The organism is Pseudomonas ceruminis (assembly GCF_021602025.1).
In the GTDB taxonomy this organism is placed as follows: domain Bacteria; phylum Pseudomonadota; class Gammaproteobacteria; order Pseudomonadales; family Pseudomonadaceae; genus Aquipseudomonas; species Aquipseudomonas ceruminis.
Genome location: NZ_BQHW01000016.1, coordinates 1 through 57671, shown reverse-complemented (window position 1 = coordinate 57671; position 57671 = coordinate 1). Strand labels below are relative to the sequence as shown.

47 protein-coding genes (1 of these 47 running past the window's edge) are annotated in these 57671 nt (G+C 64.8%); 18 read left to right on the top strand and 29 right to left on the bottom strand.

Going from position 1 to position 57671, the window contains the following annotated elements:
- The 4 genes from L6D80_RS18255 to mexE form a co-directional block, all read right to left on the bottom strand.
- Positions 1–963, bottom strand: the 5' portion of a protein-coding gene (locus L6D80_RS18255; protein WP_176516585.1) for a tetratricopeptide repeat protein. The gene continues 93 nt to the left of window position 1, outside the view; only the first 963 of its 1056 coding nucleotides appear in the window; the start codon lies at positions 961–963; the stop codon falls past the left edge of the window.
- Between the two features lie 244 nt (positions 964–1207).
- Entirely contained in the window at positions 1208–2623 is a 1416-nt protein-coding gene (locus tag L6D80_RS18250; protein ID WP_176516586.1) for an efflux transporter outer membrane subunit, read from the bottom strand.
- Positions 2620–5799 carry an efflux RND transporter permease subunit gene (locus L6D80_RS18245; RefSeq protein WP_054902997.1) on the bottom strand — a complete coding sequence of 1060 codons (3180 nt, stop codon included), beginning with the start codon at positions 5797–5799 and terminating at the stop codon, positions 2620–2622. Before L6D80_RS18245 ends, L6D80_RS18250 begins: the two co-directional genes overlap by 4 nt.
- A 12-nt stretch (positions 5800–5811) precedes the next feature.
- The gene (gene mexE, locus L6D80_RS18240) at positions 5812–7053 is read right to left on the bottom strand and encodes a multidrug efflux RND transporter periplasmic adaptor subunit MexE (protein WP_054902996.1); all 1242 of its coding nucleotides are present in this window, start codon (positions 7051–7053) and stop codon (positions 5812–5814) included.
- Positions 7054–7171: 118 nt separating this feature from the next.
- Here mexE and L6D80_RS18235 point away from each other — a divergent pair, with 118 nt between their 5' ends.
- The gene (locus tag L6D80_RS18235) at positions 7172–7387 is read left to right on the top strand and encodes a hypothetical protein (protein ID WP_054902995.1); all 216 of its coding nucleotides are present in this window, start codon (positions 7172–7174) and stop codon (positions 7385–7387) included.
- 45 nt (positions 7388–7432) lie between these two features.
- On the opposite strand, the gene L6D80_RS18230 is transcribed toward L6D80_RS18235, so the two are convergent.
- Entirely contained in the window at positions 7433–9019 is a 1587-nt protein-coding gene (locus L6D80_RS18230; RefSeq protein WP_176516588.1) for a rhodanese-related sulfurtransferase, read from the bottom strand.
- Positions 9016–9624: a cysteine dioxygenase family protein gene (locus L6D80_RS18225; protein ID WP_054902993.1), complete on the bottom strand. Its 609-nt coding sequence runs from the start codon at positions 9622–9624 to the stop codon at positions 9016–9018. Before L6D80_RS18225 ends, L6D80_RS18230 begins: the two co-directional genes overlap by 4 nt.
- A 293-nt stretch (positions 9625–9917) precedes the next feature.
- Here L6D80_RS18225 and L6D80_RS18220 point away from each other — a divergent pair, with 293 nt between their 5' ends.
- Both L6D80_RS18220 and L6D80_RS18215 read left to right on the top strand, forming a co-directional pair.
- Positions 9918–10859, top strand: coding sequence for an ABC transporter substrate-binding protein (locus L6D80_RS18220; RefSeq protein ID WP_176516590.1), 942 nt, complete (start codon positions 9918–9920; stop codon positions 10857–10859).
- A 69-nt stretch (positions 10860–10928) separates the two neighbouring features.
- The gene (locus L6D80_RS18215) at positions 10929–12248 is read left to right on the top strand and encodes an LLM class flavin-dependent oxidoreductase (protein ID WP_054902991.1); all 1320 of its coding nucleotides are present in this window, start codon (positions 10929–10931) and stop codon (positions 12246–12248) included.
- 31 nt (positions 12249–12279) lie between these two features.
- On the opposite strand, the gene L6D80_RS18210 is transcribed toward L6D80_RS18215, so the two are convergent.
- The 11 genes from L6D80_RS18210 to L6D80_RS18160 form a co-directional block, all read right to left on the bottom strand.
- Positions 12280–14757, bottom strand: coding sequence for a TonB-dependent receptor plug domain-containing protein (locus L6D80_RS18210; RefSeq protein ID WP_176516592.1), 2478 nt, complete (start codon positions 14755–14757; stop codon positions 12280–12282).
- Between the two features lie 148 nt (positions 14758–14905).
- Complete coding sequence (locus L6D80_RS18205; RefSeq protein ID WP_054902989.1) at positions 14906–16012, bottom strand: LLM class flavin-dependent oxidoreductase; 1107 nt, start codon at positions 16010–16012, stop codon at positions 14906–14908.
- Between the two features lie 210 nt (positions 16013–16222).
- Positions 16223–17872 (bottom strand): dipeptide ABC transporter ATP-binding protein, encoded by a 1650-nt coding sequence (locus tag L6D80_RS18200; protein ID WP_176516593.1) that lies wholly within the window; start codon positions 17870–17872, stop codon positions 16223–16225.
- Positions 17869–18759, bottom strand: a complete 891-nt coding sequence (locus tag L6D80_RS18195) for an ABC transporter permease (protein ID WP_054902987.1) — start codon at positions 18757–18759, stop codon at positions 17869–17871. Before L6D80_RS18195 ends, L6D80_RS18200 begins: the two co-directional genes overlap by 4 nt.
- Positions 18756–19712, bottom strand: coding sequence for an ABC transporter permease (locus L6D80_RS18190; protein ID WP_176516595.1), 957 nt, complete (start codon positions 19710–19712; stop codon positions 18756–18758). Before L6D80_RS18190 ends, L6D80_RS18195 begins: the two co-directional genes overlap by 4 nt.
- The gene (locus L6D80_RS18185) at positions 19709–21337 is read right to left on the bottom strand and encodes an ABC transporter substrate-binding protein (protein WP_054902985.1); all 1629 of its coding nucleotides are present in this window, start codon (positions 21335–21337) and stop codon (positions 19709–19711) included. Before L6D80_RS18185 ends, L6D80_RS18190 begins: the two co-directional genes overlap by 4 nt.
- A gap of 78 nt (positions 21338–21415) precedes the next feature.
- Positions 21416–22210: a class II aldolase/adducin family protein gene (locus L6D80_RS18180; protein ID WP_054902984.1), complete on the bottom strand. Its 795-nt coding sequence runs from the start codon at positions 22208–22210 to the stop codon at positions 21416–21418.
- Entirely contained in the window at positions 22207–22374 is a 168-nt protein-coding gene (locus L6D80_RS18175; RefSeq protein WP_223849150.1) for a hypothetical protein, read from the bottom strand. The genes L6D80_RS18180 and L6D80_RS18175 overlap by 4 nt, the downstream gene beginning before the upstream one ends.
- Positions 22371–23507, bottom strand: a complete 1137-nt coding sequence (locus tag L6D80_RS18170) for an acyl-CoA dehydrogenase family protein (RefSeq protein WP_176516597.1) — start codon at positions 23505–23507, stop codon at positions 22371–22373. The genes L6D80_RS18175 and L6D80_RS18170 overlap by 4 nt, the downstream gene beginning before the upstream one ends.
- Positions 23508–23705: 198 nt before the next feature.
- Positions 23706–24599, bottom strand: coding sequence for a LysR family transcriptional regulator (locus tag L6D80_RS18165; protein ID WP_054902982.1), 894 nt, complete (start codon positions 24597–24599; stop codon positions 23706–23708).
- Positions 24600–24726: 127 nt separating this feature from the next.
- Positions 24727–25206, bottom strand: coding sequence for a GNAT family N-acetyltransferase (locus L6D80_RS18160; protein ID WP_054902981.1), 480 nt, complete (start codon positions 25204–25206; stop codon positions 24727–24729).
- A 121-nt stretch (positions 25207–25327) separates the two neighbouring features.
- Between L6D80_RS18160 and L6D80_RS18155 the strand changes: the two genes are divergently transcribed.
- The 3 genes from L6D80_RS18155 to L6D80_RS18145 all read left to right on the top strand — a co-directional run bounded on the left by L6D80_RS18155 (position 25328) and on the right by L6D80_RS18145 (position 27840).
- On the top strand, positions 25328–25957 hold the full coding sequence (locus tag L6D80_RS18155) for a LysE family translocator (RefSeq protein ID WP_176516599.1): 630 nt from the start codon (positions 25328–25330) through the stop codon (positions 25955–25957).
- A 21-nt stretch (positions 25958–25978) separates the two neighbouring features.
- Positions 25979–26851, top strand: a complete 873-nt coding sequence (locus L6D80_RS18150; protein ID WP_176516600.1) for an alpha/beta fold hydrolase — start codon at positions 25979–25981, stop codon at positions 26849–26851.
- A 101-nt stretch (positions 26852–26952) separates the two neighbouring features.
- Complete coding sequence (locus L6D80_RS18145) at positions 26953–27840, top strand: pirin family protein (RefSeq protein ID WP_176516602.1); 888 nt, start codon at positions 26953–26955, stop codon at positions 27838–27840.
- Between the two features lie 35 nt (positions 27841–27875).
- On the opposite strand, the gene L6D80_RS18140 is transcribed toward L6D80_RS18145, so the two are convergent.
- A complete protein-coding gene (locus L6D80_RS18140; protein WP_054902977.1) occupies positions 27876–28103 on the bottom strand; it encodes a DUF6555 family protein in 228 nt (75 codons plus the stop codon).
- A 333-nt stretch (positions 28104–28436) separates the two neighbouring features.
- On the opposite strand from L6D80_RS18140, the gene L6D80_RS18135 reads away from it, so the two are divergent.
- Entirely contained in the window at positions 28437–28697 is a 261-nt protein-coding gene (locus tag L6D80_RS18135; RefSeq protein ID WP_176516604.1) for a DUF1652 domain-containing protein, read from the top strand.
- Positions 28698–28715: 18 nt separating this feature from the next.
- Here the strand turns inward: L6D80_RS18135 and L6D80_RS18130 are convergent, their stop codons facing one another.
- The 3 genes from L6D80_RS18130 to alkB form a co-directional block, all read right to left on the bottom strand.
- Positions 28716–29330 carry a Yip1 family protein gene (locus L6D80_RS18130; RefSeq protein WP_054902975.1) on the bottom strand — a complete coding sequence of 205 codons (615 nt, stop codon included), beginning with the start codon at positions 29328–29330 and terminating at the stop codon, positions 28716–28718.
- Positions 29331–29415: 85 nt separating this feature from the next.
- A complete protein-coding gene (locus L6D80_RS18125) occupies positions 29416–29703 on the bottom strand; it encodes a hypothetical protein (protein WP_054902974.1) in 288 nt (95 codons plus the stop codon).
- Between the two features lie 183 nt (positions 29704–29886).
- The gene (alkB, locus tag L6D80_RS18120) at positions 29887–30531 is read right to left on the bottom strand and encodes a DNA oxidative demethylase AlkB (protein ID WP_176516606.1); all 645 of its coding nucleotides are present in this window, start codon (positions 30529–30531) and stop codon (positions 29887–29889) included.
- Between the two features lie 203 nt (positions 30532–30734).
- Here alkB and L6D80_RS18115 point away from each other — a divergent pair, with 203 nt between their 5' ends.
- From L6D80_RS18115 to qhpG, 4 genes are read left to right on the top strand one after another with little or no spacing between them, the layout of a single operon-like run.
- Positions 30735–32645, top strand: coding sequence for a sigma-54-dependent Fis family transcriptional regulator (locus L6D80_RS18115; RefSeq protein ID WP_176516608.1), 1911 nt, complete (start codon positions 30735–30737; stop codon positions 32643–32645).
- A 1-nt stretch (position 32646) separates the two neighbouring features.
- On the top strand, positions 32647–34380 hold the full coding sequence (locus L6D80_RS18110) for an ABC transporter ATP-binding protein (RefSeq protein WP_176516610.1): 1734 nt from the start codon (positions 32647–32649) through the stop codon (positions 34378–34380).
- Positions 34370–35047 (top strand): subtilisin-like serine protease QhpE, encoded by a 678-nt coding sequence (qhpE, locus tag L6D80_RS18105; RefSeq protein ID WP_054902970.1) that lies wholly within the window; start codon positions 34370–34372, stop codon positions 35045–35047. Before L6D80_RS18110 ends, qhpE begins: the two co-directional genes overlap by 11 nt.
- Complete coding sequence (qhpG, locus tag L6D80_RS18100; RefSeq protein WP_176516612.1) at positions 35040–36332, top strand: flavin-dependent monooxygenase QhpG; 1293 nt, start codon at positions 35040–35042, stop codon at positions 36330–36332. The genes qhpE and qhpG overlap by 8 nt, the downstream gene beginning before the upstream one ends.
- Positions 36333–36468: 136 nt before the next feature.
- Here qhpG and L6D80_RS18095 read toward each other — a convergent pair whose 3' ends face one another.
- Positions 36469–37962, bottom strand: a complete 1494-nt coding sequence (locus L6D80_RS18095) for an aldehyde dehydrogenase family protein (protein WP_176516614.1) — start codon at positions 37960–37962, stop codon at positions 36469–36471.
- Positions 37963–38425: 463 nt separating this feature from the next.
- Here L6D80_RS18095 and peaA point away from each other — a divergent pair, with 463 nt between their 5' ends.
- From peaA to L6D80_RS18070, 5 genes are all read left to right on the top strand, one after another.
- On the top strand, positions 38426–39991 hold the full coding sequence (gene peaA, locus L6D80_RS18090) for a quinohemoprotein amine dehydrogenase subunit alpha (RefSeq protein ID WP_176516616.1): 1566 nt from the start codon (positions 38426–38428) through the stop codon (positions 39989–39991).
- A 51-nt stretch (positions 39992–40042) separates the two neighbouring features.
- Positions 40043–41473: a quinohemoprotein amine dehydrogenase maturation protein gene (peaB, locus tag L6D80_RS18085; RefSeq protein ID WP_176516618.1), complete on the top strand. Its 1431-nt coding sequence runs from the start codon at positions 40043–40045 to the stop codon at positions 41471–41473.
- Between the two features lies 1 nt (position 41474).
- Positions 41475–41798 carry a quinohemoprotein amine dehydrogenase subunit gamma gene (gene qhpC / locus L6D80_RS18080; protein WP_054901462.1) on the top strand — a complete coding sequence of 108 codons (324 nt, stop codon included), beginning with the start codon at positions 41475–41477 and terminating at the stop codon, positions 41796–41798.
- A gap of 32 nt (positions 41799–41830) precedes the next feature.
- Positions 41831–42952 (top strand): quinohemoprotein amine dehydrogenase subunit beta, encoded by a 1122-nt coding sequence (peaD, locus tag L6D80_RS18075; protein ID WP_176516620.1) that lies wholly within the window; start codon positions 41831–41833, stop codon positions 42950–42952.
- 118 nt (positions 42953–43070) lie between these two features.
- On the top strand, positions 43071–44744 hold the full coding sequence (locus L6D80_RS18070; RefSeq protein ID WP_176516621.1) for a fatty acid CoA ligase family protein: 1674 nt from the start codon (positions 43071–43073) through the stop codon (positions 44742–44744).
- Between the two features lie 57 nt (positions 44745–44801).
- Here the strand turns inward: L6D80_RS18070 and mobA are convergent, their stop codons facing one another.
- The 3 genes from mobA to L6D80_RS18055 all read right to left on the bottom strand — a co-directional run bounded on the left by mobA (position 44802) and on the right by L6D80_RS18055 (position 49748).
- Positions 44802–45377 carry a molybdenum cofactor guanylyltransferase MobA gene (gene mobA, locus L6D80_RS18065; protein ID WP_176516624.1) on the bottom strand — a complete coding sequence of 192 codons (576 nt, stop codon included), beginning with the start codon at positions 45375–45377 and terminating at the stop codon, positions 44802–44804.
- A gap of 61 nt (positions 45378–45438) precedes the next feature.
- Positions 45439–48561, bottom strand: coding sequence for an efflux RND transporter permease subunit (locus L6D80_RS18060; RefSeq protein ID WP_176516626.1), 3123 nt, complete (start codon positions 48559–48561; stop codon positions 45439–45441).
- A gap of 11 nt (positions 48562–48572) precedes the next feature.
- A complete protein-coding gene (locus L6D80_RS18055; protein ID WP_054901457.1) occupies positions 48573–49748 on the bottom strand; it encodes an efflux RND transporter periplasmic adaptor subunit in 1176 nt (391 codons plus the stop codon).
- A 169-nt stretch (positions 49749–49917) separates the two neighbouring features.
- Here L6D80_RS18055 and L6D80_RS18050 point away from each other — a divergent pair, with 169 nt between their 5' ends.
- Together L6D80_RS18050 and L6D80_RS18045 are read left to right on the top strand one after the other, a co-directional pair.
- Positions 49918–50619, top strand: coding sequence for a response regulator (locus tag L6D80_RS18050; RefSeq protein WP_176516628.1), 702 nt, complete (start codon positions 49918–49920; stop codon positions 50617–50619).
- A gap of 6 nt (positions 50620–50625) precedes the next feature.
- Positions 50626–51927, top strand: a complete 1302-nt coding sequence (locus L6D80_RS18045) for an ATP-binding protein (RefSeq protein WP_190977085.1) — start codon at positions 50626–50628, stop codon at positions 51925–51927.
- Between the two features lie 13 nt (positions 51928–51940).
- Here L6D80_RS18045 and L6D80_RS18040 read toward each other — a convergent pair whose 3' ends face one another.
- The 4 genes from L6D80_RS18040 to L6D80_RS18025 all read right to left on the bottom strand — a co-directional run.
- The gene (locus L6D80_RS18040; protein ID WP_054901454.1) at positions 51941–53032 is read right to left on the bottom strand and encodes a GGDEF domain-containing protein; all 1092 of its coding nucleotides are present in this window, start codon (positions 53030–53032) and stop codon (positions 51941–51943) included.
- 80 nt (positions 53033–53112) lie between these two features.
- Positions 53113–53952: a DUF4434 family protein gene (locus tag L6D80_RS18035; RefSeq protein ID WP_176517016.1), complete on the bottom strand. Its 840-nt coding sequence runs from the start codon at positions 53950–53952 to the stop codon at positions 53113–53115.
- Positions 53952–56954: a phage receptor gene (locus L6D80_RS18030; RefSeq protein WP_182387532.1), complete on the bottom strand. Its 3003-nt coding sequence runs from the start codon at positions 56952–56954 to the stop codon at positions 53952–53954. The genes L6D80_RS18035 and L6D80_RS18030 overlap by 1 nt, the downstream gene beginning before the upstream one ends.
- A partial coding sequence (locus tag L6D80_RS18025) for a cyclic di-GMP-binding domain-containing protein, MshE-related (protein ID WP_476748337.1) occupies positions 56951–57671 on the bottom strand: 721 nt, incomplete at its 5' end. The genes L6D80_RS18030 and L6D80_RS18025, both read right to left, overlap by 4 nt.

Here is a 57671-nt window from a genome sequence, read left to right as displayed (position 1 = left end):
CCAGTACTGAATCAGCAGCACCCGTGCCCGGCGATTGGCCGGTTGCCGGCTGAGCAGGGTTTCAAGCTGTTTCTGCGCGGCATCGGCCTGTTCGAGGTCATGCAGCGTAACCGCCAGTGTGTAGCGATAATCGGCATTGTCCGGCTCCAGTTCCACGGCGCGTGACAAGGCCAGCAGGGCATACTCGCGCTGGTCGTGGCGGATCAGCCAAAGGCCGAGCTCATGCTGCAGAAACGCCGAATCCGGGCGCAGTGCCAAGGCCTTGCCCAGGACTTGCCTGGACGGGTCATGCTGGCCCTGGCGCTCCAGCAGGCGCACCTGTGTGGCCAGCGCGTCAAGGCTGTCCGGCGCCACTGCAAGGCTGCGCTGCAGCGCAGCCTGGGCCTGGGCATAGTCATTTTCGTGCAAATACAGCCGCGCCAGGTGCACTTGCGCCTCGGCGTCGTCAGGTTGCTGCTCCAGGGCTTGCTGGTACTGCTCCAGGGCGGCCTGCAAAGGGCCGAAGTAAAGGCCGATGGCGTCGGGGTCCAGGCCGAGCAAGGCATCCACGGCAGCGAAGCGTACGCTTTGCTCGTCATCATCCAGTAGCGGCCCCAACGCCAGGCTGCGCTGTGATGCCGGCAGCAGGCGACGGATGCTGGCGATGGCTGCGCGGCGCACCAGCGGGTCGTCGTTTTCCAGGTCCAGACGCGCCAGCTTCAGTGCCTGGGGCGATGGGTAATTGGGCAGCTCTTCGTACAGGGCTGCGCGACGGATCGGGGGCAGGTCGTCGCGTTGCAGTTGTTGGTAGAGCACCCGCGCGGCGCCTGGCTGGCCGTCGTGGGCCTGGCGCAAGGCCTTGGCGTAGCTATGCGCAGGCAATGTCGGCGGCGTGGGTTGGGTGTCCCGACGCAAGTAGACGATACCGATCGATACCAGAATCAGCAGCAGTACAGCGATCAGGTAGCGGTGGCGTCTGGGCATTGGGTAGTCCATGGCGGCGGGAACAAAGAGCTTGGGGCAGAACGCCGTGGGCTGCAAGCACCGTTAAGGTGCCCGCAGCGCCACCGCTGCAGGCAAAGCGGCTGGGTAAAGGCATTTCACGGGGCCTGGAATACACCGACGGCAGAGCCTGCCCTGGCCACATAAAAAAGCCCCGCGGGCCGAGGCCTGCGGGGCAAACGGTTGGGGGAGGATCCAACCAAAGGAGCCGTTGAAAGCGGGTGAATCAGCGTGTGCTGGCTACTGTTTCTGGCTGCCAGCCACCGCCCAGTGCCTTGTAGATCGAGACGATCCCGCGATACAGCTCGACCTCGCCCTGCGCCTGCGCATCTTCGGCGCTGAGCCGTTCACGTTCCGCATCGAGCAGCACCAGGTAGTCGACCGTACCTTCGCGATAGCGCACCGAGGCCAGGTCTGCCGCTTTGCGGCTGGCATCGCTCTGGCGCATCAGCGACAGCAGTCGCTGCTGGGTCTTGTCGTAGTCGCTGAAGGCATTGGCCGATTCCTCAAGGGCCAGCAATACCTGCTGTTCGTAGTTGGCCAGGGCGCCTTCGGCATCGGCTTTGGCACCGCGCAGACGCGCACGCACGCTGCCCAGGTCGAACGCTGCCCAGGTGATGCTCGGGCCCAGGCCCCAGGCGTTGGCAGCGGACGAGCCAATCTGCGAACCGCGCGCGGCAGTGAAGCCCAGGAACCCGCTGAGGCTGACCCGTGGGAACAGGTCGGCCGTTGCCACGCCGACATTGGCCGTGGCGGCTGCCAGCTGGCGCTCGGCGCTGCGGATGTCCGGGCGGCGGCGCAGTAGCTCACCGGGGTCGCCCACCGGCAGGGCCTTGGCGATGGCCGGCAGGGCTTTTGGCGAAAGGTCCACCGTCAGCGCGTCCGGGCGCTGGCCCAGCAGTGTCGCGATCCGATGGCGCGCGCGGGCCTGTTCGGCTTGCAACTGTGGCACGGTGGCTTCGACGCCGGCCAGACGGGCATCGGCGCGCACCACGTCCAGTTCGTTGCCAACCCCGGCGTCGCGCAGGGTTACGGTGATGTTGCGGGACTCCTGCTGGGTCTTGAGGTTGGCGACGGCGATCTTTTCACGCAACTGCGCACCACGCAGTTGGCCATAGGCGTCTACCAGTTCCGCGATCAGGCTGACCTGCAGTTGCTGCAAATCGGCCTGCGCTGCCGCGGCCTGGGCATCGCTGGCTTCGATCTGACGCTGGATACGGCCGAACAAGTCGAGCTCCCAGGCCATGTCCAGGCCCAGGTCGTATCGCTCGCTGTTGACCCGCTGCTCGGTCTGGCCGGGGATCTGGCCCTTGCCGATCTCGCTGCTGGCGCGGCTGGTGACCACTGGCAACTGGTCGTTGGCGGCATCATCGCGGATCGCCCGTGCCGACTTGAGCCTGGCAAAGGCCACGCGCAGGTCGCGGTTGCCCTCCAGTGAGGCCTGCACCAACTGGTTCAGCACCGGGTCGTCGAACTGCTTCCACCACACGCTTTCGAAACGGCTGCGGTCAAAGGCCTTGGCTTGCACATCGCTGTCCAGACGCGCCGGTTCAGTGTCCGGGGTCTTGTAGTCCGGGCCTACTGCGCAGGCCGCCAAGGCCAGTGCCAGCAGGCTTGGGGTCAGGGGTTTGAGCAGGTTCATGCATGGCTCTCCAGCGATTGAACGCGTTCGGCCTTGCGGGCCTGGCGACGTTCGACGAAACGGCGGATCAGGAAGAAGAACACCGGGGTCAGGAACAGCCCGAACACGGTGACGCCAATCATCCCCGAGAACACCGCGACACCCATGGCGTGGCGCATTTCCGAGCCGGCGCCGGAGGAGAACACCAGCGGTACCACACCCATGATGAAGGCGATCGAGGTCATCAGGATCGGGCGCAGACGCAGGCGGCAGGCTTCCAGTACCGCAGCCAGCGGATCCAGGCCCTTGGCCTGCTCATCCTTGGCGAACTCGACGATCAGGATCGCGTTCTTGCATGCCAGGCCCACCAGTACGATCAGGCCGATCTGGGTGAAGATGTTGTTGTCACCTCCCGAGACGATCACCCCAGTGATGGCCGACAGCAGCGTCATCGGCACGATCAGGATCACCGCCAACGGCAGGCTCCAGCTCTCGTACTGGGCAGCCAGCACCAGGAACGCCAGCAGTACGCAGAGCGGGAACACCAACAGCGCAGTATTGCCCGAAAGGATCTGTTGATAGGTCAGGTCGGTCCACTCGAAGGTCATGCCGTTGGGCAGTTCCTCTTTCAGCAGTTTCTCGATGGCGGCTTCGGCCTGGCCGGAGCTGTAGCCAGGGGCGGCCGCACCGTTGATTTCCGCGGTGATGAAGCCGTTGTAGTGCATCACGCGATCCGGCCCGGAGGTATCGCTGACCTTGAGGAAGGTCGCCAGCGGGATCATCTCGCCCAGGTTGTTGCGCACCTTCAACTGGCCGATCTGCTCGGCGTCGAGGCGGAACTGCTGTTCTGCCTGGACATTGACCTGATAGGTACGGCCAAAGCGGTTGAAGTCGTTGGTGTACAGCGAGCCCAGGTAGACCTGCAGGGTGTCGAAGATGTCGGTAATCGCCACGCCATGGGTCTTGGCCTTCTCCCGATCGATGGCGGCATCGACCTGCGGCACGTTGACCTGGTAGCTGGTGAACAGGCCCGCCAGTTCCGGCACGTTGTGGCTCTTGGCGATGATGTTCTGGGTTTCCTTGTACAGCGCTTCGTAGCCCAGGTTGCCGCGGTCCTCGATCTGCAGGCGGAAGCCGCCGATGGTGCCCAGGCCCTGTACCGGCGGCGGTGGGAAGATCGCGATGTAGGCATCCTGGATGTCGGCGAACTGGGCGTTCAGCGCGGCCGCAATGGCCGCTGCCGACTGGCTTGGGTCTTTGCGCTCATTGAACGGCTTGAGCGGGGTGAACACGATGCCGCTGTTGGGGCTGTTGGTGAAACCGTTGATCGACAGGCCCGGGAAGGCAACCGAATCGGCAACGCCGGGTTGCTTCAAGGCGATTTCGCTCATGCGCTTGATCACCGCCTCGGTACGGTCGAGGCTCGCCGCATCAGGCAGTTGGGCGAAGGCTACCAGGTACTGCTTGTCCTGGGCCGGCACGAAACCGGTTGGGGTGGACGAGAAGCCCAGGTAGGTCAGGCCCATCAGCCCGGCATACACGAACAGGGCGATACCGCTGGAGCGGATGACCCGACGCACGCCGCCAACGTAGCGGTGGCTCGCGCGGTCGAAGAAACGGTTGAACGGCGCGAACAGCCAGCTGCCCAGCAGTTTCTCCAGGAACCGCGAGAAACGGTCCTTGGGTGCATGGTGATCCTTGAGCAGCACCGCGGCCAAGGCTGGCGACAGGGTCAGCGAGTTGAACGCCGAGATCACGGTCGAGATGGCAATGGTCAGGGCGAACTGCTTGTAGAACTGCCCGGTAAGACCAGAAATGAACGCGGCAGGAACGAACACCGCGCACAGTACCAGGGCGGTGGCGATGATCGGCCCGGTCACCTCGCTCATGGCCTTTTGCGTGGCTTCCAGCGGGGGAAGGCCCAGCCCGATATTACGTTCGACGTTCTCCACCACAACGATGGCGTCGTCCACCACGATGCCGATGGCCAATACCAGCCCGAACAGCGACAGGGCGTTGAGCGAGAAGCCAAACAGGTGCATCACGGCAAAGGTACCGATCAGCGACACCGGCACGGCCAGCAGCGGAATGATCGAGGCGCGCCAGGTCTGCAGGAACAGGATCACCACCAGCACCACCAGCACCAGCGCTTCGAACAAGGTGTGCACCACCGCCTCGATGGAACCGCGTACGAAGATGGTCGGGTCATAGACGATGCTGTAGTCCATGCCCTCGGGGAAGTCCTTCTTCAGTTCGGCCATCTTCGCCCGTACTTCGTCGGAAATCTCGATGGCATTGGAGCCTGGGCGCTGGAAGATCGGCAGGGCCACGGCCGGCTGGTTGTTCAGCAGCGAGCGCAGGGCGTACTGGCTGGAACCGAGTTCGACCCGGGCAATGTCCTTGAGGCGTGTGATCTCGCCATCGGCACCGGCACGGATGATGATGTTCTCGAACTCTTCCTCGTTGACCAGGCGGCCTTGAGTGTTGATCGACAGCTGGAAGCTGGTCGAGCCGGGGGCGGGCGGGGCGCCCAACTGGCCGGCAGCGACCTGGCGGTTCTGCTCGCGAATGGCGGCCACCACATCACTGGCGGTCAGGTTGCGCGAAGCGGTTTTGTTCGGGTCGAGCCACACCCGCAGTGAGTAGTCGCCCATGCCGAACAGTTGCACGTCGCCCACGCCGCCCAGGCGCGCCAGCTCATCCTTGATGTTGAGGATGGCGTAGTTGGACAGGTAGAGCATGTCGTAACGGTTGTCCGGCGAGGTCAGGTGCACCACCATGGTCAGGTCGGGCGATGCCTTGTCGACGGTGATACCGATGCGCGTCACTTCCTCCGGCAGCTTGGGCTGGGTGCGGGTGACCCGGTTCTGTACCTGCACCTGCGCGTTGTCCAGGTCGGTACCCAGGGCGAAGGTGATGGTCAGGGTCAGCTTGCCATCGGCGGTGGATTGCGAGGACATGTACAGCATGTTCTCGACACCCGTGATGGCCTGCTCCAGCGGCGCGGCGACGGTTTCGCCGATGACCTTGGGGTTGGCACCGGGGAAGTTGGCGCGCACCACCACGGTGGGGGGCACCACTTCCGGGTATTCGCTGATCGGCAGCTGGAACAGCGCGATCGAACCGGCGATCAGCAGCACCAACGACAGCACCGCGGCGAAGATCGGCCGGGTAATGAAGAATTTCGAAAAGTTCATCGGTGTGATCCCTTAACCGCGTGGCGCCTGGGCGCTGGCGACTTTCTCAGTGGAGCCCGCTACGTTGCGCACGCTGTTGCTGGCTTCCAGGGCCTGGCGCTGCTGGGCGAGCGCGGCGAGGGTCTGCTCGCTGGCCATTGGTGTTTCTTCCGGCGTGACGGGCGAACCGGGGCGCACGCGCTGCAGGCCCTTGACCACGATGCGATCGTCTTTGGCCAGGCCACTGCGCACGATACGCAGGCCTTCGAGCTTGGGCCCCAGCTCCACGGCGCGGTAGGTCGCCTTGTTGTCCTTGTCCATGACCAGCACGAACTTCTTGCCAAGGTCAGTGCCCACGGCTTCGTCGTTGATCAGCATGGCGTCGTACTGTGCGCTGCCGACCAGCTTCAGGCGTGCATACAGGCCTGGGGTGAACTGGCCATCACGGTTGTCGAACACGGCGCGGCCACGGATGGTGCCGGTACGCGGGTTGACCTGGTTGTCGACGAAGTTCATCTGGCCCAGGTGCGGGTTGCCGGTTTCGTTGGTCAGGCCCAGGTAGACCGGGGTGGTCTGACCGCGCTGGCCTTCGCGTGCCAGCTGGGTGTACTTGAGGTACACGCGCTCGTCGGCGTCGAAGTAGGCGTAGACCTTGTCGGTGGAGACCACGCTGGTCAGTGGCGTGACGTCGGCGGTGACGATGTTGCCGGCGGTGTACTCGGCACGGCTGACGCGGCCGCTGATGGGCGCAGTCACGCGGGTGAAGCTGAGGTTCAGGCGGGCCAGATCGAGCTGGGCCTGGATGGCATCGACGCCGGCGCGGGCTTCGGCAGCAGCGCTGCTGCGCGATTCGGCCAGCTCGGCGGAAATGGCGTTGCTGTCACGCAGGCGCTCGCCGCGGCGGGCTTCGTTGGCGCTGCGCACGGCAGTGGCCTTGGCCTGTTGCAACTGCGCTTCGAGGCGGCGCACCTCAGCCTGGAACGGGCGCGGGTCGATCTGGAACAGCAGGTCGCCTTTCTTGACCTGGGCACCTTCGGTGAAGCCGACCAGGTCAATCTGGCCGGACACCCGTGGGCGTATTTCGACGGTTTCCGGTGCTTCGAGGCGGCCGGTGAACTCGTCCCATTCGTTGATCGGCTGCTCGATGACCTTGGCGACGCTGACCTTGGGCGCGGCGGGAGCTTGCACGGCGTCGGGGGTGCGGCCACAAGCGCTGAGCACCACCACTGCCAGGGCAGCGAGGGGAAAGCGCAAGGGTTTGAGTGAGTGATCCATGGAGAACTCCGCCAATGTATTAGTAGTGGGCGGAGTGTGAGTGCCTTGCGCGCGACGCACGAATCGAACGGAGCGAAGGTTATTATCACGCGCAATGATATGTCGGGATATTTCATCGATGGCAGGCATGGTAGGGTGCCGGGTGCTGATGGGGCGCATGTCGCGGCCTTCGCTGATCGGGCAGGCGTTGACACCGGTGATAGGCGGCTATCTGTTCGAGCACTTTGGTGCGATGGGGGTACTGCTGACGTTGTGCCTGCTGGCGTTGGTCAACGTCGTACTGGTGGGGGCGGTGATGCGGCGGGTGCAGCAAAGTCGCGCAGTGAAGCTGTAGGCGCGGCCAGGCGCTGAAAAAGGGCCGCACTGCGGCCCTGTACCCTCAGCTCAATACGCGGAACCCATGGGTGCCATCGCGCTCCAGTTGCGCAATCAGACCGAACTCCCAGTCCAGGTAACCCTGCATGGCTTCACGCGGGTTGTCCGTTCCCTCGTAAGGCCGACGATAACGGTCAGTGCGCGCCGCCGCCAGGTGCGTTTCGCCCGCCTCCACGGGCTCGCCAGCCGCTATCCACCGGGCCGTGCCGCCTTCGAGCACGTACACCGGGGTTTGCGTCAGCGTCTGCAGGTCAGCCGCCGCAAACCGTGCCAACAGGCTGCTGCCGCAGGTCAACACATAGCGTTCGGCCACCGGCAGGCGCTCCAGCGCCTGGGGTAACTGGGCCCGAATGGCCCAATGGGCACCGGGGATATGGCGTTTTACGTAGTTGGCGCTGGCAGTGAAGTCCAGCACAACGGTGCCAGGCGCTTGCTGCCAGTCGCGCAGTTGCCCCACGCCGATTTCCGTTACCTGCGGCAACGCGGGCAGCGGTGCCTGCCATTCGCCGGCCTGGCTGAAGTCGGCAGCCGAAAGGCCATCCACCACCGCCACCTGCCAGCCCATCTGGGCCAGCCACGAGGCGCTCATGTTGGCTCGCGCACCGTCGTCATCCACCAGCGCGATGCGTGCCCCGCGTACGCTGGCAACGTGATCGGTCTCCTGGACCAGTTGCCCGCCCGGCACCGAGCGGCTGTTGGGCAAGTGCCCCTTGGCGTATTCCTCCGGGGTGCGAACGTCGAACAGGTAGGTCGTGCGGCCGGTGTCGGCCTGCCAGGCAGCCAGGGCTTCGCGGTCCAGCCGCGACACACCCGCCTGGTCCGCCACCTTGCGCGCCCGTGCCGCGGCATCGGCCCGGGTAGCGTCGCTCACGGCAGCGAACTGCCTGTCCTGCCCATGGGCCAGTTGTTGCCCGGCCAGCGTCCAGCCGATAGTACCGTTGCGCAGCGCGGCCACCGGGTTGGGGATGCCAGCGTTGACCAGTGACTGGGTGCCGATGATGCTGCGGGTGCGCCCGGCACAGTTGACGATCACCTGGGTAGTCGGGTTGGGCGCCAGCTCCGCCACCCGCAGTACCAGCTCGGCACCCGGTACGCTGATGCCCCCCGGGATGCTCATGGTCTGGTATTCGTCGAATCGCCTGGCGTCGAGCACCACCACATCGGCCTTGGCATCGAGCAGCGCCTGCACCTGTTCGGCGGCCAGCGAGGGCGTGTGGCGCACGCTCTCGAGCAACTCGCCGAACGCCTTGCTTGGCACGTTGACATCGCGGAACAGCTCGCCGCCGGCGCTGCGCCAGCCCTCCAGCCCACCTTCGAGCAGCGCTACATCGCTGTAACCCAGGGCCAGCAAGCGTTCAGCCGCTACAGCGGCCAAGCCTTCGCCTGCATCGTAGACGGTGATGGCGGTATCGCGCCGTGGTATCCGGGCGTACACCTCCAGCTCCAGTTTCGACAGCGCAATATTGGCCGCGAACAGTGGGTGTTCCTGGGCGAACGGGTCCTCTTCGCGAACGTCGATCAGGGCCAGTTCCTCACTGCCCAGCAAGGCCTGGCGGATGTCATGGTAGGTACGTGTGGTGACAGTGCTCATGGTGCAGGGTTCTCTTTGGACAAGTCCCAGATGTTGGGCAAATGGGTATTGGAATAACCGGAAATGAATGGCTTCTGCGTGCCGTCGGGCAGGAACACGGCGCGGCTGACCGCGCCGATGTTGGCGCCATAGACGTGGATGCTGATCGACACCTGATCAGCAAACGCATTGCTGACCTGATGGATGTCGCCGATGCGCGGTGACACGGCTTCCACATGCCCTGGATCGATACGCACCGGCGCGCCCGCAGGCACCAGCGCCCCCTGTTCGGTAACGGCAAAGCCTTGGGAATATTCTGCGCCGCGCAGCATGCCGATCAGGCCCCAGACGCGGTGGTCGTGGATGGGGGTTTGCTGGCCTGGCCCCCAGACGAAACTGACCACGGAAAAACGCTGGCGCGAGTCACAGTGCAACAGGTACTGCTGGTAACGGTTCGGGTCTGGCTGGGCCAGTTCGTCGGGCAGCCAGTCATCGTGGGCGACCAGGCTGCGCAGCAAGGCTTCACCCTGGTCGAGGAGGGTGGCCTCGTCGGTTTCCCGATCGAGCAGGTCGCTGAGGGCGCCGATGAAATGGCGCAGGCGCTCGTGGCGCAAGGGGTGGCTCATGGTTCGGGCTCGGCTGACGGTTTGGTGTAACCCTAGCAAAGCCTATTAATATTCTCAAAATTCAATTTGTGTATAAGCTAAGATGCAAAAAATGCATTTGCAGGCGGCCCATTATGTTTTGAAATCGGCGCATGTCGAAGGCATGAGGTTATGCCTAAAGCGCATTTCACACCCCGTTTTATAACCGTTAGCTTATAAGCATCCCGCTATCTAGATTCAAAACATCTATTGGAAACGACGAGACCGCACGTGCGGATCGACCTGTAGTGCCCCAAGGGCATTTGGAGACGAACGTGCGATACCTCAAGCAACTGGCCGCCGGTGTGCTGGCCACCACCCTGAGCCTGACTGCAGCCGCGCAAACCCTGGTGGTCGGCGACCAGAGCTACAACGCCCGCGCCGTGATGGAAGCGGCCGGCGTGCTCGACGATGTGCCTTATACCCTGGACTGGAAGCAGTTCACCGCAGGCTCCCCGGTGGCCGAGGCGCTGAACGTCGGCAGCCTGGACCTCGGCCTGTTGGGCGACGCGCCACCGCTGTTCCTCGGCGCCCTTGGCGCGCCGATCAAGGTCGTTGCGGTCAGCCGGCAGAACCTCGGGGGTGTGGCCATCCTGGCGCGTAAGGACTCGAACATCCATAGCCTGGAAGACCTGCGCGGCAAGCGTGCGGCCATCTGGAAGGGCTCCTGGAGCCAGCAGCTGCTGTTCAGCGCCCTGGACAAGGCCGGTGTGCCCCGCGATGCGTTGGAGCTGCGTTACCTCAGCGCGCTGGATGCCTCGCATGCCCTGGACGGCGGCTCGGTGGACGTGATTGCCACCTGGGAACCTTATGTCACCCAGCAGGAACGCCAGGGTGCGCGGGTGCTGGCGACGGCCGAAGGGCTGATCCCGGCGCAGAGCTTCGTGGTCGCCAACGCCAAGTCGGTGGACACCAAGCGCGCGCAGATCGCCGACTTCCTGCAGCGTTTGAAGAAGGCCCGCACGTGGGCCCTGAGCAATGCAGCCAACACCGAAGCCTACGCCGACGCCTGGGCCAGTCGCACCCGGGCTGACCGTGATATCGCCCGCCTGTGGTTCGCCCGTGCGCGCACTGATGTGGCGCCGCTGAGCCCACAGGTGATAGCCGATGCGCAAAAGACCGTGGATTTCTTCGCAGGCATTGGGCTGATCAAGGCCTACCCGGCCGCCAGCCTGTTCGACACCTCGTTCGCCGCAGCGTTGGCCGGCGATCACTGATCTTGTCTGTACCGGCCTTTCCCGGGCTTGCGCGGAAACGGGCCGGTACGAAAAACACAGGGAATCCCCATGACCACCCGCAAAATGAAACTTGGCGCCCTGACCATGGGCTGCGGCGGCCCAGGCCGGCACAACCTCTGGCTGGACCCTGAACTGCCCGCCGACGCCAGCGTCAACATTGACTGGTACATCGACATTGCCCGCCAGGCCGAAGCGGCACTGTTCGACCTGATGTTCATCGTCGACAGCCAGTTCATCACCCCCGGTTCGCCGTCGCATTACCTCAACCGGCTTGAGCCGCTGACCTTGCTGTCCGCCCTGGCCGTCACGACTCGCCATATCGGCCTGGTAGGTACTTTGACCACCTCCTACAACGAACCCTATAACGTCGCCCGCCGCCTGGCCTCGCTGGACCTCATCAGCAAGGGCCGCGCCGGCTGGAACGTGGTCACCAGCGGCGACGCCGGCACCGCTGGCAACTATGGGCGTGACGAACACTACGACTACGACACCCGCTATGCCCGGGCCCAGGAACATGTGCAGGTGGTGCAGGGGCTGTGGCATTCGTACGAGGACGACGCGTTCCCGCGTGACCGGGCCACAGGCCAGTTCCTCGACCCCTCGAAGCTGCATGCGCTGAATCACAAGGGTGAGCACTTTTCGGTCGTGGGGCCGCTGAACATCCAGCGCTCGCCCCAGGGCCAACCGGTGATCTTCCAGGCGGGGGATTCGCAGCAGGGGCGCGACCTGGGGGCCGCCACTGCCGATGTCATCTTTACCCACGCGGCAAGCGTCGAGCAGGGCCAGGCGTTCTACCGTGACGTCAAGGCTCGTGCCGCGCGCCTGGGCCGCGACCCGGAGCAACTGCTGGTGTTGCCGGGGGCAGAGATCTACGTCGGTGACACCGACGAACATGCCCGTGAAATCGAACGTCATTACCACCAGCAGGACCACAGCTTCGCGCTGGCGCTCAAGGAGTTCGGGCGCAACTTCGGCTGGCACGACTTCAGCCAGTACGAGCTGGATGCTCCTTTCCCGCAGCAGAGCCTGGAGTATGCCCGCAGCAGCTTCTTCACCAATGCCAAGCGCATTGCCGACCAGGCGCGGGAACAAGGCTTCAGTTTGCGCCAGGCGGTGGAGTTCGGCCGCCAGTTGCGCCCCGGGGCGTTTGTAGGCTCGGCAGAAACCGTGGCGGCAAAAATGGCCGACTGGTTCCAGGCGCGGGCGCTGGATGGCTTCAACATCTACATTGGCCACCCAGGGCAGTTCCGTCGCTTTACCGAGGAAGTGGTGCCGCTGTTGCAGGCGCGCGGCGTATACCGCACCGCGTATGAAGGCAGCACCTTGCGCGAAAGCCTGGGCTTGCAGATTCCGCAGTTCCGCCAATAACGGCAAGGGCCGCGGCGCGGCCCATTGCCGGTCAGAAGTCATACGCCAGTTTTGTGTACCAGTACCCACCCCCGGGGTGAAACGGCGGGTTGCCATACGCTGCCTGGTTGCCGTTGGCGTTGTACACCCCATGCTTGTCCGGCCGCACATCGAAGAGGTTGGTGCCGCCCACGCTCACCGTCAGGCTGTCGAGCAGCAGGTAGGAGAGGTCCAGGTCAGTAATCCATTTGGCGCCGAAACTGCGGTCCTGGGCAGGGTTCTGCTGCCAGGTCTCGACCTTGCCGTAGCGGGTGGCTTGCAGGGTGGCCGTGAAGTTGCCGAGCAACCATTGGCTGCCCAGCACCCATTTGGTCTTCGGCGAGGCCGCCACCAGGTCGCCTTGGCGGCCATGGCCGACCACGTCGATACCGGCAGCCGTCAGCGCTTGCGGCGTGTCCCGCGCGCCACGCACTGTGGTCTTGTTCCAGTTGAACCCCAGTGTCCAGCGCACATCGCCCCAGCCGCCGAACTCGCTGGTGTGGTCGGCCACCAGGTCGAGGCCGCGGGTACGGGTATCGAAGGCGTTGGTGTAGTAGTTGATCCAGGTGGTGCGGGCCAGGCCCAGGGATTGGAGGATGTCGCCAATGGCGCCGGCGCCGTTCTGGCGGTCGTAAAGGTTTTCGCTGAGCAGGATGCGGTCGTCGATGTCGATCAGATAGGCATCCAGGGTGACGCTGGTGCGCCGTGCCGGTTGCCAGGTCAGGCCCAGGCCGGCGTTGCGCGATTTTTCCGGGTCGAGCTTGTCTCCGCCAAAGGCCAACGCTGCTGCGCTGCCTGGGGCCACGGTGCGGCGCAGGGCGGGCACCACGTTGCCGTTGGCGTCCAGTGCGGTGCGGTTGTCGCTGACGGTATAGCCGCTCTGGGTCAGCGATGGCGCGCGGAACCCACTGCCCAGGGTGCCGCGCACGGCCACGGTGTCTGTCAGTGCATAACGCGAGTTGAGCTTGAAGCTGGCGGTGTTGCCGGAGTCATCGTCGTAGTGTTCCAGGCGCGCCGCGGCACCCAGGTACCAACGCGGTGTCAGGTCAAGGCCAAGGTCTGCATAGGCGGCGTAGTTGTTGCGCTTTACATCGGCCTCGTCTTCCGGGCGAATGGTCAACGCCGCCTGGGCGCCAACCGCGGTCTGGCCGTTGGCCAGCGCATACAGCGGGTTGGGGCGGCCGTCGGCCAGGGTGGCAGGGTAGGTGTAAGGGCCGACGCTGTAGGCGATCGGGTCACCGGCGAAGGTGCGAAAACGCTCCCAGCGATGCTCCAGGCCCGCCGATACACGGGTGGGCACCGCCAGGCCGAACAACCCGTCGAAGGCGCGGGTAATGTCGAAGTTGTTCACCCATTGGTCGAACTGCAGGGTCGCCAGGTCGTTGAACGAGGTGGGTGAAGCGGGGCCGTAGGTCGGGTTGAGGGTCAGGTCGCTGGACTGCTGGTTCTTGTTGCGCCCGTAGGTGGTGGACAGGTCCCAGTCCCAGGCGCCCGCCACGCCTTTGGCGCCCAGCAGCCACTGGTAGTCAGTGTCCTTGATGTTGTTCAAGGGGAAATAGCCGTCGGGGAACAGTTCGGGGATCGATGCGTTGCTGTTGGGCAGCCGGTAGTTGTTGTAGGCCTCCAGCTTGCGTTCGGCATAGGTGGCGAACGAGTACAGCTTGAGGTCGTCATCGAGCGGCAACTCGGCGTTGTAGCCGAGGTTGAAGGCACGCAGGTCGGGGTCACCGTTCTTCACGGCGCGATGGTCCCAGGCTGCCTGGCGGTCGTCCTCGAAGTAGGCGCGGTAGTCCGGCGCGGCTTTGTCGATCCAGTTGGCCGTGCCGCGTTTGCGCGCCTCGCCCGAGAGGTGCAGGAAACCGCCGTCGCCCAGGGTAAAACCCTGGTCGCCGGCCAGCTTGGTGGTGTTGCCTTGGCCGCTGTACAGCTGGCCGTAACTGCTCTCGTAATGGCCACCGCTGCTGGCGTTCTTGAGGATGATATTGATCACCCCGGCTACGGCGTCCGAGCCGTACTGGGCCGCCGCGCTGTCCTTGAGCACTTCGATGTGCGACACCGCGCTGACCGGGATCATGTCGATGTCCACGGCATTGGCGCCGCTGTTGTCGGTCGAGCCGCTGGCCGGCACGGCGCTGTTGTGGCGGCGCTTGCCGTTGACCAGTACCAGGGTGTAGGCCGGCCCGAGGCCACGGTTGCTCAGTGGCCGTACACCGGACTGGAAACCGGCGATGTTGGTGCCGAAATTGAATGACGGCAACAGTTTGGAAATGGCCTCCGACAGCTCGGCTCGCCCAGTGCGCAGCAGTTGCTCGCTGCTGAGCACGTCGATGGGGGCGGGGCTGTCGGCAACCGTGCGTTGGTTGCCGCGCAGGCCAGTGGAGATCACCGTGACAGTGCCCAGGCGCGGGTCGTCGTCGGTGGTGGGTTCGGCGTTGGCCAGTGGGGCAAGCAGGCAGACCAGGGGCAGGGCGATGAAAGGGGCTTTTGACATCATGTCCTCGTAAACGGCGCGCAGGGGTTCAGGCGCCAAGCCCGTGAATGGGCTGGCGGCAGAGGTGGCGTTGGCGATGGGGGCTGTGCCAGTGGATTACCTGTGGGTGCGGCGCGACCCACCTAAGGTTGGTACAGCCCTGCTGAATCTAGGCCGTGCGCGCCGTACGCCCAGCTTCTTGTTGCTCAACCAGCGTGCGAATGCGGGGGATCAGCTCCTGCCCATATTCCACCGCATCGCGCAGTTGATCGAAACCACGGAACAGGAAGGTCGTCACCCCCAGTTGGTAATACGCCAGGGTCGCCTCCGCCACCTGGTCTGCAGTCCCCACCAGCGAGGTCGAGTTGCCGGCCCCACCGCCCAGCGCGGCGATTTCGGTCCACAGCCTGGTGTCATGCACCTTGCGTTGGTTGGCCAGGGCCACCAGGCGTTCGGAGCCGGCGTTGCTCTTGCCGAAGTTCTTCTCGCGGCGGTTGCCCTGGCGAATGCCGATACGCTGCTGGGCATCGGCGAGAATACGCTCGGCCCGTGCCCAGGCCTCTGCCTCGGTGGCGCCGAGGATTGGGCGCAGCGACAGGCTGAAGCGAATGTGTTGTTCCCGGCCATAACGGGCGGCGGCCTTGCGTACTTTGGCGATACGCTCGCGCACCTGCTCCAGCGGCTCGCCCCACATCATGTAGACGTCGGCATGCTTGGCCGCGACCTCGACAGCGGCGTCGGAAGCGCCTGAGAAGTAGATCGGTGGATGCGGTTGCTGCACGGGTTTGACCAGCGTCAGGTTGTCTTCGACCCGATAATGCTCGCCCTGGTGGTCGAACGGCTCGTGACGCGTCCAGGTGTCGCGCAGCACCTGCAGGTATTCATCGGTGCGGGCATAGCGGGCATCCTTGTCGAGGAAGTCGCCGTCGCGCTGCAGGTCGCCGCTGTCACCGCCGGTGATCACGTTGATAGAGGCGCGGCCACGGCTGAGTTGATCGAGTGTGGCGAACTGACGTGCAGCGAATGTGGGCGCCTGGAACCCAGGGCGGTGCGCTACCAGCAAGCCGATGCGCTCGGTGATCGCCGCGACATAGGTGGCCAGGATCAGCGAATCGGGTGCGCTGGTATTGACGGCCAGCAACGCCTTGTCGAAGCCGCCGTATTCCTGTGCCTGGGAGAATGCCTTGATGAACTCCAGGTCGACCACCGGGCCACGGGGGGCCTGTGATTCGCTGCCTTCCTGGGGGCCAATGAGGCCGATGAATTCGAGGCTCATAGGTGAAGCTCCTGTGTGGTGAATGGGCGATTCAGACCACAGCAGGCGTGTGCACAATGGCAGCGGGGAAGCCTGGCGTGGTCGTGGTAGACGGCCTCCGCCAGGCTTGGGGTCGGTCTTGATAAGCAGACATTAGCCTGTAGCAGGCGGCGTTGTGAAAGGCTTTGTGGTTCTAAGCTAATTATGTAAAAAGAAAATAATAAAACTTATTCAATATGCGAGATTGGCAAGTTTTAAGGTGGGTGTCGCGGGTGCGCGATAACCCGGAATCGCCCCGATAAGCGCCCTTGTGTAGGTGCTTTGCGGGTGCTCGAACACGTGCTCCACCGTTCCCTGTTCGACGACCTTGCCGTGCTGCAACACCACCACATGGTCGGCCATGCTGGCCACTACGGCCAAGTCATGGGACACCAGGACATAGGCGATACCGAGTTCGCGTTGCAGTTCATCGAGCAGTTGCAGAATCTGCGCCTGTACCGACACATCCAGCGCGCTGACCGGCTCGTCCAGCAGCAACAGGTCAGGTTGCAATGCCAGTGCCCGGGCGATGGCCACCCGTTGCCGCTGGCCGCCGGAGAGCTCGCGTGGCAGCCGGTCGAGGTAGCTGACCGGCAATTGCACCCGCTCGATCAGCGACCGGGCTGCCTGCTCGAGCGCAGGCCCCTTGAGCAAGCCGAAGGACACCAGCGGCTCAACGATGCTGTCGAACACGGTGAAGCGCGGGTCAAGTGCCGCGAACGGGTTCTGCTGTACCAGTTGCATGCGCCGGCGCAGCGGACGGAACGCCTGCCAACCCAAGCCCGTGACATCCTGCTGGGCGAACAACACCCGCCCCTGGCTGGGGGTTTCCAGGCCCAGGGCGATACGCAGGGTGGTGCTCTTGCCCGAGCCAGACTCGCCGACAATGGCCAGCGTCTGCCCGGGGTGCACCTGCAGGCTGAGGTCGTGCAGGGCGACAAACTGCTGGTTCTGGCCGTTGAGCCTTGGCAGTTCGAAACGCTTGCCGACTCGCTCCAGGCTCAGGATCGGCCCGGTGCCGGGCGTTGCCGGACGCGGTCGACGCCGCGTCGCAAATGCCGGTGCGGCGGCGAGCAAGGCGCGGGTGTAAGGGTGGCGGGCAGCTTCGACGATGCGCCGTGGTGGCCCTTGCTCGACCAGTTCGCCTTGCTTCATGACCAGCAGACGGTCGGCCCGCTCGGTGGCCATGGCCAGGTCGTGGGTGATGATCAGTAGCGTAATGCCGCGCTCGGCCACCAGTTGCTGCAGGTGATCGAGGATTTTGCGTTGCACCGTCACGTCCAGCGCGCTGGTGGGCTCGTCGGCAATGATCAACCGCGGGTTACCGGCCAGGGCAATGGCGATCAGGACCCGCTGACGCATGCCACCGGACAGCTCGTGGGGGTATTGGCGGGCGCGCAGGGCCGGGTTGTCCAAGCCAACCTGGGTGAGCAACTGCAGCACATCGGCGTCGACACCGGGGTAGCGCCTGCCTTGGGTGAGTGTGAGGGCTTCGGCAATCTGCTGGCCGATGCGCAGCGTCGGGTTGAGGCTGACCATCGGGTCCTGCGGCACCAGGCCAATGGTGCGACCGCGCAGTTGCCGTTTCTGCCGTTCGCTGGCGCGTGCCATGTCGATACCCTCGACCCACAGCCGGCCCTTGTCGATGCGCGCGCTGCCCGGCAACAGGCCGAGCAGTGCATTGGCCAGGGTCGACTTGCCCGAGCCGGACTCGCCTACGATGGCCACGGTTTCGCCCTGGTGCAGGGTGAACGAGAGGGCGTTGACGGCCTGGGTGGCCTGGCCACCGGCGTGGTAACTGACGCTGAGTTCGCGTACTGCGATCAAGGGCTGGCCGGTCATCGTGCGTTCTCCTCGAAGGTGCGGGCAAGGTGGTTGAGGCTGAACACCACGGCGACCACGAACAGGCCGGGCAACAGCGATACCCAGGGAGCGGTGATCAGGAAGTGCCGGCCGTTGGCGATCAGCGTGCCCCATTCGGCGGCGGGCGGGGCGGCGCCGAAACCTAGAAAACTCAGCCCGGCAGTGGCCAGGATGGCGGCACCGAAGTCCAGCGTGGCAAGCACCGCCACCGGCCCCCAGGCATTGGGCAGAATGTGCCGCAGCAACGTGCGGCTCCAACTGGCGCCGCCTAACCGCGCGGCCTCGACATAAGGCAGCGTCTTGACCCGCAGCACTTCGGCGCGGGTGGTGCGGGCAAAGCCCGGGATGATGCCCACGCCCACGGCGATCGCCACCGGCACCGTGCCGAAACCGATGGCCGTGACGATTGCCAGCGCCAGTAGCAGGCCCGGCAGCGCCAGCATGACGTCGATCAGGCGCATGATCACGGCGTCGATTCGCCCACCGGCAAAGCCGGCCAGTACGCCCAGGCCGAGGCCACCGGCCAGCGCGATGGCCACTGCCAGCAAGGCCGCCAGCACGGAAAGCCTGGCGCCATACACCACGCGGGTGAACAGGTCACGGCCCAGTTCGTCGGTGCCGAACCAGTGCAGGCCGTTGGGTGCGCTGAGCTTGTCAGTCGGGGAGGTAGCGTAAGGGTCGAAGCTGGTCAGCCAGTGCGGTACCAGCGCGGCGGCCAGGGCGAAGCCCACCACCAGCAATGCCAGGCTGAACCCTGGGCGGCGCAACAGTGGCGCCAGCGCCTGGCCGACGCGCTGCAGGCGACTGCGGCGTTTCCAGGTGGCCGGGGCGGGCGGGGTAAGCTGCAGGCGGGTAGCGATGGTCATGCTCGGGTCACCTTCGCGGCGTGGTTGATGCGTGGGTCAAGGTAGGGGTAGAGCAGGTCGACGATCAGGTTGACCAGCACGAAGGCGGCCGCCGATACCGTGACGATCGCCAGCACCACCGGGATGTCCTGGCGCAGTACGGCTTCCTGGGCCAAACGGCCGACGCCATTGCGCGAGAAGATAGTTTCGACCAGCACCGCCCCCGACACTGTATTGCCCACCTGCAGCCCGACCAATGTGAGGATGGGCAGCGCGGCGTTGCGCAGGCCATGGCGGGCCTGTACCTGGGCCCGGCTCAACCCTTTGGCGAAGGCGGTAATAATGTAGGGCTCCTGCCAGACGCCTTGGAAACCTCGCTGCAGCACCTGGGCGTACACCGCCGCGCTGGGGATGGCCAAGGTCACAGCCGGCAGCACCAGGCTGGCCAGGCCTTGGCTGCCGGTGGCGGGGAACCAGCCCAGGCCGAAGGCGAACACCTGGATCAGCAACAGGCCCATCCAGAACACCGGCACCGAAAACCCCAGTGACGGCAGGCGCGCCAGTGCCACTTTCAGCGGACGCCATTGCAGGTAGGCGGTCAGGTAGGCCAGGCCGACACCGCCCAGCAGCGACAGGGCGATGGCCAGCCCGGCCAGCGCCAGGGTTTGCGGCAAACGCTCGGCCAGCAACTCGGTCACCGGCCGGTTGAGCGACAGCGACTGGCCCAGGTCGCCCTGCAGCGCTCGCCAGAGCAGGTCGAAATACTGCTCGAGCATGCTCTTGTCCAAGCCGTAGTAGGCGCGCGCCTTGGCCAGGTCGTCGGCGGACAGGCCGTCGACTTCCATCCCGGAGGCACTGAGCATGATTGCCAGGGTGTCGCCTGGCAGCAGGTACAGGATGAGATAGGTGATGGTATAGGCGCCCCATAACACCAACAGCGCCTGACCGATGCGGCCGATCAGGTAGCGGTTCATGGCTGGCCGACCTCGATGTCGCCGAGCAGTGCGAAGCCTTCGGCGGTCCAGCGGAAGCCCTTGACCCGCGGCGCGGTGGCCGCCTGCCAAACCCGCTCGTACAGTGGGAAGGCCGACGCTTCATCCACCAGCAGGTCCTGCAGTTGCCCGTAAGCCTGGGCCCGCTGCGCATCACCGGTGGCGGTGATGCCGCTGTCGAACAGTGCCTGGGCCTTGCTCAGGGTCTGGGGCTCGTAGGTATTGGTGGCCAGTGTGGTGCTGTTGGCGGCGCGCGGGTCGAGGATGGTCTGCAGGATGATCGGGTCGGCCCGGGTCATGTAGGTAGAGGTCAGGTCGTAATTGCCTGAAGCATTGCCGGCCACCCACTCGGCGCGGGTCAGGACGTTGAGCTTGAGGTCGATGCCAACCTTGCGCAGTTGGTCCTGGATCAGCACATCGCCGGCGCTTTCGGTCGGGGTGAGGTTGTAGCGCAGGGTCAGGCGCTTACCGTCCTTGTGGCGATAGCCGTCGTCGCCCTTGTTCCAGCCTGCGGCATCCAACAGGCGTTCTGCGCCTTGCGGATCGTAGCTGAGCTTGTCGCCCTGGGCCTTGAAGTACGGGGTGGTCACGTCATAGACACCGCTCACCACCGGGAACTGCGCGTTGTAAACAGTGTGGGCATAGCTGGTGCGGTCGATGGCCTTTTGCAGGGCCTGGCGTAGCTGGCGATCGGCGAGCAGGCGGTCATTGCGGGTGTTGGGGTAAAGGTTCAGCGCAGGGCCTGGCAGCGAGCGGCTCTGGATTGTCGCGCCCTTGGCCTGGAACAATTTGAGGTCGACTTCGGAGAACGGGTTGCGCGGCCACAGGATATCGGCCTTGCCCTGCAGGAACAGGCCGTTGCGCACACTCTCTTCCGGAATGTAGCTGATATTCACCGCGTCCAGGTGCGCCGCGCCCTGGTTTTTCATGTTGGCCGAAGGCCAGGCGTAGTCCGCGCGTTTTACCAAGTGTGCACCGACTTCGGGCGTGTAGTGCTCGAGCACGAAGGGGCCGGTACCGATGATCTTGCCCAGCGATCGCTCCTTGGCAGAGAGGGTGTACGAGGCCGGGGCGAGCACTGCCAGGTTAGTGGTGGAAGTCGCCTGGAGGAAGCCGGCATTGGGCCGCGACAGCACCAGGCGTACCGTGAACGGGTCGAGCACTTCGGCATGGTCGTAACCGGCCAGGTAGGTGGCGCCGAACGTGGCGGGCAGTTGCGCGGCGAATGCCTTGTTGCTGTCGAAGGCTGTCTTCACCGCCTCGGCGTCGAAGCGCTCGCCGTTGCTGAAGGTGACGTCCTGGCGCAGGTGGAAGGTATAGCTCAGGGCGTCATCACTGACTTCCCAGCGTTTTGCCAGCCAGGGGATGATGCGGCCGCTGTCCGGGTCCTGGTCGGTGAGCGACTCGACGACATTGCGCAGCAGCACACGGTGCTCCAGCCAATACACTTGGAACGGGTCAACGCTGACCAGGGTGGTGTTGTCGCCCCAAAAGGCGATATTCAAGGTGTTGCGGTTGGCATCTTCGCCGGAGGGCGAGCAGCCGGCGACGGCCAGGGCCAGGGTGCAGGCACTGAGCAGGTGTTTGGCAAGGCGCAGTGGGGGCATGGGGCGTTCCTTCAATGGGGGGTCGTTGCCAGGCCTGCCTGCCCGCGGGCACCGCGAACAGGCTGGAACAGGCTGCAATCAGTCCTGGTAGTCACGCCCCTCGCGGTCCAGTTGCCGGATCAGTGCATCCCAATGCCGCTGAATGCCCTCGCCAAGCCCGTCGGAGAAGCGCTTGGACTGTTCATGCACCTTGGCAATCGCCGCCGGTGAGGCATGCAGCAACTGGTCATTGCCCCCGGCCTGCGCGGCGACCTGGATATTGCAGGCGCGCTCCAGCCCATGCAGCTCGCGGAACGCATGTTCGACACTGACCCCGCCAGTCAGCAGGCCATGGTTGCGCAGGATCAGAATGTTGCTGTTGCCCAGGTTGGCGACCAGGCGCTGCTGCTCATCCAAGTCCAGCGCCACCCCTTCGTAGTCGTGGTACACCACACGGCTGTAGTAGGCCAGGGCGTGCTGTGAGATCGGCAGCAAGCCCTCGCGCTGGGCCGACACCGCCGCGCCGTCGCGGGTGTGGGTGTGCAACACCGCCTTGAGGTCGGGGCGGGCACGATGAATCGCGCTGTGGATCACATAACCTGCCTGGTTGATCCCAAGGCCCAGCGGGTCGTCGATGATGGTGCCATCGACATCCACCTTGACCAGGTTGGAGGCGCTGATCTCGTCGAACAGCAGGCCGAAGGCGTTAATCAGGAAGTGCTCCTCAGGCCCCGGTACGCGCGCTGAGAAGTGCGTGTAGATGTGATCGGTCCAGCGGAACAGGGCTGCCAGGCGGTAGGCGGCAGCGAGTTTGACCCGCACTTCCCATTCCTCGGGGCTGACGCGCTGGCGCACGGTAGTTGCGTTAGGGGATACGACGGACAATGAGCTCATGGTGTTCTCCGGGGAAAGTCAGTCACCGCGCTGGTCATCGACCAGGTTGCGCAGCGGTGAGGGGTGAAGTTGTCGAGAAAGGCGTCGAGCAGGATGGGGTAGCCCCCCTCGCAAATGGCCAAGGTGTGCGGTGACAGGAGCAGGGCGCTGATCGAATGTTTCACGCGGCCACCTCTGCCAGCGCGCTACGCCCGACCTGGCCGAGCACCACGTCATCCTGCGGGGTGTGGATCCGGCTGCACAGCACGTCCCGGTAATGGCGCTCCAGCGGGTTGCGGCGCGACAGCCCCGGGTTGCCGGCTGCTTCGATGGCAAGCTCCACGGCCTTGATCGCCTGGGCGCTGACCAAGTGCTTGAGCTGGCCGGCATGGCGCGGGTCGACCTGCCCGGCGACTGCCGAGTCCAGCAGGCTTCGGTTGGCGAACAACAGGGTGTCGATGCGCCCGACCACGTCCTGGAACCGCGCCAGGCTGGCCAGGGGCGTGCCCAGGTTCGAAGGCGCCCGGTCGTTGAGAAACTGCACCAGCCAATCGCGGGCCGCCTGGGCGACCCCGTCATAAAGCGCCGGCAAAAGCACTGCCATCCACAACAGGCCGGTGCCATCGAGCTCTGGCTTTGGTGCGCTGGCCGGGCTGACGCTGACGGCGTGTTCGAGCGGGATCAGCACATCATCGAAACGGACTTCGTGGCTGCAGGTGGCGCGCATGCCCAGGTGGTCCCAGTTTTCGACGATGCTGATGCCGGGGGTGTCCTTGTGTACCAGGTAGCCGCCGACCAGGGGGTCGGCATCGTCGCTGCGTGCCCACACCAGGTACCAGGTCAGGCCGTGGCTGCCCGTGGAGTAGATCTTGCGCCCTGACAGCCGCCAGCCTGCAGCGGTGCGCCGCGCCAGGGTGGCGGGCAGGCCGCCACGGGCCGGGGTGCCCAGCTCGGGCTCAACGCGAAAGGCGTTGATCAATGCACCCTGGTGTACGGCGTCTTGCGCTACCTGCAGGCGCAAGGGTTTGGGCCAGCGTGGGTCATCCTGCAAGCGAAAGTGTTGCAGGTACTGCATGGTCAGGATCAGCGCGGTCGAGGGACAACCTTTGCCAACCGCCGCGATCACCCGCCGCGCCGTGGCCAGGTCGGCGCCGCCGCCGCCCAGGGCGCGGGGTACGGTGAGGCCGAGCAGGCGATGCTGATGCAGCAGGGTGAAGTTGTCATGGGGGAATTGCGCGTTGCGGTCGTAGCGTTCGGCGTTGGCGGCCAGGGCCTGGGTCAGCTCGCCAAGGGCGGCGTCGGAAGGGGGTTGACTCATGGTGCATTCATCCCTGGAACACGGTGGGTTTGTAAGACCGTATTCGTCTGAATGAGCGCTGTAAAAGTCTTTTTGGTTCTATGCTAATTATTTGTTTGTTGAATTAATAGTTTGCTCTGTTATGCGAAAAAATCATTTTCCCATGTGCGGGTCGGGCGCTGTCCGATTTTAAGGTGCAACGCACGGCGCGGGTGTCGATCACTCCGCTTGCATGCGATTGCCCGCCACCGCTCCAAACAGCTCCACAGGCTCCTGCAAATTGCCCAGGTACCGCGGGTGGAACAGCCACAGGTCTACTTGCGGTTTGAAGTCGGTCACGTTGACCACATCCAGTGCATCGCGGTGTCGGCTGCTCTGCAACAGCGGCTCCGGCACCAGCCCAAGGCCTTGCCCATTGGCCACCAGGCCCAGTTGCAAGTCCGTACCGAAGGTCTCCAGGTTGATCGACAGGCTCAGCCCCTGTTCACTCAAGGCGCGTTGCAGCCCGGCGCGGAACCCGCAGCCATCAGGGTTCAGTACCCAGCCACGGGTGTAGCAGTCCCTGAGCTTGTAGCTGCGCTTGCTGGCGCTGCCCTTGGCTGCCACTACGCGCAGGGGCATGCGGGCAATGGACTGGCTGGCGATGCCCTCGGGGAAGATCTTGCCCGGTGGGAACAACGCGGCAGCAGCGTCAAGTTCGCCGTTTTCCATGCGCACGATCAGGCTGCTGCCCCAGCCACTGGTGACCTGGGTACGCAACTCAGGGTAAGCCTCGCGGATCTGCGCCAGGGCGTCGAGCAGCACCACGTCGCCGAGGGTTTGCGGCACCCCTAGACGCAAGGTGCCGGAGGGGGCGCCGTCGTTGGCCACCAGTTCGCGCAATGAATCGATCTCGCGCAGGATGGCTTTGCATTGCTCGTAGACGCGCAGTCCCATGGGGGTCGGTTTGAGCGGCTTGGTATTGCGGTCGAGCAGGGTGGTGCCGAGGGCTTCTTCGAAGTTTTGCACGCGGCGGGTGATGGCCGGCTGGGTCAACTGCAAGGCCTCGGCGGCGAGATTGGTCGACTGGCAACGGATGACCGCCACGAAGGCGTCCATGTCATCGATTTTCATATTCGGCGCTCACATATTGGTGCGGTAGGACATGTGAGCAGAGAATAATCCCCGCGGCGCAAAATGTCACAAAACACTGACCCAGGTGCAATGCGTACTACATGGTATGGCAGTACGCATCTGCCGTTCAGCCTTGAGCGAAGCGCGTCAGCTTGTCGCCCTCCAGGCGATACCTGACCCACTCATCCTGCGGCTCGGCCCCCAGCGATTTGTAGAAGCCGATCGCCGGTTCGTTCCAGTCGAGCACACTCCACTCCAACCGCCCGCAGCCGTTCTTCACAGCTTCGCGCGCAATGTGCCGCAGCAATTCCCGGCCAGCACCATCACCCCGTTGGTCAGGCGTGACGTACAGGTCTTCCAGGTAAATTCCGTTGCGCCCCAGCCATGTGGAATAACTGTAGAAATACACGGCGAAGCCGATCGCGCGGCCATCGCGCTCGCAGATCAGGCTGTGGACTGTGCTGCCGTCATCGAACAGGCTGCGCTCAATATCGGCTACGGTTGCGATCACTTCGTGGCGGGCACGCTCGTATTCGGCCAATTCGGTGATGAACGCAAGAATCTGCGTGGCGTCGGTGCGTACGGCGGGGCGCAGGGTAAAAGGCATGCGGGGGCTTCCTTGATATGGATGCGATACAGTCATGTGTATCTGATTAATTTAAGGTAACTGTACCGGTCGCAGGGCAGGGCGACTGCAGTAGTGTGACAGCACATAAGACACTTCTGGAATGCCTGCCATGCTTGCCTCTGCCGACCTGTTGACAGCCTTTATGCTGTTTGCCTTCGTTTCCTCCATTACACCAGGGCCCAACAACACCATGCTGTTGGCCTCGGGCGTGAACTTTGGCGTGCGCCGGTCGATCCCCCACGCCATGGGCATCAGCATCGGCTTCATGATTCTGGTGCTGGCCGTCGGGCTTGGCCTGGGCGAAGTGTTCAAGGTCTGGCCCACGCTGTACACATTGCTGCGCTACGTGGGGGCTGCCTACCTGTTGTACCTGGCCTGGAAGATCGCTACCTCCGGGCCGCTGAGCGCGGACTCGGCCCAAACCCGCCAGCCGTTGGGCTTCTGGGGCGCGGCCGCGTTCCAGTGGGTCAACCCCAAGGCTTGGGTGATGGCGGTAGGGGCGATCACCACCTACACCCCAGCGCAGGGGTATGTGCTGAATGTGATCGTAATCGCTGCCCTGTTCGCCCTGGTCAACCTGCCGAGTGTCGGCATCTGGGTGATGTTCGGCAGTGCGCTGCGCACCCTTTTGCAGAACCCGCGCTGGCTGATGCTGTTCAATGTCTTGATGGCCCTGCTGTTGGTGATTTCGCTTTACCCGCTGCTATTTGTAGAATCGGCATTTTCATAAACCGCCGAGTACAGCAAACCGATGCAGTTGATCCCCTGGTCCCATGAAAGCTCAGAAGGCTTCACCCTGCGCGGCTGGCGCTCGCCGGCCAGCGGCAAGCCATTGCTGCACTTCCTGCATGGCAACGGCTTCTGCTGCCTGGCCTACGAACCGCTGCTGATGCGCCTGGGTGAGCATTACGACGTGTGGCTCAGCGATGTTCAGGGCCATGGCGACAGCGACCACGGGGGTGTGTTTCGCGGCTGGAACCGTACCGCTGCCCTTGCAGTGGAGGCCTTTGAGGCCGGACGTGGCGAATATGGCGAGGTGCCCCGTTATGCGCTGGGGCACAGCTTCGGCGGTGTGCTTACCGGCTTGATCCTGGCTGCCCGGCCAGACATGTTCGAGCGTGCCGTGCTGCTTGACCCAGTCCTGTTCAGCCGGCGCATGATCGGCGTGATGGGGGCGGCGGCGCTGGTTGGCCTGCACCGCCGGCATGCCTTGGCGCGCAAGGCTGCCAGCCGCCGCAGTCATTGGCCGGACCGGGAGGCGGCGACGGCCTCGCTGCAAGGGCGAGGGATTTTCAAGGGCTGGAGCGATGCGGCGCTGCAGGCGTATGTCGACCATGCGCTGGGGGAATGTGGCGAAGGGGTGGTGCTCAAATGCCGGCCGAGCCGGGAAGTGGAAATCTTCAGCTCGTTTCCTGCACGCATGTGGTCGCAACTGGCAGCCATCCAGGCACCCACCTTGGTGCTCTACGGCGAAGCTACCTACCCCTTTGTTCCGCGCTCGGTGCAGCGGCTTTCGGCCATCAATCCCAAGGTTACCGCTCGCCAGGTACCCGGGGGGCATTGCTTCATGCAGGAGGACCCAGCAATGGCAGCAGAACAGGTGGCGGATTTTCTGCTCCGCTGACCAACTGTTCCATAGGTGGGACGATTAATGCCAATTTCACCGCCTACCGGTCGATTAGTCGTATTGATAAGGTTAACCCAGCCTTAGAGAGGAGACTTCTCATGAAAAAGATCCTGGGCATTCACCGCAGCCCTCACGCCCACTGGGTGGGGGATGGCTTCCCGGTACGCAGCCTGTTCACCTACGACAACCTGGCCAGCCAGGTCAGCCCATTCCTGCTGCTGGACTACGCGGGTCCCCACACCTTCACCCCCACCGATGCTCGGCGCGGTGTCGGGCAACACCCTCACCGGGGGTTCGAAACCGTGACCATCGTCTATCAAGGCGAGCTGGAGCACCGTGACTCGACCGGCGCGGGCGGCCTTATCGGCCCGGGCGATGTGCAGTGGATGACCGCCGCCAACGGCATCATCCACGAAGAGTTCCACTCCCCGGCGTTCGCCCGTACTGGCGGCACCTTGGAGATGGTGCAGCTATGGGTCAACCTGCCCGCGAAGGACAAGCGTGCGGCGGCGGGTTACCAGACGTTGCTGGCGACGGATATCCCCGAGGTAGCGCTGGCGGGCAACGCCGGCAGCCTGCGGGTGATCGCCGGCAACTACCGTGGGCACCAGGGGCCGGCGCGGACCTTCACCCCAATGGACGTCTGGGACATGCGCCTGGCGGCCGGCGCCACCCTGCAACTGCCCGTCGCCGATGGCCGAACCGCCGCCTTGATCGTGTTGCGCGGTGCTGTGCGGGTCAACGGCGAACGTGACGCCGACTCATCCAGCCTGGTGCTGCTCTCTCGGGGCGCAGAGGGGGTCTCCATCGAGGCGCTGGAGGGGGCCAGCGTGCTGTTGCTCAGTGGTGAACCGATCGATGAGCCGATCGTAGGCTATGGGCCGTTCGTGATGAACAGCCAGGCGGAAATCGCCGAGTCGTTCGATGATTTCCATGCCGGGCGTTTCGGGCAGATGGTGCCCGAGGTCCAAGGGAACAGGCACTGAGGCGTCCGTTCTAGCGCTGAGCAAAGCCCATGGCCCTAACCAGACTGCCGCCAGCGCACTTCGCTGATACCGAAGCGTTCGGCGAGCGGTCTGGTCACCTTGCGGATTTTCTCATGGCCATAGCGGCCTATGCGCCCGATGCCAGCATCACAACTGGCCCAGTGCCAGGCTTCCGTGTTGTCCATGCGCTCGGCACGGATGATGAACGACTTGGGCTTGCCGTGCAGCTCATAGTCGATCACGTAGAGTTTGGCGTCGATCATCAGCTATCCCGTGTCCTTGCTACGGCCCCACGTGAACCTGGCACGCTATTGCCGGCTTCAGAGGTGTGAGTCGCGAGTTGCACGAAAAGTTTGATTCGAAATGGCCATCTCGAGATGAATGGTGCCGGCGTGACCGCCTGTCGCATAAAGAGACCTTTCGTTAGAACCGCCGACGCCCGCTGCCGTTCTTCCACTAAGGTGCTAGATGATCTGCCCCCCGATCATTGCTCCAGCGCATGGACGGCCGCTGAGGCATGGGCAATTTCAATTGGCACCTCGCCTGGCAAAGGCGTACTCCCATAACAGGCCATCCAATAAAGAGAGGGTCGTGACATGGCGTTGATAGGCGTTTCGATGTTGGAAATGCGGCAAATGATCGAACAGGCCTGCCTGCCTGATCGCTGCGAAGTCAGTTGCGCGGATGGTGTCAGCCTGACTATCCGCCTGGGTCAAGGGCAAAGCCTGGAGGAGGGTGTCACCCTCACAGGCGTCGCACTGCAGGACCTGAACAGTTGCCGCGACGTGGTGAACCTGGTCAGTCAGCTGCATGCGCTGCGTGCCAGGCACCCCGCGCCGCTCAGGGCGTTTGCCTGATGTGTATTGGTGCGCCGGTCAGCCCAGGCTGGCCGGGCGCACGTACTCTGGCATCAAACCGTTGAACCAGAACAGAATCATCGATACCAGGATGGTCACTAGCAGCAACAGCCCCACCCCCCATACGCAGGTCGCGAACAGCATCGCCTGTTCCTTGCGCAAGCGCAGGAAGGTTTGCAGCCCACCGTACAGCAGCACCGTGGCATAGGCCGAAGCTGCCAGCAGCGCCACCAAGGCCAGCCAGCGGATTGGCAGCAGCCCCACAACGCCCGCGAAGAACCAAGGCGTGGCGCAGTAAGCGGCGAAGCCGATGCACTGGCCAAGGTTTGGTTGCACATCGAAGCCCCGTGACATCCAGCGGATCATCACCCCCATCAGTATCACACCCACTACCGTGGTGACGTAGAGCAGGCCTGCCAGCTGCGCGGCACTGACCATGCTCAGGCGCACACGTTCTTCGGCGGCCAGGCTCCAGCCGAAGGTGGTGGTGCCCACCATCAGGCATAGCGCCGGGATCAAGGCCAACGCCAACAGGCGCGGAAGGTATTGCTGCGGATGGTCCTCCTCGGCGCGGCGGATCTCCATCCAGGCGTCGGAAGGACGGGTGAAGAGCTTGAGCAACGGACTGTTCATAGCGTTCTCCTCAAGGCAGGGCCTTACTGGTATGGAGACGCGCCCGTTACAGCAGGTTCACCCCGGTTCGCGGCCGTTGATCGGCTTATTGCAGCTCAAGCAGCAGGTTCAGGCCGCCATCGCCGCACTTGCCGTGGTCGCGAACCACACCGTGATAGCTGCGACCATCCCATATGAAGGCGACGCTGTGCGCACGCTCCACTTTGTCTGGCAGCGGAGGGCAGATGTGCAGGCGCAGTGCAGGGCGGCCCTGCAGGCTGAGTGCGGCAAGTTGGCACTGGCACTCCACACGCTGGGCAACTGGACCGAACAGGGTGTCGCGTACGTAATCGAGCTGTACCTGGGTGTTGGGCGCACGGCCGGGCATTTTCATGGCCGTCGGGCTCTGGCTATCGGGTGAGCAAGGGGGGACTGGAGGGACATGGGGCAGGCTCCTGGTTAAAGATGGCGTGGATCATCTTTTTGAAGCCTATACATGGCATATGTTCAACGTATTTCATCGGTTACTGGCTGGAAGCTAGTGCAACGGCACAGCACTTGAGTCTGTGCAGCCCGTTCATCCGGCCTTGCGCAACGTGAGGTTGATCCGCCGCTCCCCCATCCTGGGATGCACACCGGGCTTGATCGGCAGCACCCCATGAAAACGCAACCGGTCCTCACCTCCCCAGACCAGTACATCGCCGTGGTTCAACGCTATCCGTTGCGTGCGGTCCGAGCGCTGCAGCCCTCCAAACAGGAACACCGCCGGCAACCCCAGCGAAATCGACACGATCGGTTGGCCAAAATCCGCCTCATCGCGGTCCTGGTGCAGGCTCAGGCGGGTACCGGGCAGGTAGTGGTTGACCAGGCAGGCATCGGGCACGAAGGCCTCGAAGCCTGCGGCTGCGGCCGCGCGACCCGCCAGGTCTAGCAGCACGGGCGGCAGGGCAGGCCAGGGGCTGCCGCTGACAGGGTCGGTCGGGCTGTAGCGGTAGCCCTTTGCATCACTCACCCAGCCCAGCGCACCGCAGTTGGTCAACGCCACGGCCATGTGCAGCCCGCCAGGCGTGCGCATGTGCCGCAAGGGCGCGGCGCGCAGCACCGGGCGCAAGGCATCGAGCAGCGGCTCGATTTCGGCCAGGGCAAAGCCGGGCAGCAACACGGTATGGCTTGCCAGCCGTTGCGCCTGGGTGCCGAACAGGTCGAGGTCTGACTGGATCATGATGAGGGCTTCGAAGCAGGTGTCTGGCCATTCTAACGCTGCGCGTCGCTCGGTGCATGCGCCGGTTGCGCCTGCAAACGGCCTATCGACCCGCGGCGTCTGCCGCACGGCGCAGGGGTGACGCCAGGCCAATTCTCCCGCACACTGCGGAAAAATCCCACGCCCGTTGCCACTACCGTGAGGTGGCACAGCTGGAGCAGAAAATGGCGCGACAACCAATAACAAACGCCCAAGACCCGTTATACGAATCCCGCCAGGCCCGTCTCAGGCTGGCCAACGAAGGTGAGCTGCCGCTGGGCATGCTGCGCGAAGAAATCGATGCCTCGTGGCGGCGCAGCCTTGGCCATGGGCTGGATTGCCTGCAGGGCGAGCAGGTCGGCCTGGGCCTGCAGCAAGGCCACGACCTGCGCGCATTGCTCGAACAGAACCGATTGCTGGTAGATGCCGTCACCCCCGAACTGGACTACCTGGTTGCCCGCCAGGGCAAGGCCGGCATCATCATCCTGGGCGACGCGCACGCCAACGTGCTGGCCATCGAAGGGCAGAAGCACGTGCTCAACCGTGAAGGCCTGCGCGACCTGCACCCCGGTAGTTGCTGGAGCGAATCGTTGCGCGGTACCAACGCCATCGGCACCGCGGTGGTGGAAGGGCGACCGACGTTGATCAACTGCGGTGAGCATTACCTGGACCGACTCAGCCCGTTCTCCTGCACCTCGGTGCCGTTGCGTGACCCCCATGGCCAGGTGATCGGGGTGCTCGACATCACCCGCGAAGGGGTCATGGCCCAGCCACAGGACAGCCTGTCGATGTTGATGCTCGCCGCTGGCAATATCGAAAGCCGGCTGTTTGGCCTGCACCATTCGCAGTTGCTGGTGCTGGCCTTCCACAGCCGCCCGCAATACCTCAACAGCGCCTGGCACGGCCTGCTGGCGCTGAGCCTGGACGGTGAAGTGAGGGCTGCCAACGATAACGCCTGCCAGTTGCTGCAAGTACCGCGCGAAGCGTTGGTTGGGCGGCGCAGCAGCGACTTGCTGGGGGAGCGTTCGTCGGCCTTCATCGCACGGCTGTGGCAGGGCGGTGTGAGCAGCGTGCCGACCGCCAAGGGTGAGTTTTTCTGCCGTGCCCTGCAGTTGCCGCGTCATGGTCGCCTGAACGGCAGCGTGGCGCCCGGCAAGCCGACGTTGAGCAACCCTTCACCCGCGTTGGACGCCCTGGCCGGCGGTGATCCGCGTCTGGCGCGCAACCTGCGCATGGCCCGCCAAGGGTTGGGCAATGGCCTGCCCGTGCTGCTGCTGGGGGAGACCGGCACCGGCAAGGAAGTGGTGGCGCGTGCCCTGCACCACGCCAGCCGCCGCGCCGACAAGCCCTTTGTCGCGGTGAACTGCGCGGCCATCCCTGAGGGCCTGATCGAGTCGGAGCTGTTCGGTTATCGCGAGGGCGCTTTCACCGGTTCGCGCCGTGGCGGGATGGTCGGGCGGCTGATGCAGGCCCACGGCGGCACGCTGTTCCTTGATGAGATCGGCGATATGCCACTGGCCCTGCAGGCGCGGTTGCTGCGCGTATTACAGGAGCGCCGTGTGGCCCCGCTGGGCGCGGCCGACGAGCAGGAAATCGACGTGGCGCTGATCTGCGCTACCCACCGCGACCTCAAGCGCCTGGTGCACGAGCAGCACTTTCGCGAGGACCTGTATTACCGGGTCAACGGTGTATCGCTGCGGCTGCCGGCACTGCGCGAGCGCGACGACCTGGCTGCGATCATCGACGGCTTGCTGGACAAGGCCGGTGCCAAGGGCGTGGGCCTGGACCCGGCGCTGACCGCACTGCTCGAAGGTTTTGACTGGCCGGGCAATATCCGCCAGCTGGAAATGGTCGTGCGTACCGCCCTGGCCATGCGTGAAGACGGTGAGCCACTGCTGACCTTGGAGCACCTCACCGATTGCCTGCTGGATGAACTGGCTGGCGGGACTTCGCCCTCTGGCAGTTTGAAGGACAACGAACTGGAGCTGATCCGCGGCGCCCTGGCGCGCCATCAGGGCAACGTTTCGGCCGCCGCCGAGGCCCTGGGCATCAGCCGGGCGACGTTGTATCGCAAGCTCAAACAGTTGCGCGGCTGACATGGGCGGCTTGTTCGCCAGGCTGGTGGAATCCAGCGACCCCGTGCTCATGCGCCAGGCCCTGACCTGGCTGTATGGTTTCGTACGTCCGCAGCGGCGCGCCATCGGCGTGTTGCTGGGGTTGTCCCTGGGCGCCTCGTTGCTGGCCCTGGCGCAACCCTGGTTGGTCAAAACGCTGATCGACGAAGGCCTGCTGGCCAAGAACTACCAGATGCTATGGCACATGGCGGCGATCATGATCGTTGCCGGCCTGCTCGGCACGGTGCTGGCTGGCGTCAACCGCTTCCTCCACACGCGGCTGTCGGGGCGCATCCTGTTTGCCCTGCGCGACGATCTGTATCGGCACCTGCAACGGCTGTCGCCGACGTTTTACGCGCGTCGGCGCACCGGCGACATTCTGTCCAGGCTCGATGGCGATGTCGCCGAAATACAGCGCTTTGCCGTGGATTCGCTGTTCTCGGCAGTGTCAGCGGTGATCGGCCTGGTGGGCGCGGTGGCGTTGATGTTGATGTTGTCCTGGCAGTTGTCGCTGCTGCTGGCGTTGCTGATCCCGCTTGAAGTGCTGTGGCTGCGCTGGATGCGGCGCAAGGTCGAGCGCGAGGTGCGCAACCTGCGGGAGCGCTCGGCGGACGTGTCATCGTTTCTGGTCGAGACGCTGCCGGCAATGAAGTTCATCCAGGCGGTGGGCCAGCAGGACCGCGAGGCTGGGCGCCTGGACCAGCTCGGCCAAGGCTATATGCGCCAGTTGCTCAAGGTGCAGGTCACCGAGTTCTTCACCCAGGCGATCCCCGGTACGCTCACCTCCTGGTGCCGTGCCTGCGCGTTCCTGGTGGGCGGTTGGTGGGTCATCCAGGGCACCTGGCAACTGGGGGCGTTGATTGCGTTTTCCACTTACATGGGCATGGCCGTTGGCCCGGTGCAGAGCCTGTTGGGCCTCTATGTGGCGGTGCAGCGCATGGCGGTGAGCCTGGGTCGGGTGATGGAACTGAAGCAGGAGGCAGTGGCTGTGTGCGAAGCGCAGACGCCCCGCCCCATGCCGCAAGGCCCTGGTGAGCTGCGCCTTGAAGGCGTGCACTTTGCCCATGACGGGCGACAGGGCGCGGTGCTGGCGGATGTCCACGTGTGCGTGCCAGGGGGCCTCAAGGTCGCCATCAGCGGTGCGTCCGGCGTCGGCAAGTCGACCTTGATCGACCTGTTGCAGCGCTTCTATGACCCAGATGCCGGGCGCATTCTGCTGGACGGTGCAGACCTGCGTGAACTCGACCTGGCAGCCCTGCGCCAGCGCATCGCGGTGGTCAGCCAGGACATCGTGCTATTGCGGGGCACCCTGGCGCAGAACCTGGCGTATGGCGCCCCCCACGCCAGCCGAGATGCACTGGAGCAGGTGGTGCGCCTGGCACATCTGGAGCCGCTGGTAGAAAGCCTGCCGCTGGGCCTGGACAGCATGCTCGGTGAGCGCGGCCAGCAGCTCTCCGGTGGCCAGAAACAACGCATCGCCATCGCCCGTGCCGTGCTTCAGGCCCCGTCGATCCTGGTGCTGGACGAGGCCACCTCGGCCGTGGACGAAGCGACCGAACGCGAGGTGATCGCCGCCATCGACCAGTTGTTTGCCGGGCGCACGCGCATCCTGATCAGCCATCGCGCGTCAACCTTGGCCGATGCCGACCTGCACTTGCATCTGCAAGGCGGCCAGCTGTGTGTGCTGCCGCAGGAGGTCATCGGGCATGGGCAATGATGTGCGGGTCGGGGTGATCGACAGTGGCTGCTCGCCCGCGCAGGCCCACGCGCTCGCTGCAGCGCGACGCTTCTGGCTCGCTGATGGCTTACTGCACGACGGCAAGCCGGAGCCTGACCGCCTGGGCCATGGCAGTGCCGTGGTGGCGTGCCTGCAAGAGCAGGCGGGCCAGGTGCCGCTGCTGTTGGCCCAGGTGTTCACCGGCCAGGCGAGCACCAGCGCCTTGCAGGTGGCCGGCGCCTTGCTATGGCTGGCGGAGCAGGGCGCCACACTGGTCAATCTCAGCCTGGGGCTGCACCAGGATCGGCCGGTGTTGCGCCAGGCCTGTGCCGAGGTTCAGGCGGCGGGCGTGCTGTTGTGCGCCTCGAGCCCCGCACAGGGTGCGCCGGTCTACCCGGCGGCGTACCCAGGTGTCGTCCGCATGACCGGCGATGCCCGCTGCGCACCGGGGCAATGGTCGTGGCTCAACAGCGCCCAGGCCGACTTCGGCGGCTATGTTGGCGAGCGCAGCATGGCCGGGGCCAGCCTGGGCTGCGCCGCGATGACTGGACGAATCGCTGCCCTGTTGCAGCAACAGCCTGGTCTTGGCCGAGAGCAGGTGCTGGCCTGGCTGCAAGCTCATGCGGCGTTCGTCGGCCCTGAGCGGCGGGGCGTGCGGGATGCCTGAGCCACGCATTCTGGTGTTGGGTGCCGGACCGGCCGGTGCTGCCACGGCGATAGGCCTGCGGCGGCTGGGGTACCCGGTCACCGTGGTCTCAGACTGGCGCCGGTTCGCAGCGGTGGAAGGGGTTTCGCAGCGAGTGCTGGAAGGCTTGCGCCATGCCGGCCTGGGGCGCGCCTTGAGCGAAGCTGCCATGCCCGCAACCCGCCAGGTGCACTGGAGTGGCGAGCAGTTGCACATGAATCGCGAGTACCTGCTCGACCGCCAGCGCTTTGATCGCGCCTTGCGTGATGACCTCGCCCGGGCAGGGGTAGCAGTGGTCGAGGGGCGCGTCCGTGAGGTGCTGCGCGCTAGCGGCCATCAGGTGCGCCTGGATGACGGGCGGCACCTTCAGGCCGACTTCCTGGTCGAGGCACGGGGACGCCAGGCACCGTTGGCCGCTGACCGCTTGCGGGGGCCAGAGACGGTCAGCCTGCTCAACCTCTGGCAGGCTGAGCCTGGCGCACCGGCTTCGGCGGTGCAAAGCCTGGACGATGGCTGGGCGTGGATGGCCAGGTTGGCCGACGGACGCTGCTACTGGCAGATCACCCTGAATGCCGAAGGGTTGCCGGGCAAGGCCGCCCTCCCTGACTACTGCGCGGCGCGGCGAAGCGAGTCGGCGCTGGTGGCAGCCTTGTTCACGGCACGGGCCCTGGAACCTGCGCAGGTGCATGCGCGCAGCAGTACGGCGATTCTGGCCGGCGAATGCGTGGGGGATGACTGGATACGGGTAGGGGATGCGGCGATGGCGGTCGACCCCCTGTCGGGGAACGGGATTTTCCAGTCGCTGTCGTCGGCGCTGCAGGCGCCTGTGGTGGTCAATACCTTGCTGCGCCGGCCGGCGCGCGCGAGCCTGGCCAGGCAGTTCCATCAACAGCGGGTCGAGCAGCTGTTCTTGCGTTTCGCCCGCATGGGCCGGGATTTCTATGCCCAGGAGCAGGCGCGTTCCGGGCAGCCATTCTGGGCACGTCGCGTGGGCTGGCCAGACAAGCAGCCACTGCACCTGGCAGCGAACTGGCCATCGGTCGCCGTGGCGCGGCGGCCGGTGCTGCGCGATGGCTGGGTGGATGAGGCCGAGGTGGTGGTGACGGCGGACCAGCCATTGGGAATCTGGCATCTGCAGGGCGTGGCACTGGCGCCGGTGGTGCGCGCCTTGTTGGCAGGGCAGGCACTGGACGAGGTCATGGGCAATCAGCCGCAAGAGCAGAGGATGATGTTGCGACGATGGTTGGCAGGGCAGGGGTACGCCTGATATCCGCCGTGAGCGCGACTTGCCCCGGGGCGCAGGCCCGCAGCACCCCCAGCGCTGGATGGGCAGTCCAGCGGCTGGGGGCATTTCACCCTGTGGGGGCGGCGCTACCCACGCAGGGTCCAGGGCAGAGGAAGGATCACAGCTTGATCAACACCGACTTGAGCTCGGTGTAATGCTCGATCGCCGCCGCGCCCATCTCGCGGCCGACACCGGACATCTTGTAGCCGCCGAACGGCAGCGCCGGGTCCAGCGCACTGTGGCAGTTGACCCACACCGAACCTGACTTGATGCGCGGGATCATCCGGTGCACCGCGGCAAGATCGTTGGACCAGATGCTTGCGCCCAGGCCATAGGGGTTGTCGTTGGCCATGCCGATCACCTCGTCCAGGTCATCGAACGGCATCGCCACCAGCACCGGCCCGAAGATTTCTTCCTGCACCAGACGGTGACGCTGGTCGACATCGACGATCACCGTTGGCTTGACGAAGTAACCCGGGCCAAAGCCTTCACCACCGCAGGCAATGGTCGCACCCAGCTCGCGGCCCAGCTCGATGTAGCCGGTAACGCGGTCCTGCTGCTTGGCCGAAATCAGCGGGCCCATCTGCACGGCCGGGTCCAGGCCGCTGCCGAGCTTCATGCCATTGGCGATACCGGCGATGTCCGCCACGACATTGTCGAAGTGCTTGCGGTGCACGTACAGGCGCGAGCCCGCGCAGCACACCTGGCCCTGGTTGAAGAAGATTGCTGTGGCGGCGCCGGCGGCGGCTTCCTGCAGGTTGGCGTCGGGCATGACGATCGTTGGCGACTTGCCACCGAGCTCCAGGGTGACGCGGGTCATGTTGTCCATGGCCGCCTTGCCGATCAGCTTGCCAACCTCGGTCGAGCCGGTGAACGTCAACTTGTCCACGCCGGGGTGGCGGCTGAGGGCGGCACCGGCGTTGAGGCCGGTGCCGGTAATGACGTTGAGCACGCCGGCCGGGTAGCCTGCCTCGTCCACCAGTTCGGCGAGTTTGAGTGCCGTCAGCGGGGTTTCATCTGCGGGTTTGAGCACCACGGTGCAGCCGGTGGCCAAGGCCGGGCCGAGCTTCCAGCAGGCCAGCAACAACGGGAAATTCCAGGCGACGATGGCACCGACCACGCCCACTGCCTCGCGGCGCACAAAACCGTGGAACTGGTCGTTGGGCATCAACGGCATCGACGGTTCGACGGTGCTACCCTCGATCTTGGTGGCCCAGCCCGCCATGTAGCGCAAGAAGTCGATGGCCAGTTGCACGTCCATGACCTTGGCCACCGCGGCGCTTTTACCGTTGTTCAGGCATTCCAATTCGGCCAGTTGTTGCGCGTCGCGCTCCATCAGGTCGGCCAGGCGCCATAGCAGGTTCTGCCGCTCACGCGGGCGCAGGCGGCTCCAGGGCGAATCGTCGAAGGCCTGGCGGGCGGCGCGTACGGCCCGGTCGACGTCTGCCTGCTCGGCGGCGGGTACTTCGCCCAGCACTTCGCCGGTGGCCGGGTTGCGAAATGACAACGTGCGGCCGCTGGCGGCGTCCTGCCAGTCGGCGCCGATGCGCATCTTCAGCTTGCGTTCGAGAAAGGCGCGGGTGGAGGGCAGGATGGGCAGGTCGGAAAGCATGGGGCGTTGCCTCTTGTCATGGGGTGTGACGGGCCTAGGCGCAATGCTCGTGCCAACGTTGTAAAGGGGGTACAACGTGTTGATGTTGCTAGGTTTTGCCCGTGTGCAAAGCCATGCTTTCGTCAGTGCGCTGTTGCACATTGAGACGGTGTGAGACGGTGGTTGCAACAGTGCTTGGCCGGTCCTGTCGCCGGCAAGCTGGTTCCCACCGGTGTGCAGCGCAGTACTCATGCGCCGACGTTGCAGCGAGGGGCCTGTCTCAACATGAAACACTCTGTCGCGAAATGGCACGGTCCACCTCAAGCCAGGTGGCGTCTGAACGCCCCGACAAATTCACTAACAGGCTGAAATAAAAAGACTTTCAACCAGGTGGCACAGTTTCTGTATCACAACCGTCACATGCACACCTACTGTACCAAAGCGTGCGAAAAACCATAAGAACAACAACCGTGGAGGTCTGACCTTGAAGACGACTCGACTCCGGCGGCATGCGGGCAAGCTGGCACTCCTCGCCGCCGCACTGCTGGGCACCCAGGCCATGGCGGCCGAGCAGGGCCCGGCCCTGTTGCAGAACAAGTGCATGGGGTGCCATATCCCCGAGGGCAACGATACCTACAGCCGTATCAGCCACCAGCGCAAGACGCCCGAAGGCTGGCTGATGAGCATCGCGCGCATGCAAGTCATGCACGGCCTGCAAATCAGTGATGACGACCGCCGTACCTTGGTCAAGTACCTGGCCGACAAGCAAGGCCTGGCGCCAAGTGAAACCGATGGCGTGCGCTATGCCATGGAACGCCGGCTCAATACCGTCGAACACTTCGATACCCAGCTCAGCGAAACCTGTGGCCGCTGCCACTCCGCAGCGCGCGTCGCGCTGCAGCGCCGCCCGGCCCAGGAATGGGAGCACCTGGTCAACTTCCACCTCAGCCAGTGGCCCTCGCTGGAGTACCAGGCCCAAGCGCGCGATCGTGACTGGCTGGACATTGCCCTCAAGCAGGTGGTGCCAGACCTGGCCAAGCGCTTCCCGCTGGAAAGCCCGGCCTGGGCCGATTGGCAGAAGGCCCGGCCCACCGCCGATGCATTGCCAGGGCAGTGGGCCTTCAGTGGCCACATGCTTGCCAAGGGCGACGTGCGCGGGGTGATGACGGTCAGCCCGGACCAGGGCGACACCTTCAAGGTCGAAGTCAAAGGCGCCTACGCCGATGGTACGCCGTTCAACGGCACCGGCTCGGCCATCCTTTACAACGGCTATGAATGGCGCGGCAACGTCAAGGTTGGCGAGGCCAACCTACGCCAGGTCTTTGCCGCCCTCGATGGCGAGATGAAAGGCCGCATGTTCGAGGCTGAGCACGATGAGCGCGGGCTGGACTTCACCGCGGTGAAAGCCGGCACGCCACGGCTGTTGGCTGTGCAGCCTGCCTTCATCAAGGTCGGTGGCGAAAGCGAGATTACCCTGGTAGGCAGCGACCTGAGTGGCAAGCCCAACCTGGGTGCCGGCGTCGAGGTGGTGCAGGTGCTGGAGCAGACGCCGACCCTGATGCGGGTCAAGGCACGGGCGGCGGCAGATGCCACGCCTGGCCAGCGTGACGTGGCGGTAGGTGCGCTGAACGGTGCCACCCTCGCAGTCTACGACAAGGTCGAGGAGGTGAAGGTGGTACCGGCGTTTTCCATCGCCCGTATTGGCGAGAACGGCGCCTCGGTACCGAAGGTCCAGGGCCGCTTCGAAGCCGAAGCCTGGGGCAAGGACGCCAGCGGGCAGCCGCTGCGTATTGGCTACCTGCCCGCGACGTGGAAGGTCGAGCCGTTCAATGAACGCGCCGCTGACGACGAAGACGTAAGGTTTGCCGGGCAGATGCAGGCTGACGGCGTGTTCGTTCCAGGCGGTGCCGGCCCCAACCCTGCGCGCAAGATGATGACCAACAACGCTGGCAACCTGAAAGTCATCGCCACCCTGGCTGACGGCGGCCACATCGGCGAGGGCCACTTGATCGTCACCGTCCAGCGCTGGAACAACCCGCCTTTGCCATAAGGGCGGGTTACCAGACGCATTTATCAACGGATCGATTATCGGGAGGCCGCCATGGGCGCACTACTGAACCTGGTCGAGCGCAACCTGCACGAAGTGCAGGTCGATGCTGACCGCATGCTGTTCCATATCCCCAGCAGTTCATTGTTCACCGCCGATGCGGTGACCGGTGGCATCATCGACACCCTGCGCCAGCAGAGCTGCTCCGCCGAGGCGCTGATGCAGCAGCTCGGCCAACAGTTCGCCGGCGACGATATCCAGGACACCCTGCGCGAACTGATCGCGCTGGAGCTGGTCAGCGACGGCTCGCCGCTGACCCCGGAGATCGCCCTCAAGCAAGTCGAGCGTACGGCGCTCAATACCGTGGTGCTCAACGTCAATACCGGCTGCAACTTAAGTTGCACTTATTGCTACAAGGAAGACCTGGACAAACCGTCCGCCGGCAAGAAAATGAGCACCGCCACTGCCGAGGCCTCGGTGGACATGCTGCTCAAGGAGTCTCCCGACGAACAACGCTACAGCGTCGTGTTCTTCGGGGGCGAGCCGCTGTCCAACCGGGCGCTGATCGAGCACATGGTGGCCTACTGCGAGCGGCGCTTTGCCGACGCAGGCAAGCAGGTGGAGTTCATCATGACCACCAACGCCACGCTGCTCACCGAAGAGATTGTCGACTGGCTCAATGCCCACCGCTTCGGTGTGTCGGTAAGCATCGACGGGCCCAAGACAGTCCACGACCGCAACCGTATCACCGTGGGCGGGCAGGGCACCTATGACGTGGTTCGGCGCAAGGCCGACATGCTGCTGTCGCGTTACACCAGCCGCCCGGTCGGTGCGCGGGTGACCTTGACCCGCGGTATTACCGATGTCGAAACCATCTGGCACCACCTGTTCAACGAGATGGGTTTCGCCGAGGTGGGCTTCGCCCCGGTCACCTCGGGTGATATGGCTGATTTCAACCTCACCGCAGACGAGCTGGTCGCGGTGTTTGCCAACATGAAAGCCCTGGGCCGCCGCTATCTGGAGGCGGCGCTGGAGCACCGCAACATCGGCTTCTCCAACCTGCACCAGTTGATCACCGACATCCACGAGGGCCACAAGAAGGCCCTGCCTTGCGGCGCCGGGTTGAAGATGCTGGCCGTGGACCACAAGGGCGAGCTGAACCTGTGCCACCGCTTTACCGGCTCCAGCCTGCCGACGTTCGGCAACGTGCACCAGGGCGTCAAACAGGCGCAGCTCAACGACTTCCTGTCGCAACGCCTGGACCGTAGCAACACCGGTTGCGACAGCTGCCGCATCCGCAACCTGTGCTCTGGTGGCTGCTACCACGAAAGCTACGCACGCTATGGCGACCCGCAGCACCCGACGTACCACTATTGCGAACTGATGCGTGATTGGGTCGACTTCGGCATCGAGGTCTACAGCCGCATCATGGCCGCCAACCCGGCCTTCATCGACCGCTACATTACCCCGCGGAAGGCGCACTGACATGAAGCACTTGAAGCCCCTGAACAACAAGGCGCGCATCCTCGAGCAGGCTGCCGCCCAAGACCGCGTCGAAGAAGTCATGGCCATGAGTGCGGTGGCCGGCTGTACCGCCACGACCGACCCGGGCTGGGAAGTCGACGCCTTTGGTGGCGTGAGCTCGCTGTGCCAGCCAATGGAGGCGGACTTGTACGGCTGCTCCGACCCTTGCTGGTGGCCGGCACAGGTGCCGGACATGATGAGCACCTATCAGGACTGGAACGCCCAGGCGACCAATTCGCAGGACGATTGGCGCAACCTCGGCACCGTGTTCCCGAAAGACAAGTGACCGGCCCAACAAGAATGACAAGGGGAAACCGCATGAAACCTGGACTCTGCGCGCAGCTCGCGCTCACCGTTGCCGCTACGGCCTGCACCTGGGCGGTACAGGCCGATGACACCGGGCCTGCCCTGAAGGCTGGCAAGGAATACCTGATCGCTACCAACTACCCGAACAATCTGCATGTGGTCGATGTCGCCAGCGATACGGTGTACAAGAGCTGCCACCTGCCCGACGCGTTCGGCCCGGGCACCGCGATGATGGCGCCGGACAACCGCACGGCCTACGTGCTCAACAACCATTACGCTGACATCTACGGCATTGACCTGGACACCTGCAAAACCACGTTCCACGCCAACCTGTCGAGCGTGCCCGGCGAAGTCGGCAAGTCGATGTACTCGTTCGCCATCAGTCCCGATGGCAAAGAGGTCTATGCCACCGTCAACCCCAGCCAGCGGCTGAACGACCATTACGTGGTCAAGCCGCCGCGCCTTGAAGTGTTCCGCACTGCCGACGGTGTCGGCGCCAAGCCGGTGCGGACCTTCCCCATGCCGCGCCAGGTGTACCTGATGCGTACCGCCGACGACGGCAGCCTGTTCGTGGCAGGGCCGGATATCTACAAGATGGACGTGAACACCGGCAAGTACGAGGTGGCGTTGCCGCTGCGCACCTGGAACCGCAAAGGTTACAGCGCTCCGGACGTACTGTACTTCTGGCCGCACCAGAACCCGCGGCATGAATTTTCGATGCTCTACACCGTTGCCAAGTTCAAGGACGAGCAGCAGAACCCCGACACGGCCGAGCTGCTGTACGGCTACCTGAGCATAGACCTCAAGACCGGTAAGGCCCACACCCAGGAGTTCGCCGACCTGACCGAGCTGTATTTCACCGGCCTGCGCTCGCCAAAGGATCCGAACCAGATCTATGGCGTGCTCAACCGCCTGGCGCGCTATGACATCAAGCAGCGCAAGCTGATCAAGGCGGCTAACCTTGAGCACACTTACTACTGCGTGACCTTCGACAAGAAGGGCGACAAATTGTACCTGGGTGGCACCTTCAATGATTTGGCGGTGTTCGACCCTGAGACGCTGGAAAAAGTGAAGAACATCAAGTTGCCGGGTGGGGATATGTCGACCACTACGCCGCAGGTGTTTGTCAGGTAATCGAAGTTGCCCGCTTCGCGGGGCAGGTTTGCGCTCACAGGGCGTTGTGCGAGGCCTGTGGGGCTAGTCCCGCGAAAGGGTTGGTGAAACCACTACAAGAACAACAATGGGAGCGCCCATGACCGAGCCCAGCTACACCCAGGGCAACCAGGACAAAGCCCTGCTCACTCAATGCATCGGCGATGCATTCGACGCCACTGTCGCCCGCTTCCCCGACCGCGAAGCCCTGGTGGTCCGCCACCAGGCCTTGCGCTACACCTGGCGGCAACTGGCCGAGGCAGTCGATCAGCATGCGCGCGCCCTCATGGCCTTGGGGGTGCAAGCCGGTGACCGCCTCGGCATCTGGGCACCCAACTGCGCCCAATGGTGCATCACCCAGTTCGCCAGTGCCAAGGTCGGCGCGATCCTGGTCAACATCAACCCCGCCTACCGCTCCAGCGAGCTGGATTATGCCCTCGGTCAGTCTGGGTGCCGCTGGGTGATCTGCGCCGACGCGTTCAAGACCTCCGACTACCATGCCATGTTGCTGGAGCTGATCCCCGGGTTGGCCAACGGGCAGCCCGGGGCGTTGCGCTGTGAGCGTTTCCCAGAACTGCGTGGGGTGGTGAGCCTTGCCAGCACGCCGCCCCCGGGTTTTCTCGCCTGGCATGACCTGCAGGCCTGCGGGAACCCGGTAACGGCGCAAGCCCTGGCCGAGCGCCAGGCGCAGCTGCAGCCTGGCGACCCCATCAATATCCAGTACACCTCCGGTACCACTGGCTTCCCCAAAGGGGCCACGCTCAGCCACAGCAACATCCTCAACAACGGCTATATGGTCGGTGAAAGCCTGGGCCTGACCGAGCACGACCGCCTCGTGGTGCCAGTGCCGCTGTACCACTGCTTTGGCATGGTCATGGCCAACCTGGGCTGCATGACCCACGGCAGCACCCTGATCTACCCTAACGATGCCTTCGACCCGTTGGCCACACTACGAGCGGTCGCCGAAGAACAGGCTACCGCGCTGTACGGCGTACCGACCATGTTCATCGCCGAGCTGGACCATCCGCAACGCGCTGACTTCGACCTGTCGAGCCTGCGTACGGGCATCATGGCGGGCGCCACCTGCCCGATCGAGGTCATGCGCCGGGTGATCGACGAAATGCACATGGCCGAGGTGCAGATTGCCTATGGCATGACTGAAACCAGCCCTGTGTCGTTGCAGACCGGTGCAAACGACGACCTTGAACGCCGCGTGACCAGCGTTGGTCGCACCCAGCCCAGGTTGCAGAGCAAGGTGATCGATGCCGACGGTAACACTGTGCCGCGGGGTGAGATAGGCGAACTGTGCACCCGTGGCTACAGCGTGATGCTGGGCTACTGGAACAATCCCAAGGCCACCGCCGAAAGCATCGACGAGGACGGCTGGATGCACACCGGTGACCTGGCGGTGATGGATGAGCAGGGCTACGTGCGTATCGTCGGGCGCAGCAAGGACATGATCATCCGCGGCGGCGAGAACATCTACCCGCGTGAGCTGGAGGAATTCTTCTTCACGCACCCGGCCGTGGCCGATGTGCAGGTGATCGGCGTGCCATGCAGCCGATATGGTGAAGAGATCGTCGCCTGGGTGCGGCTGCATCCGGGCCATGCGGCGAGCGAGGATGAACTGCGCGAGTGGGCGAAAGCGCGGATCGCGCACTTCAAAGTGCCCCGGTATTTTCGCTTTGTCGATGAATTCCCAATGACGGTCACCGGCAAGGTGCAGAAATTCAGGATGCGGGAAATCAGTGTCGAGGAACTGTCTGCGGGTTAAGGCACCGGCCACCTCGCGGCCAAATCCGCGGCGTGGTCGGTGAAAACCGTTGGGCGTCTAGTCCTGCAGCAAGTCCGGGCTGTTGAAGTTACTCAATCGCGGGTCGTCTTCGGCACACGCCAGCCCCTGCACCGCTTCAAGCAGCAGGGCCTTCTGCAGGCTCCGCTCTCCCGCTGCCCAGGCCTGCTGCAGCACCGGCAGCACTCGGCGTGGCAGCACACTGAACATTGGCTGCCAATATCCCGCCTGGCGCACCATCGCGGCACTGTCGTGGGCCACCGCCAAGCGCAGCAGATCCTCGATCAACCGTTGATCGATCAGCGGCGCGTCACAGGCCAGCAGCACCACCCATTGATGCCGCGCCGCCGCCAGCCCGGCGATCACCCCGGCCAGCGGCCCCGGGAAGTCTGCCTCCGCATCGGCCACCAGATGATCGGCAAAGGCGCAATAACGGTCCTGGTTGCGGTTGCAGGAGATCACCACATCATCGCTAAGCGCCCGCGCTACCCGCTGCACATGCGCCACCAGGGGCTCGCCACGCCATTGGACAAGCCCTTTGTCACGGCCGCCCATGCGCTGGCCGCGGCCGCCGGCGAGGATGAGGATGGAGCAGGGGGGCAGGGGAGTGGTCATGAAAAAGGGTTCCGGGCAGTCGATACCCGGAACCCTCTCATTCAACCCCGTTGCTGTCCAGTCAGGCGCCGGTTGATTCCACCTGATCGGCCCGGGTCTTTTTACGCTCAGCCAGGCGCATCACCACCACGAAGAACACCGGCACGAACACCAGCGCCAGGGTTGCGCTGAGCATGCCGCCTATCACCCCGGTGCCGATGGCCTGCTGGCTCGCCGAACTGGCGCCGGTGGCGATGGCCAGCGGCACCACGCCGAGGATGAACGCCAGCGACGTCATCACGATCGGCCGCAGGCGCAGGCGGGCTGCCTGCACGGCCGCGTCGACGGCATCCACGCCTTGGTCCACCAGGCTCTTGGCGAACTCGATGATCAGGATTGCGTTTTTCGCCGACAGGCCGATCAAGGTAATCAGACCGACCTTGAAGAACACGTCGTTGGGCATGCCGCGCAGGGTCACCGCCAGCACCGCACCCAGCACGCCGAGTGGCACCACCAGTAGCACGGCGGTGGGGATGGACCAGCTTTCGTACAGGGCCGCCAGGCACAGGAACACCACCAGCAGCGACAGCGCCATCAGCAAGGGCGCCTGGCTACCGGACAAGCGCTCCTGCAGCGACAGGCCCGTCCATTCCAGGCCGGCGCCGGCCGGCAATTGCGCGACCAGGCGCTCGACCTCGGCCATGGCCTCGCCCGAGCTGTAGCCGGCTGCCGGCTCGCCGGAGATCGACACGGCCGGGTAACCGTTGTAGCGGGTCAGTTGCACCGGACCGCTGACCCACTTGGCCTGGACGAAAGCACCCAGTGGCACCATCTTGCCGCTGCTGTTGCGCACGTGGATTTTCAGCAGGTCCTCGACCTGGCTGCGCTGGTCGCCTTCGGCCTGCACCACCACCCGCTGCATGCGGCCTTGGTTGGGGAAGTCGTTGACGTAGTTGGAGCCCACGGCAGTGTCCAGGACGGCGCCGATGTCGGCAAACGAGATACCCAGGGCATTGGCCTGGCGGCGGTCGATTTCCAGTTGCACCTGCGGGCTTTCGGCCAGCGACGCCTCGCGCACGTTGACCAGCACCTTGCTCTTGCGCGCGCCAGCCAACAGCTCGTCACGGGCTGCCATCAGTGCGGTGTGGCCCATGCCACCTCGATCCTGCAGCCTGAACTCGAAACCGGTCGACTCGCCCAGGCCGTCGACCGGGGGTGGCAGCACGGAAAAGGCCACCGCATCCTTGAGCTGGGCGAACGCCGCGCTCGCCCGGTCGGCGATCGACTGGGCGCTGTCGTCGGCGCCGCGCTCGGACCAGTCCTTGAGCGTGGTAAAGGCCAGTGCCGCGTTCTGCCCGCTGCCGGAGAAGCTGAAGCCCAGGATTACGGTGGTGTTGCCCACGCCCGGTTCCTGGCCATTGTGCGCCTCGATCTGCGCCGCGACCTGTTCGGTACGCATGCGGCTGGCACCCGGTGGCAATTGGATGTCGGTGATGGTGTAGCCCTGGTCCTCGGTGGGGAGAAACGCCGTGGGCAATTGGCTGAAGCCATAGCCGAGCACCGCCAGCAGCACGCCGTACACCAGCAGGTAGCGCCCACTGCGCTTGAGCGCCTGGACTACCCAGCGCTGGTAACCGTCGGTCATGGCCTCGAAGCGTCGGTTGAACCAGCCGAAGAAGCCCTTGCGCTGGTGCTGCTCGCCCTTGGCCAGCGGCTTGAGCAGGGTGGCGCACAGGGCCGGGGTCAGGCTCAGGGCCAGGAAGGCCGAGAACAGGATCGACACGGCCATCGACACCGAAAACTGCTGGTAGATCACCCCGACCGAGCCTTTCATGAACGCCATCGGCAGGAACACCGCCACCAGCACCAGGGTGATGCCGACGATGGCGCCGCTGATCTGGCCCATGGCCTTGCGGGTGGCCTCCTTGGGCGGCAAACCTTCCTCGGCCATGATCCGCTCGACGTTTTCCACCACGACGATGGCATCGTCGACCAGAATGCCGATGGCCAGGACCATGCCGAACAGGGTCAGCACGTTGACCGAGAACCCCAGTGCCAGCATCACGGCGAAGGTGCCCAACAGCGCCACCGGCACCACCAGGGTGGGGATCAGCGTGTAGCGCAGGTTCTGCAGGAACAGGAACATCACCGCAAACACCAGGAGCATGGCTTCGAACAGGGTACTGATGACCTGCTGGATCGAGACCTTGACGAAGGGTGACGTGTCATACGGGATGTCGTACTTGACCCCTTCGGGGAAGTAGCGCGACAGTTCCTGCATCTTCGCCCGTACCAAGGTGGCAGTTTGCAGGGCGTTGGCGCCGGGCGCCAGCTGCACGCTGAAGGCGCTGCTCGGTTTGCCGTTCAGGCGAGTGCCGTACTGGTATTCCTGCGCGCCGATTTCCACCCGGGCAACGTCGCCGATGGTGACCGTCGAACCGTCCGGGTTGGCCCGCAGGACAATGGCGGCAAACTCTTCGGGGGTGCTCAACTGGCCCTTGACCACCACGTTGGCGGTGATCTCCTGGGTACCGCGGGCCGGCAGGTCACCGATGCTGCCAGGGGCGACCTGGGCGTTCTGCCCGGCAATGGCATCGGCCACGTCGTTGGGTGTGAGGTTGAAGCCAATCAGCCTGGCGGGGTCGATCCAGATCCGCATGGCACGTTCGGAGCCATACATCTGGGCCTTGCCGACGCCTTTGAGGCGACGGATTTCGTTCATCACGTTACGGGCAAGGATGTCGGACAGCGCGGTTTCATCCAGGCTGCCGTCTTCGGAGGTGAGGGTGCCGAGCAGCAGGAAGCCGGTGGACACTTTTTCCACTTGCAGGCCTTGCTGGGTCACCGGCCGCGGCAGCCGCGACTCGACCACCTTGAGGCGGTTCTGCACATCGACCTGGGCAAGGTCCGGGTGGGTACCTGGCTCGAAGGTGGCAGTGATGGTGGCGCTGCCCAGGCTGCTTTGCGACTCAAAGTACAGCAGGTTATCGGCGCCGTTGAGCTCCTGCTCGATCAGGCTCACCACGCTCTCGTCCATGGTGGCCGCCGAGGCGCCCGGGTACACGGCATAGATTTCCACCTGCGGCGGCGCCACGTTGGGGTACTGGGCAACCGGCAGTTGCGGAATGGCCAGTGCACCGGCCAGCAGGATGAACAGGGCGACCACCCAGGCGAACACCGGGCGGTCGATGAAGAACTGCGGCATGGGTCAGGCCCTCACTGGCCGTTGTGCTGGGCGATGGGCTGGCTGCCCGGGCTGGCGTCGACCTGGACCTGGTCGCCCGCCTTGACGTGTTGCAGACCTTCGATGACCACGCGCTCGCCAGGGGCCAGGCCTTCGCTGACGATCCAGCGGTCGCCCTGGGCGTTGCCGAGCACAACCGGGCGTTCGCTCACGCGCGCCTGGGCATCGACCACCAGTACCTTCGGCACCCCGGCGCTGTCACGCAGGATTGCGCGCTGCGGCACGCTGATGCCTTTGGGTTGCACCGCCTGCTCCAGGCGCACTCGCACATAGCTGCCGGGCAGCAGGTCGAGGTCGGGGTTGGGGAACTCGCTGCGCAGGGTGATCTGGTTGGTGCTCGGGTCGACGCTGATGTCAGAGAACAGCAGCTTGCCAGGCAGCGGGTAAGCACTGCCGTCATCCTGGATCAGCGTGGCGCGTGCTTCGCCATTGCCTGCCTGTTGCAGCTCGCCGGCACGCAATGCGCGGCGCAAGGTGTTGAGCTCGCGGGTCGACTGGGTCACGTCGGCATGGATCGGGTTAAGCTGCTGAATGGTCGCCAGCGGCGTGGTCTCGTTCTGCCCCACCAGCGCACCTTCGGTGACCAGGGCACGGCCGATGCGCCCGGAGATCGGCGCGGTGACCGTGGCATAACCCAGGTTCAAGCGCGCCCGCTCGAGCGTGGCCTTGGCTTCAGCCACTACGGCATCGGCCTGGAGGAACGCAGCCCGGGCATTGTCGTACTCCTGGCGGCTGACCGCCTTGTCGTCGACCAGCTGACGATAACGCTGTTCCTGGAGGCGGGCCTGGTACAGGTTGGCCTGAGCCTTGGCCAGGGTGGCGCGGGCACTGTCGTGGTCAGCCTTGAACGGTGCCGGGTCGATCAGGAACAGGACGTCGCCTTGCTTGACGTCGCTGCCCTCACGGTACACCCGTTTGAGCACCACGCCGGCCACCCGGGCCCGGACTTCGGCAGTGCGCGGGGCAAGAATGCGCCCGCTCAGTTCGGTGCTGATGGCCAGGGGTTGGAGTTGCAGCGTTTCCACCCGCACCTGGGGCTTGGGTTGCTGGTCGCTCTGCTCGGCAGTGTCGTTGCAGCCGGCCACGCTCAGGGCCAGAAACGCCGTTAGCGCCACGGGGCGCAGGCGATGGGGGACGGTAATAGGCATACGGATCTTCCGATGATGACCCGGCGTATGCTAAAGCAGCCGCTGCCTGCCTGCCTGTTAATACCTGTAAAGTGTGTGTGAAAAAGTGTGAAGAATGACCCTGTCGCCATGGCGGATTCTATATTCTGACTGCCAGTCAAGCCTTCCCTAATCGCCATCCCAAGTCCCTATGCCGAATATTCTCCTGGTCGAAGACGACAGTGCCCTGTCCGAACTGATCGCCAGTTACCTGCAACGCAACGACTTCCATGTGCGGGTGATCGCCCGCGGCGACCATGTGCTCGACGCCGTGCGCCTGGAAAAACCCGACCTGGTGATCCTCGACCTGATGCTGCCCGGCATCGACGGCCTGCAGGTGTGCCGCCTGCTGCGCCAGCAGTCACATTGCCTGCCGATCCTGATGCTGACGGCCCGCGACGATAGCCATGACCAGGTCCTGGGCCTGGAACTGGGCGCCGACGACTACGTGACCAAACCCTGCGAGCCACGCGTTCTGCTGGCGCGCGTGCGCACCTTGTTACGTCGCAGCAGCGTCAACGAGCCGCACCTGGACAGCGAGCAGATCCAGATCGGCGGTTTGCGCATCGACCTGGCCGAGCGCGTGGTCAGCTGGCGGGGCGAAGAAGTGGAACTGTCGAGCGGTGAGTACAACCTGCTGGTGGTGCTGGCCCGCAATGCCGGTGTCGTGCTCAGCCGCGACCGCATCCTGCAGCAGTTGCGGGGGATCGAGTTCAACGGCACCGACCGCTCGGTAGACGTGGCCATTTCCAAGCTGCGCCGCAAGTTCGATGACAGCGCCGGCGAAGCGCGCAAGATCAAGACGGTGTGGGGCAAAGGCTACCTGCTGAGCCGCGTCGAGTGGGAGTGCTGAGGGCACATGCTGAAGATTCTGGTGCGCCTGTACCTGGTGATCATCGTCGCCTATGCCGGTGCTCTGCTGTTGATCCCGGACGCCATCGTCGGGTTGTTCCATGACCGCTTCGTGGCCTACAACCTCGACCAGGCCAAGGGTGTGCAGTCGCTGATCGTGCGCCAGTTCCGCCAGGCCCCGCGCGAGCAGTGGCCCGCCGTGGAGCAGGACCTGGCGCGGGTGTTCGCGCCGTTGCAGGTCAGCCTGTTGCGCAAGGACCAGGCCGGGTTGAACGTGGATGAACAGGCGCGCCTGGAGCATGGCCTGTACACGGTGCGCATCGGCGACTGGGGCTATTACGAAACCGTGCTGGCGCCGCTGGACAAGGACTGGCTGGTGAGCCTGCATTCGCCACCGGACCCACTGGATATCAATGTGCTGTCCTGGGGGGTGACCGTGCTGATCGGTGCCGCGATGCTGGGCTGCCTGCTGTTGTGGGTATGGCCGCACTGGCGTGACCTGGAGCGGCTCAAGGAAACCGCCAGGCGCCTGGGCCAGGGGCAGATGGCCGAGCGCACCCATATCTCGCCGCATTCGAACATCGGTGAGCTGGCTGGTGTGTTCGACACCATGGCCAGCGACCTGGAGCGCCACGTCAATCAGCAGCGCGAACTGCTCAATGCAGTGTCCCATGAACTGCGTACCCCGCTTACCCGGCTGGATTTCGGCCTGGTGCTGCTGTTCGACGAAGTACCGGCGGCCAGCCGCAAGCGCTTGCTGGAACTGGTCGGGCATGTTCGGGAGCTGGACGATCTGGTGCTTGAGCTGCTGTCGTACAGCCGGCTGTACAACGCCGACCAGGCCCGTGAGCGGGTCGAGGTGTCGTTGCTGGAGCTGGTGGACAGCGTGCTGGGTGGCTTTGCCGAAGAGCTGGACGCCCGCGGCATCGCGTGGGAGGTGCGCGCCGTGGGCAAGCTGCCACGCTTCGTGCTTGACCCGCGGCTGACGGCGCGGGCGGTGCAGAACCTGGTGCGCAACGCCATGCGTTATTGCGATGAGAGCCTGCTACTGCGCTTGCGTCTTGAGCCGGACGGTGCCTGCCTGTTGACGGTCGAGGATGACGGAATCGGCATTCCGGTGGAGGAGCGCGAGCGTATCTTCCAGCCGTTCTACCGCCTAGACCGCAGCCGTGACCGCAATACCGGCGGTTTCGGCCTAGGCCTGGCCATCAGCCGCAGGGCGATCGAGGGGCAGGGTGGCACACTGACCGTGGCGCAGTCGGCCTTGGGGGGCGCGCAGTTCAGGATCCGCTTGCCTGCCGGTGGCTAGCGGGCGTTGCCTGCTAGCTGCTTTCAGCCAGCCTGGCCGTCCACAGCACGAAGCGATCCTTGCCGCTGTGCTTGGCCTCGTACAGTGCCTGGTCAGCTCGCACCAGTGCCGTGGTCAGGCTATCGCCGTTGTCCACCCGTGCCAGCCCGATACTGATCGTCACCGGGTGCGGGCCCTGGTCGTCACGCACCCGTTCGCACAAGGCGCTGACCTGCCGCTCGGCCGCGTCCTGGTCCAACCCCTGGAAGAAGATCACGAACTCCTCGCCGCCCAGCCGGGCGAACTCGTACGTCCCCATCGACGCCTTGATATGCGCGGCCACGCGCTTGAGCACTTCGTCGCCGATGTCATGGCCAAACCGGTCGTTGACCTGCTTGAAGTTGTCGATGTCGATCATCGCCAGGTACTGCCCGGCGGGCGATTGCCGCAGCTGGCGCTCGGCCTTGGCCATGAACGAGCGGCGGTTGGGGATGTCGGTCAGCACGTCGACATAAGCCTGTTCGAGCAGCACCTTGGACATGTAGAAGTTATGCAGCTTGGCCTGGCGCAGGCGCAGGTAGCTGTAGATCACCAGGCCGCTGAGAAACACGGCATAACTCAGCAACATGGCAGCTTCCAGGTCGTCCAGGTCGATGTTGGTGCCGTAAAAGGGGTTGAGGACAGCCCACGTGACGACCATGGCGCAGAAAAACGACCAGCGTCGTACAGGTAGCACCGAGACGCTGTAGAGCACGGTGGAGGTCCCCAGCACCAGCCATACGGGACGCAGGGCGATCGGGATGCCGTCAATGACCAGCCTTATGGCCAGGGTGATGACGGCAATGAACAGCAGGTTGAGCACGTCGAAGTGGTGGCTGTTGCGGGTGAAGCCCAGGACGACGGTGAGGGTGCCCATCAGGGCCATGAACACCCCCGATAACCAAGTGAAGCCCTGGCCGCCCAGGTAGCTGACGATGATATCGAAGACGAGCCAGACGGCGACGCTGATACAGAAAATCAGCTGGCAAAAGCGCCGGGAGTTATCGAATTCGTGTTGACGAAATTCGGCACGCAGGGCCGCGGGTGCGACCTGCTGGCGGACGTACTCCTCGATGGTCTTGAACATCCGGGGGCTCCTGTGAGGACTGCATTGTCAACACTGGCGCTGTTGCTGGCAAGCCAGCGAAAGAGTCGGTACGAACAGGCTCACTGCTGCGGCAGCACGCCTTGGGCCCACGGTCGATAGCGCACGTCGAACACCGCCTCGGCATGGCATCCGCCCGCAAGCTGCGGCGCCGCCGGCTCGGCGTGAAAGGGCTGGCCCGGTGCACTGACCTGGCGAAACGCCTCGCGCACCACGCCTACCCGGCACGGCAAGGCGTGCTCATAGGCCTGGCGCACCAAGGGCGGCAGCCGCCCGGTACCGGCTCCGTCCTGCCACCAGACCGTCAAACCCAGCCCGGCAAGCTGATCCAGCCACGCGCCATTGACGCCCGGTGCCAGCGTGCCTGCGCTGAAGGCACTGATGTGCAGGGGTTTGTCCAACTGCCGGTTGAATGCCTGCAACTGGCGGTACAACGCGTCGCGGCGGGAGGCGTCACGAAAGTGCAGATCGTCCAGCTCCATCGGCAGGTACCAACCCGCCACGGGCAGTCGCCAGGTTTCACGCAGCTGTTGGTAGTGGCTCAACGAGCGACCCAGCTGGGCTTTCCAGTAGCTGCTCAAACCGTCCGCGTCGAGCGCCTGGAGGCGCTGGTAGTAGGCGGGGTCCATGTACAGCCCTAGCACCAGTTCAAGGCCTTGGGCGCGCGCTTCGCGCAGGCTGTTGGCCAACCAACCCTGGGCACCGCCGAAATCGCTGTCACCGTAGGCGCTCCACTGCACGATCAAGGTGGTGCCGCCCTGGGCCGCCGTCGCCTGCCACAGTTGCTGCCACTGGGCAGGGGTGACGCCAGCGTCGCGGTTCAACGGTTGGTAGAACAGGCGCTGCTCGGCCAGCGCCGGCAGGCACAGCGCAACCATGCAGATAGCCAGAAAGGTACGCATCAGAAGGTCATCTCCGCGCCAACCAGCACACCATTGGCGCGCTGGTAGAGGTTGCCACCCAGCGATTGCTGGTACTCGGCGCGTACTTTCAGCGAGCCGCGGTAGGCGTTGTACCGGTCGTCGTCGAACCACCATTGCCAGCGCACGCCGACACCGGCACGGGCATCCTGGCGCCAGTCGTTGCTCGGGTCCTGGCTCGCGAACTCGAGCAAGCCATAGGGCATCACCGTCTGTGCTGAGCTGCCGGGCAGCTTCCAGGTGTGGCCTTGTTGGTAGCGTGACAGCCAAGCGTGGTCACCGGCGCGGGTCCACCACGCAGCGTCGAGGTAGAGGAAGCGCTCGTTCCAGTCGTCCTCGTCGATCCGCCAGTCGTTGCGCCATGCCCCCTGGTCGAGGAAGGAGGCCGTTGCGCGCAGTAGCAGGTCGTTGCTCGACTCGGCGTTGTGCCGCAAGTCTCCCCAGTTGCCGCCGACCTTGGCCGGGCTTAGCAGCTCCCCAAGGCTCAGGCCGCTGTAGTGCTCGGCATCGATCTGGCGTTGATGGTAGAGCTCGGCGTACAGGTTGAGGTTGGCCTGGCCAAAGGGCTTGTAGCGCAGGCCAACGCCGGTGCCCATGCTTTGCGCGTAGTCAGTACGGCTCTGGCCGCCGAACAGCACCCGCCCATAGACCGACAGGGTGCTGCCGTTGCGGCTGGGCTCTTCACCCAAGGCATGGTCCCACATGGCCAACTGCACGTTTTGCGACTGCGTGCGGCGGCGGCTGCCGCTGCGCTGGCCGTTGTCGAGGAACTTGTCGTTGGTCGAGGTGCCAGCGGGCGACCAGGTGCTGGCCAGCGTGATGGTGTCGCGCCGCGACAGGCTCTCGTGGGCCCGGCGCTGGCGGTACTTGCGCGCCTCGAGGCTGCCGTATTCATCGTCGCCGTCCACCAGGTGCTCTTCCACATCGATCACCCGCCGCAGTTCGCGGCGGGCCGCAGCGCTGTTTTCGGCCTCGTCATACCGCAAGGCGAGGGTTTCGCCCAGGCGGTAGTCTTCGGGGAAATCCTGGGTGGCGCGCTCCAGGTAAGGGATCGCCTGGCGGCGCTGGGCCTTGTCGGGCGAGCCGGCCAGGCGCATCCCGTAGTCGGCGCGGTAGCGCGGCTGGTCGGGCGCAAGGCGCACTGCCTCGGCCAGCCAAGCGGTGCTTTGTGCGCTGTCGCCGGCCAACTGGGCAGTGCTGGCGGCGGCATAATAATGGTCGGCACGCGGGCTGTGCGCCAGGGCCTGACGCTGGAAACCCAGGGCCGCGGGCAGGTCACCCTGGCGTTGGGCGATCACGGCCCCCAGGGCCCAATCGTCGGCGCTGCGGTGCGCGGCGGCGTCCCAGTAACGGCGGGCAGCCTGTGGGTCGCCGGCGTTCAGCGCGCCAGCGGCGGCCGTCAAGCGGGCATTGTCAGTCCAGGCGCTGGCTGGCAGGCTGCGCCAGATCGGCAGGGCGGCCTCAGCGTCGCCGGCAGCCTCCAGCGCGTAGGCCAGCGGTAACCGGTTGCCTGGGTCGCCCAGGCGTTCGGCGGCCTGGTAGTAGACCACGGCTTCACCGGGTTGCTCGGGCATGGCGCAGCGGCCCAGGGCGCGAAACTGCCCGGCTTCGCCGGGGGTTGCCGGTATCGCCTGGCGTACAGCATCGCACTGGCCGGCTTCGGCCAGGCGGCCAAGCAACTGGGCACGGGTGTTGGCATTGACCCTGGGAACAAGGCTGAGTATCCGCCTGCTGTCCAACGGGCTTTCGTTGCGTGCGTAGATATTCCCCAGGCGTTGCAGCAGTGACGGCGTCAGGCGCCCCTGGCGGCGATCGTACGCCTGTTCCAGCAATGACCGGGCGCGCTCGCGTTGATCGTGTTGCACCAACAGGAACGTGGCCTGTTCGAGCGCGGCCAGGTCACCGTGCTGACGGTAGCGTTTTTCCCATTCGGCGGCCGTGCGCGGCTGTGGCGGTTGCACGGGGTCCCCGTACAGGCGCTGCTTGAGTATCGCGTAGGCGCGTGGGTCGGTGTTGGCGGGGCAGCCCTTGAATTGTTCCCGGGCGACATCCGGGTCATGGCGCGACAGCCAATCGACCGTCTCAAGGCAGGGGCGTTGCAGTTCGTTGCTCAGGCGCCGAACCAATGGGGCATCGCCGCCTTCACGGGCCAGTTCCCACAACTGCTGGCGCAGCTCGGGTTGCTGCAACTGCGCGGCGGGCAGGGTTTGCAGCCACCGCTGCGCCTGCTGGTTATGGCCCATGGCGATGGCACGGTTGGCCATGGCCAGCCGCATCTGGTTGGCCACCTCGGCGGAGGGGGCGCTTTGCAGCAATTGGCTCAGGCCCTTTTCATCGACCTGCTGCACGTAGGCATTGGCCAGGCGCTGCCAGTCTTGGGCCGGTAACTGGCCCTGGGCGGCAAGTGGTTGCAACTGGTCGATGGTCTCTTTCCAGTTGCGCAGTTGTTCGGCGAAGTTGGCCCGTGCCAGGCGCAATACCGGGCCATCGTCACGCGGCGGCAGATGGTTGAGCCAGTCCAGCGCTTTGCCGGCACCGCCAAACTTGGCCAGGCTCAAGCTGTAGGCCTGCCACAGGCGTACCCGTTGCACGCCCTGGGCAGCGTCCAGCCAGGCCTCTACCTGGCTGGGGGGCGGCGGGTCCTGCTCGATCCAGGTCAGGCGCAGTTCAAGCAGTGCGTTGGCGTATTCGGGGCCATCACCGAGCTGCTCGGCCAGGGCTTCGGCTTCCTTGTAACGGCGCTGGTGGGCCAATGCCTGCACCAACAGGGCGCGGGCCTCGTTGTTGTTGGGTACACGCCCCAGTACATGGCGGGTCAGGCGCTCGACCTCGGCCCAATTGTCCTTTTTCGCTTCACGGTAACCGCGCTCCATGAACGGGAAACTGGTGAAACGCTGGAAGTCCGTCATCGGTGCGGCCAGGGTGGGCAGGGCGGTGGTGCACAGCAGCAGGCCAGCGAAGGTCAGGGTAAGCCGTGGCTTCATGCCACCTCCCGGGTCAGGTCAAAGGCGGCCTGCTGTTCGCTGGCCTGTTCGGCGAGGGCTTCTTGCAACACCTGTTCAGTAATGATGCCCCGGGCGACCAGATGCGCTCCGAGGCTTTGCTGCTCGGGGTCGAAGTCGATCAAGGCCTGGTTGAACAAGGTCACCGGAACCATGCCGCGCACCTGCAGCAGGGTGCCGAGCATGACCTGGTGGGTGCTGACCTGTTCGATCAGCTGGGCGTTGTCCTGGTGCCGTTCGAGCACCGCGAGCATCTGCCGGGTTTCCTCTTGCTGCCAGGGGCTTGGGTAGTGATAGCGCAAGCCCAAGGTTACCCGCCCTTGTGGCGCCAAACGACAGCGCACCGGGCGCTTGAGCTGTCGGCTGATCACCCCCAGCGACACCTGGCTGACCGGGCTCTCGCTGGCCAGCACCAGGGCGTCGCCGTCCTCGGCCACTGGCAGCACGCCATAGTGGGTGGCCAGCCGGCGTGGTAACTGGGCGATCAACTGCGGGTCGAGCTTGAATGGGTTGAGCGGTGCCCATGGCAGGTCGAGCTGTTCGGCCAGGGTCTGCACCAGCTGTTCGCTGGTCAGCCAGCCACGCAGCAGCAGTTCGCGGCCCAGGCGTCGGCGAACAGGGCTGGTGATGGCCTGCTCGAGCTGCTGTTCGGTGATGTAGCCTTTTTCCACCAGGCGTTGCCCGAGGGGCGTGCGGGCG

Excerpts from the sequence above, each read along its gene's own strand:
- L6D80_RS18160 (WP_054902981.1), bottom strand. The coding sequence starts at position 25,206 with ATGCCTTTTACCCTGCGCCCCGCCGTACGCACCGACGCCACGCAGATT.
- L6D80_RS18170 (WP_176516597.1), bottom strand. The coding sequence starts at position 23,507 with ATGAGTCAACCCCCTTCCGACGCCGCCCTTGGCGAGCTGACCCAGGCC.
- L6D80_RS18095 (WP_176516614.1), bottom strand. The coding sequence starts at position 37,962 with ATGCTTTCCGACCTGCCCATCCTGCCCTCCACCCGCGCCTTTCTCGAA.
- L6D80_RS18200 (WP_176516593.1), bottom strand. The coding sequence starts at position 17,872 with ATGACCGGCCAGCCCTTGATCGCAGTACGCGAACTCAGCGTCAGTTAC.
- L6D80_RS18195 (WP_054902987.1), bottom strand. The coding sequence starts at position 18,759 with ATGACCATCGCTACCCGCCTGCAGCTTACCCCGCCCGCCCCGGCCACC.
- peaB (WP_176516618.1), top strand. The coding sequence starts at position 40,043 with ATGGGCGCACTACTGAACCTGGTCGAGCGCAACCTGCACGAAGTGCAG.
- qhpE (WP_054902970.1), top strand. The coding sequence starts at position 34,370 with ATGGGCAATGATGTGCGGGTCGGGGTGATCGACAGTGGCTGCTCGCCC.
- L6D80_RS18045 (WP_190977085.1), top strand. The coding sequence starts at position 50,626 with ATGCTGAAGATTCTGGTGCGCCTGTACCTGGTGATCATCGTCGCCTAT.
- L6D80_RS18190 (WP_176516595.1), bottom strand. The coding sequence starts at position 19,712 with ATGAACCGCTACCTGATCGGCCGCATCGGTCAGGCGCTGTTGGTGTTA.
- L6D80_RS18040 (WP_054901454.1), bottom strand. The coding sequence starts at position 53,032 with ATGTTCAAGACCATCGAGGAGTACGTCCGCCAGCAGGTCGCACCCGCG.
- L6D80_RS18110 (WP_176516610.1), top strand. The coding sequence starts at position 32,647 with ATGGGCGGCTTGTTCGCCAGGCTGGTGGAATCCAGCGACCCCGTGCTC.
- L6D80_RS18250 (WP_176516586.1), bottom strand. The coding sequence starts at position 2,623 with ATGAACCTGCTCAAACCCCTGACCCCAAGCCTGCTGGCACTGGCCTTG.
- alkB (WP_176516606.1), bottom strand. The coding sequence starts at position 30,531 with ATGATCCAGTCAGACCTCGACCTGTTCGGCACCCAGGCGCAACGGCTG.
- L6D80_RS18230 (WP_176516588.1), bottom strand. The coding sequence starts at position 9,019 with ATGAGCACTGTCACCACACGTACCTACCATGACATCCGCCAGGCCTTG.
- L6D80_RS18130 (WP_054902975.1), bottom strand. The coding sequence starts at position 29,330 with ATGAACAGTCCGTTGCTCAAGCTCTTCACCCGTCCTTCCGACGCCTGG.
- L6D80_RS18115 (WP_176516608.1), top strand. The coding sequence starts at position 30,735 with ATGGCGCGACAACCAATAACAAACGCCCAAGACCCGTTATACGAATCC.
- L6D80_RS18210 (WP_176516592.1), bottom strand. The coding sequence starts at position 14,757 with ATGTCAAAAGCCCCTTTCATCGCCCTGCCCCTGGTCTGCCTGCTTGCC.
- L6D80_RS18235 (WP_054902995.1), top strand. The coding sequence starts at position 7,172 with ATGGCAGGCATGGTAGGGTGCCGGGTGCTGATGGGGCGCATGTCGCGG.
- peaD (WP_176516620.1), top strand. The coding sequence starts at position 41,831 with ATGAAACCTGGACTCTGCGCGCAGCTCGCGCTCACCGTTGCCGCTACG.
- mobA (WP_176516624.1), bottom strand. The coding sequence starts at position 45,377 with ATGACCACTCCCCTGCCCCCCTGCTCCATCCTCATCCTCGCCGGCGGC.
- L6D80_RS18140 (WP_054902977.1), bottom strand. The coding sequence starts at position 28,103 with ATGATCGACGCCAAACTCTACGTGATCGACTATGAGCTGCACGGCAAG.
- L6D80_RS18205 (WP_054902989.1), bottom strand. The coding sequence starts at position 16,012 with ATGAGCCTCGAATTCATCGGCCTCATTGGCCCCCAGGAAGGCAGCGAA.
- L6D80_RS18245 (WP_054902997.1), bottom strand. The coding sequence starts at position 5,799 with ATGAACTTTTCGAAATTCTTCATTACCCGGCCGATCTTCGCCGCGGTG.
- L6D80_RS18035 (WP_176517016.1), bottom strand. The coding sequence starts at position 53,952 with ATGCGTACCTTTCTGGCTATCTGCATGGTTGCGCTGTGCCTGCCGGCG.
- L6D80_RS18165 (WP_054902982.1), bottom strand. The coding sequence starts at position 24,599 with ATGAAAATCGATGACATGGACGCCTTCGTGGCGGTCATCCGTTGCCAG.
- qhpC (WP_054901462.1), top strand. The coding sequence starts at position 41,475 with ATGAAGCACTTGAAGCCCCTGAACAACAAGGCGCGCATCCTCGAGCAG.
- L6D80_RS18185 (WP_054902985.1), bottom strand. The coding sequence starts at position 21,337 with ATGCCCCCACTGCGCCTTGCCAAACACCTGCTCAGTGCCTGCACCCTG.
- L6D80_RS18145 (WP_176516602.1), top strand. The coding sequence starts at position 26,953 with ATGAAAAAGATCCTGGGCATTCACCGCAGCCCTCACGCCCACTGGGTG.
- L6D80_RS18070 (WP_176516621.1), top strand. The coding sequence starts at position 43,071 with ATGACCGAGCCCAGCTACACCCAGGGCAACCAGGACAAAGCCCTGCTC.
- L6D80_RS18215 (WP_054902991.1), top strand. The coding sequence starts at position 10,929 with ATGACCACCCGCAAAATGAAACTTGGCGCCCTGACCATGGGCTGCGGC.
- L6D80_RS18150 (WP_176516600.1), top strand. The coding sequence starts at position 25,979 with ATGCAGTTGATCCCCTGGTCCCATGAAAGCTCAGAAGGCTTCACCCTG.
- L6D80_RS18050 (WP_176516628.1), top strand. The coding sequence starts at position 49,918 with ATGCCGAATATTCTCCTGGTCGAAGACGACAGTGCCCTGTCCGAACTG.
- L6D80_RS18060 (WP_176516626.1), bottom strand. The coding sequence starts at position 48,561 with ATGCCGCAGTTCTTCATCGACCGCCCGGTGTTCGCCTGGGTGGTCGCC.
- L6D80_RS18030 (WP_182387532.1), bottom strand. The coding sequence starts at position 56,954 with ATGAAGCCACGGCTTACCCTGACCTTCGCTGGCCTGCTGCTGTGCACC.
- L6D80_RS18180 (WP_054902984.1), bottom strand. The coding sequence starts at position 22,210 with ATGAGCTCATTGTCCGTCGTATCCCCTAACGCAACTACCGTGCGCCAG.
- L6D80_RS18155 (WP_176516599.1), top strand. The coding sequence starts at position 25,328 with ATGCCTGCCATGCTTGCCTCTGCCGACCTGTTGACAGCCTTTATGCTG.
- mexE (WP_054902996.1), bottom strand. The coding sequence starts at position 7,053 with ATGGATCACTCACTCAAACCCTTGCGCTTTCCCCTCGCTGCCCTGGCA.
- L6D80_RS18125 (WP_054902974.1), bottom strand. The coding sequence starts at position 29,703 with ATGAAAATGCCCGGCCGTGCGCCCAACACCCAGGTACAGCTCGATTAC.
- L6D80_RS18225 (WP_054902993.1), bottom strand. The coding sequence starts at position 9,624 with ATGAGCCACCCCTTGCGCCACGAGCGCCTGCGCCATTTCATCGGCGCC.
- L6D80_RS18135 (WP_176516604.1), top strand. The coding sequence starts at position 28,437 with ATGGCGTTGATAGGCGTTTCGATGTTGGAAATGCGGCAAATGATCGAA.
- L6D80_RS18055 (WP_054901457.1), bottom strand. The coding sequence starts at position 49,748 with ATGCCTATTACCGTCCCCCATCGCCTGCGCCCCGTGGCGCTAACGGCG.
- qhpG (WP_176516612.1), top strand. The coding sequence starts at position 35,040 with ATGCCTGAGCCACGCATTCTGGTGTTGGGTGCCGGACCGGCCGGTGCT.